This window comes from Streptomyces sp. NPDC058662 (genome assembly GCF_042716255.1).
Classification (GTDB): domain Bacteria; phylum Actinomycetota; class Actinomycetes; order Streptomycetales; family Streptomycetaceae; genus Streptomyces.
The window spans coordinates 1-56,115 of sequence record NZ_JBHXRU010000040.1 but is presented as its reverse complement, the minus strand read 5'-3'; the positions used below and the strand labels follow the sequence as shown (position 1 = coordinate 56,115).

Annotated in this window: 43 protein-coding genes, 1 tRNA gene and 2 pseudogenes; 23 read left to right on the top strand and 23 right to left on the bottom strand. The window is 72.7% G+C overall.

Annotation, left to right across the window (positions count from 1 at the left end):
- Nucleotides 1-85: 85 nt before the first annotated feature.
- Together ACFWUQ_RS16775 and ACFWUQ_RS16770 are read right to left on the bottom strand one after the other, a co-directional pair.
- Complete coding sequence (locus ACFWUQ_RS16775) at nt 86-739, bottom strand: fasciclin domain-containing protein (RefSeq protein ID WP_384538447.1); 654 nt, start codon at nt 737-739, stop codon at nt 86-88.
- Nucleotides 740-812: 73 nt separating this feature from the next.
- The gene (locus ACFWUQ_RS16770) at nt 813-2,387 is read right to left on the bottom strand and encodes a molybdopterin-dependent oxidoreductase (protein WP_384538446.1); all 1,575 of its coding nucleotides are present in this window, start codon (nt 2,385-2,387) and stop codon (nt 813-815) included.
- Between the two features lie 409 nt (nt 2,388-2,796).
- Here ACFWUQ_RS16770 and sigK point away from each other — a divergent pair, with 409 nt between their 5' ends.
- Together sigK and ACFWUQ_RS16760 are read left to right on the top strand one after the other, a co-directional pair.
- Complete coding sequence (gene sigK / locus ACFWUQ_RS16765) at nt 2,797-3,381, top strand: ECF RNA polymerase sigma factor SigK (protein WP_384538450.1); 585 nt, start codon at nt 2,797-2,799, stop codon at nt 3,379-3,381.
- Nucleotides 3,378-4,130 carry an anti-sigma factor domain-containing protein gene (locus ACFWUQ_RS16760; RefSeq protein ID WP_384538444.1) on the top strand — a complete coding sequence of 251 codons (753 nt, stop codon included), beginning with the start codon at nt 3,378-3,380 and terminating at the stop codon, nt 4,128-4,130. The genes sigK and ACFWUQ_RS16760 overlap by 4 nt, the downstream gene beginning before the upstream one ends.
- Nucleotides 4,131-4,212: 82 nt before the next feature.
- On the opposite strand, the gene ACFWUQ_RS16755 is transcribed toward ACFWUQ_RS16760, so the two are convergent.
- A complete protein-coding gene (locus ACFWUQ_RS16755) occupies nt 4,213-4,635 on the bottom strand; it encodes a pyridoxamine 5'-phosphate oxidase family protein (RefSeq protein WP_384538443.1) in 423 nt (140 codons plus the stop codon).
- Nucleotides 4,636-4,772: 137 nt separating this feature from the next.
- Here ACFWUQ_RS16755 and ACFWUQ_RS16750 point away from each other — a divergent pair, with 137 nt between their 5' ends.
- Complete coding sequence (locus ACFWUQ_RS16750; RefSeq protein ID WP_384538442.1) at nt 4,773-5,285, top strand: metallophosphoesterase family protein; 513 nt, start codon at nt 4,773-4,775, stop codon at nt 5,283-5,285.
- A gap of 19 nt (nt 5,286-5,304) precedes the next feature.
- Here ACFWUQ_RS16750 and ACFWUQ_RS16745 read toward each other — a convergent pair whose 3' ends face one another.
- The 4 genes from ACFWUQ_RS16745 to ACFWUQ_RS16730 all read right to left on the bottom strand — a co-directional run bounded on the left by ACFWUQ_RS16745 (nt 5,305) and on the right by ACFWUQ_RS16730 (nt 10,555).
- Nucleotides 5,305-5,853, bottom strand: coding sequence for a phosphatase PAP2 family protein (locus ACFWUQ_RS16745; protein WP_384538440.1), 549 nt, complete (start codon nt 5,851-5,853; stop codon nt 5,305-5,307).
- A 56-nt stretch (nt 5,854-5,909) separates the two neighbouring features.
- The gene (locus ACFWUQ_RS16740; protein ID WP_384538439.1) at nt 5,910-6,182 is read right to left on the bottom strand and encodes a hypothetical protein; all 273 of its coding nucleotides are present in this window, start codon (nt 6,180-6,182) and stop codon (nt 5,910-5,912) included.
- Nucleotides 6,183-6,339: 157 nt separating this feature from the next.
- Entirely contained in the window at nt 6,340-8,721 is a 2,382-nt protein-coding gene (locus ACFWUQ_RS16735) for an alpha-N-acetylglucosaminidase (protein WP_384538437.1), read from the bottom strand.
- Between the two features lie 142 nt (nt 8,722-8,863).
- Nucleotides 8,864-10,555, bottom strand: a complete 1,692-nt coding sequence (locus tag ACFWUQ_RS16730) for a ricin-type beta-trefoil lectin domain protein (protein ID WP_384538436.1) — start codon at nt 10,553-10,555, stop codon at nt 8,864-8,866.
- Between the two features lie 181 nt (nt 10,556-10,736).
- Between ACFWUQ_RS16730 and ACFWUQ_RS16725 the strand changes: the two genes are divergently transcribed.
- The 3 genes from ACFWUQ_RS16725 to ACFWUQ_RS16715 all read left to right on the top strand — a co-directional run bounded on the left by ACFWUQ_RS16725 (nt 10,737) and on the right by ACFWUQ_RS16715 (nt 12,887).
- Complete coding sequence (locus ACFWUQ_RS16725; protein WP_384538434.1) at nt 10,737-11,378, top strand: TetR/AcrR family transcriptional regulator; 642 nt, start codon at nt 10,737-10,739, stop codon at nt 11,376-11,378.
- Between the two features lie 15 nt (nt 11,379-11,393).
- Nucleotides 11,394-12,329, top strand: a complete 936-nt coding sequence (locus ACFWUQ_RS16720) for a serine/threonine dehydratase (protein ID WP_384538433.1) — start codon at nt 11,394-11,396, stop codon at nt 12,327-12,329.
- Nucleotides 12,330-12,521: 192 nt separating this feature from the next.
- Nucleotides 12,522-12,887 (top strand): hypothetical protein, encoded by a 366-nt coding sequence (locus ACFWUQ_RS16715; protein WP_384538432.1) that lies wholly within the window; start codon nt 12,522-12,524, stop codon nt 12,885-12,887.
- Nucleotides 12,888-13,116: 229 nt separating this feature from the next.
- Here the strand turns inward: ACFWUQ_RS16715 and ACFWUQ_RS16710 are convergent, their stop codons facing one another.
- The gene (locus tag ACFWUQ_RS16710) at nt 13,117-15,465 is read right to left on the bottom strand and encodes a hypothetical protein (RefSeq protein ID WP_384538431.1); all 2,349 of its coding nucleotides are present in this window, start codon (nt 15,463-15,465) and stop codon (nt 13,117-13,119) included.
- Nucleotides 15,465-15,540 (bottom strand) — tRNA-Pro (locus tag ACFWUQ_RS16705). Before ACFWUQ_RS16705 ends, ACFWUQ_RS16710 begins: the two co-directional genes overlap by 1 nt.
- Before the next feature lie 400 nt (nt 15,541-15,940).
- Here ACFWUQ_RS16705 and ACFWUQ_RS16700 point away from each other — a divergent pair.
- The 6 genes from ACFWUQ_RS16700 (at nt 15,941) to ACFWUQ_RS16675 (ending at nt 25,027) form a co-directional block, all read left to right on the top strand.
- Nucleotides 15,941-17,272 carry an ABC transporter substrate-binding protein gene (locus ACFWUQ_RS16700; protein WP_384538430.1) on the top strand — a complete coding sequence of 444 codons (1,332 nt, stop codon included), beginning with the start codon at nt 15,941-15,943 and terminating at the stop codon, nt 17,270-17,272.
- A complete protein-coding gene (locus ACFWUQ_RS16695; protein ID WP_384538428.1) occupies nt 17,269-18,198 on the top strand; it encodes a carbohydrate ABC transporter permease in 930 nt (309 codons plus the stop codon). The genes ACFWUQ_RS16700 and ACFWUQ_RS16695 overlap by 4 nt, the downstream gene beginning before the upstream one ends.
- Nucleotides 18,195-19,082: a carbohydrate ABC transporter permease gene (locus ACFWUQ_RS16690; RefSeq protein WP_384538427.1), complete on the top strand. Its 888-nt coding sequence runs from the start codon at nt 18,195-18,197 to the stop codon at nt 19,080-19,082. The genes ACFWUQ_RS16695 and ACFWUQ_RS16690 overlap by 4 nt, the downstream gene beginning before the upstream one ends.
- 82 nt (nt 19,083-19,164) lie before the next feature.
- Nucleotides 19,165-22,188: an alpha-mannosidase gene (locus tag ACFWUQ_RS16685; RefSeq protein WP_384538425.1), complete on the top strand. Its 3,024-nt coding sequence runs from the start codon at nt 19,165-19,167 to the stop codon at nt 22,186-22,188.
- 309 nt (nt 22,189-22,497) lie between these two features.
- On the top strand, nt 22,498-24,531 hold the full coding sequence (locus tag ACFWUQ_RS16680) for an FAD-dependent oxidoreductase (RefSeq protein ID WP_384538423.1): 2,034 nt from the start codon (nt 22,498-22,500) through the stop codon (nt 24,529-24,531).
- A gap of 79 nt (nt 24,532-24,610) precedes the next feature.
- The gene (locus ACFWUQ_RS16675) at nt 24,611-25,027 is read left to right on the top strand and encodes a PaaI family thioesterase (RefSeq protein ID WP_384538422.1); all 417 of its coding nucleotides are present in this window, start codon (nt 24,611-24,613) and stop codon (nt 25,025-25,027) included.
- Between the two features lie 75 nt (nt 25,028-25,102).
- Here the strand turns inward: ACFWUQ_RS16675 and ACFWUQ_RS16670 are convergent, their stop codons facing one another.
- On the bottom strand, nt 25,103-26,737 hold the full coding sequence (locus ACFWUQ_RS16670) for an alpha/beta hydrolase (RefSeq protein WP_384538420.1): 1,635 nt from the start codon (nt 26,735-26,737) through the stop codon (nt 25,103-25,105).
- A 272-nt stretch (nt 26,738-27,009) separates the two neighbouring features.
- On the opposite strand from ACFWUQ_RS16670, the gene ACFWUQ_RS16665 reads away from it, so the two are divergent.
- Entirely contained in the window at nt 27,010-28,974 is a 1,965-nt protein-coding gene (locus ACFWUQ_RS16665; protein WP_384538418.1) for an FAD-dependent oxidoreductase, read from the top strand.
- A gap of 366 nt (nt 28,975-29,340) precedes the next feature.
- Here ACFWUQ_RS16665 and ACFWUQ_RS16660 read toward each other — a convergent pair whose 3' ends face one another.
- On the bottom strand, nt 29,341-31,281 hold the full coding sequence (locus ACFWUQ_RS16660) for an NAD-binding lipoprotein (RefSeq protein WP_384538416.1): 1,941 nt from the start codon (nt 31,279-31,281) through the stop codon (nt 29,341-29,343).
- Between the two features lie 293 nt (nt 31,282-31,574).
- On the opposite strand from ACFWUQ_RS16660, the gene ACFWUQ_RS16655 reads away from it, so the two are divergent.
- A complete protein-coding gene (locus ACFWUQ_RS16655) occupies nt 31,575-32,264 on the top strand; it encodes a M15 family metallopeptidase (RefSeq protein ID WP_384538414.1) in 690 nt (229 codons plus the stop codon).
- Nucleotides 32,265-32,489: 225 nt separating this feature from the next.
- Nucleotides 32,490-34,571 carry a SpoIIE family protein phosphatase gene (locus ACFWUQ_RS16650; protein ID WP_384538413.1) on the top strand — a complete coding sequence of 694 codons (2,082 nt, stop codon included), beginning with the start codon at nt 32,490-32,492 and terminating at the stop codon, nt 34,569-34,571.
- A gap of 77 nt (nt 34,572-34,648) precedes the next feature.
- Here the strand turns inward: ACFWUQ_RS16650 and ACFWUQ_RS16645 are convergent, their stop codons facing one another.
- From ACFWUQ_RS16645 to ACFWUQ_RS16630, 4 genes are all read right to left on the bottom strand, one after another.
- Nucleotides 34,649-36,403 carry a hypothetical protein gene (locus ACFWUQ_RS16645; RefSeq protein WP_384538411.1) on the bottom strand — a complete coding sequence of 585 codons (1,755 nt, stop codon included), beginning with the start codon at nt 36,401-36,403 and terminating at the stop codon, nt 34,649-34,651.
- 183 nt (nt 36,404-36,586) lie between these two features.
- Complete coding sequence (locus ACFWUQ_RS16640) at nt 36,587-37,645, bottom strand: VWA domain-containing protein (protein ID WP_384538409.1); 1,059 nt, start codon at nt 37,643-37,645, stop codon at nt 36,587-36,589.
- 293 nt (nt 37,646-37,938) lie between these two features.
- Nucleotides 37,939-38,313 (bottom strand): hypothetical protein, encoded by a 375-nt coding sequence (locus ACFWUQ_RS16635; RefSeq protein ID WP_384538407.1) that lies wholly within the window; start codon nt 38,311-38,313, stop codon nt 37,939-37,941.
- A 163-nt stretch (nt 38,314-38,476) separates the two neighbouring features.
- The gene (locus ACFWUQ_RS16630) at nt 38,477-38,809 is read right to left on the bottom strand and encodes an ArsR/SmtB family transcription factor (protein ID WP_384538405.1); all 333 of its coding nucleotides are present in this window, start codon (nt 38,807-38,809) and stop codon (nt 38,477-38,479) included.
- Between the two features lie 240 nt (nt 38,810-39,049).
- On the opposite strand from ACFWUQ_RS16630, the gene ACFWUQ_RS16625 reads away from it, so the two are divergent.
- Together ACFWUQ_RS16625 and ACFWUQ_RS16620 are read left to right on the top strand one after the other, a co-directional pair.
- Nucleotides 39,050-39,712, top strand: a complete 663-nt coding sequence (locus tag ACFWUQ_RS16625; RefSeq protein ID WP_384538403.1) for a hypothetical protein — start codon at nt 39,050-39,052, stop codon at nt 39,710-39,712.
- Between the two features lie 176 nt (nt 39,713-39,888).
- Nucleotides 39,889-40,428 (top strand): SMI1/KNR4 family protein, encoded by a 540-nt coding sequence (locus tag ACFWUQ_RS16620; protein ID WP_384538448.1) that lies wholly within the window; start codon nt 39,889-39,891, stop codon nt 40,426-40,428.
- A 66-nt stretch (nt 40,429-40,494) separates the two neighbouring features.
- On the opposite strand, the pseudogene ACFWUQ_RS16615 reads toward ACFWUQ_RS16620, so the two are convergent.
- Nucleotides 40,495-40,755 (bottom strand): annotated as a pseudogene (locus ACFWUQ_RS16615) (transposase family protein); the annotation flags it as partial.
- Nucleotides 40,756-41,354: 599 nt separating this feature from the next.
- Between ACFWUQ_RS16615 and ACFWUQ_RS16610 the strand changes: the two are divergent.
- A complete protein-coding gene (locus ACFWUQ_RS16610; protein WP_384538401.1) occupies nt 41,355-42,440 on the top strand; it encodes a hypothetical protein in 1,086 nt (361 codons plus the stop codon).
- A gap of 261 nt (nt 42,441-42,701) precedes the next feature.
- On the opposite strand, the gene ACFWUQ_RS16605 is transcribed toward ACFWUQ_RS16610, so the two are convergent.
- Genes ACFWUQ_RS16605 through ACFWUQ_RS16585 form a run of 5 tightly spaced genes read right to left on the bottom strand, consistent with a single transcriptional unit; the run spans nt 42,702 to nt 46,905 of the window.
- Nucleotides 42,702-44,144 carry a cytochrome P450 gene (locus tag ACFWUQ_RS16605; protein ID WP_384538400.1) on the bottom strand — a complete coding sequence of 481 codons (1,443 nt, stop codon included), beginning with the start codon at nt 44,142-44,144 and terminating at the stop codon, nt 42,702-42,704.
- The gene (locus tag ACFWUQ_RS16600) at nt 44,141-44,764 is read right to left on the bottom strand and encodes an ATP/GTP-binding protein (protein WP_384538398.1); all 624 of its coding nucleotides are present in this window, start codon (nt 44,762-44,764) and stop codon (nt 44,141-44,143) included. The genes ACFWUQ_RS16605 and ACFWUQ_RS16600 overlap by 4 nt, the downstream gene beginning before the upstream one ends.
- Complete coding sequence (locus tag ACFWUQ_RS16595) at nt 44,745-45,059, bottom strand: DUF742 domain-containing protein (RefSeq protein ID WP_384538397.1); 315 nt, start codon at nt 45,057-45,059, stop codon at nt 44,745-44,747. The genes ACFWUQ_RS16600 and ACFWUQ_RS16595 overlap by 20 nt, the downstream gene beginning before the upstream one ends.
- Before the next feature lie 38 nt (nt 45,060-45,097).
- Nucleotides 45,098-45,487 (bottom strand): roadblock/LC7 domain-containing protein, encoded by a 390-nt coding sequence (locus ACFWUQ_RS16590; RefSeq protein WP_031154726.1) that lies wholly within the window; start codon nt 45,485-45,487, stop codon nt 45,098-45,100.
- 20 nt (nt 45,488-45,507) lie between these two features.
- Complete coding sequence (locus ACFWUQ_RS16585) at nt 45,508-46,905, bottom strand: ATP-binding protein (protein ID WP_384538395.1); 1,398 nt, start codon at nt 46,903-46,905, stop codon at nt 45,508-45,510.
- 827 nt (nt 46,906-47,732) lie between these two features.
- Between ACFWUQ_RS16585 and panD the strand changes: the two genes are divergently transcribed.
- Both panD and ACFWUQ_RS16575 read left to right on the top strand, forming a co-directional pair.
- Nucleotides 47,733-48,152 carry an aspartate 1-decarboxylase gene (gene panD, locus ACFWUQ_RS16580; protein WP_384538394.1) on the top strand — a complete coding sequence of 140 codons (420 nt, stop codon included), beginning with the start codon at nt 47,733-47,735 and terminating at the stop codon, nt 48,150-48,152.
- Between the two features lie 553 nt (nt 48,153-48,705).
- The gene (locus ACFWUQ_RS16575; protein WP_384538392.1) at nt 48,706-50,067 is read left to right on the top strand and encodes a transglycosylase family protein; all 1,362 of its coding nucleotides are present in this window, start codon (nt 48,706-48,708) and stop codon (nt 50,065-50,067) included.
- Between the two features lie 24 nt (nt 50,068-50,091).
- Here ACFWUQ_RS16575 and ACFWUQ_RS16570 read toward each other — a convergent pair.
- Nucleotides 50,092-50,904: pseudogene (locus ACFWUQ_RS16570) on the bottom strand (DMT family transporter); the annotation flags it as partial.
- Nucleotides 50,905-51,088: 184 nt separating this feature from the next.
- On the opposite strand from ACFWUQ_RS16570, the gene ACFWUQ_RS16565 reads away from it, so the two are divergent.
- The 3 genes from ACFWUQ_RS16565 to ACFWUQ_RS16555 all read left to right on the top strand — a co-directional run bounded on the left by ACFWUQ_RS16565 (nt 51,089) and on the right by ACFWUQ_RS16555 (nt 54,605).
- Nucleotides 51,089-52,552 (top strand): SDR family NAD(P)-dependent oxidoreductase, encoded by a 1,464-nt coding sequence (locus ACFWUQ_RS16565; RefSeq protein WP_384538390.1) that lies wholly within the window; start codon nt 51,089-51,091, stop codon nt 52,550-52,552.
- A gap of 677 nt (nt 52,553-53,229) precedes the next feature.
- Nucleotides 53,230-53,403 carry a hypothetical protein gene (locus ACFWUQ_RS16560; RefSeq protein WP_384538388.1) on the top strand — a complete coding sequence of 58 codons (174 nt, stop codon included), beginning with the start codon at nt 53,230-53,232 and terminating at the stop codon, nt 53,401-53,403.
- Nucleotides 53,404-53,621: 218 nt separating this feature from the next.
- The gene (locus ACFWUQ_RS16555; RefSeq protein WP_384538386.1) at nt 53,622-54,605 is read left to right on the top strand and encodes an NAD-dependent epimerase/dehydratase family protein; all 984 of its coding nucleotides are present in this window, start codon (nt 53,622-53,624) and stop codon (nt 54,603-54,605) included.
- On the opposite strand, the gene ACFWUQ_RS16550 is transcribed toward ACFWUQ_RS16555, so the two are convergent.
- Nucleotides 54,591-56,030: a lipase maturation factor family protein gene (locus ACFWUQ_RS16550; protein ID WP_384538384.1), complete on the bottom strand. Its 1,440-nt coding sequence runs from the start codon at nt 56,028-56,030 to the stop codon at nt 54,591-54,593. The two genes, ACFWUQ_RS16555 and ACFWUQ_RS16550, sit on opposite strands and share 15 nt — an antisense overlap.
- Nucleotides 56,031-56,115 lie beyond the last annotated feature (85 nt).

The following is a 56,115-nucleotide window of genomic DNA, read 5'->3' as shown; positions in this document are numbered from 1 at the left end:
TAGCTGCTGTCGCGGCCGCGGCGGCCGGGGGGCCGGCCGTGTTGTTGCGGGCCCGCCGGCCCGGTGTCGCGAAAAGGTGCCGGGGCTACTTCGGCATCAGCACCGTATCGATGATGTAGACATTGGCATTGGCGGTCCCGACGTTGCCGCAGACCACGGCGGCGGTGTCGTTGACCTTGTAGGACTGGCCGGAGCCGCTGGTGGTGACCATCCCCTTCTGCAGGGTTGCGAAGGAGCCGTTCTCCAGCTGCTCGGGCGTCAGCCTCTGACCGACGACGTGGTAGGTGAGGATCTTCGTCAGGGTGGCCTTGTCTGCGAGGACCTTGTCCAGGTCGGCCTTCGGGATCTTGGCGAAGGCGTCGTTGGTGGGCGCGAAGACCGTGATGTCCTCGGCGCTGTTCAATGTGTCGACGAGACCGGCCTGCTTGACAGCGGTGACCAGGGTCGACAGGGCCGGGTTGTTCGAGGCGGCGGTGGCCACCGGGTCCTCGGCCATGCCGGCGAAGGAGCCCGCGCCCTCCGCGGGAACCCCGGCGCAGGCGGGGCCGAACGGGCCGTCGGTGCCCGCGGAGCCGCCCGCCCGGGCGGGCGTCCGGGATCCGTTGCCGCTGTCCGCGGAGGAGGCCGGCGCGGCGTCGGCCTGGCTGTCGCCGGAGGAGCACGCGGCCAGGGAGAACGGCAGGACCGCTGCGGCGGCCAGGGCGACGGCGGTACGGCGGAACTTCAAGGTGTTGCTCATGACGGGTCTTCTCCTCGGAAAGGTGTCCGCCCGATGGGCGGGCGCTCGGGGGTCGGGTTGCGGGGATATGCGGTCAGGTGACGGTCGTGAAGACGCCGTGCCAGCCGCTCGCGCCGTCGGGAGTGGTCCGGGTGCGCTGTTCGGTCTGTACGGCTCCGTCGCCGTCGGTGGCGCGGACGCTGATGGTGTGGCCGCCGGGGGTGGCCTGCCAGGGGTAGGACCACTGGCGCCAGGTGTCGACGGTGGCCTGGGGGGCCAGGTCGGCGTCCTGCCAGGGGCCCTCGTCGATACGGACCTCGACTCGGTTGATGCCGCGGCGCTGCGCCCAGGCGACTCCGGCGACGGGGACGGTGCCCGGGCTGAGACGGGCGAAGGGCTTGGGGGTGTCGATACGGCTCTGGGTCTTCACGGGGGCCTTGCGGGCCCAGTTCCGTTTGACCCAGTAGGGGTCGTAGGCGTCGAAGGTGGTCAGCTCGATGTCGGTGATCCACTTGCAGGCGGAGACGTAGCCGTAGAGGCCGGGGACGAGCATGCGGACGGGGAAGCCGTGGTCGAAGGGCAGCGGCCGGCCGTTCATGCCGACCGCGAGGACGGCGTCGCGGCCGTCCATGACGTCCTCGACGGGTGAGCCCAGGGTCATGCCGTCGACCGAGCGGGCCACCAGCTGGTCGGCCTCGCCCCCTTGCGACGGCGGCCGTACGCCCGCCTCCCGCAGCAGGTCGGCCAGCGGGACGCCGAGCCAGCGGGCGGTGCCGATGTAGGGGCCGCCGACCTCGTTGGACACGCAGGTCAGGGTGATGTCGCGTTCGATCAGCGGGCGGGCGAGAAGGTCGCTGAGGCTGTAGGTCCGGGTGCGCGCGCCCTTGCCGTGGATCCTGAGACGCCAGGTGTCCGCATCGACCCTCGGGACGACGAGGGCGGTGTCGACGCGGTAGAAGTCGCCGGTGGGGGTGGTGAACGGGCTGATCCCGGCGACAGCGGGCTGTACGTTCCCGGGCAGTGGCGGGGCGGGTGAGGCGGGTGCGGGCAGCCGGACCGCTTGCCGGGAGGCGGTGGCTCCCCGGCCGCTCCGCCCCGCCAGGTGGCGTCCCAGGGACGCCGCGGCCACGGACGCGACAGCGGTGCCCGCGGCGGCGGCGAGGAAGCTCCGCCGGGCGGGACCCCGGGCGGTCACCTCCCCCGGGGCGGGGGCGGCGACGTCCGCGGCCCTGCCCGCCAGCCAGTACAGGACCAAGGCGCCCACGACTGCTCCGGCCACGGAGGGCAGGACGTCGACGGGGCCGGTGCTGTCGGGCCGGCTCAGCGCCGCGACCCCTCCCACCAGGCCGAACACCAGCACCCCGGCAGTGGCGACGCGCCGGTGGTTCAGGGCCGCCAGGCCCAGCGCGGCGGCGAGGAGGGCGAGGACGGCCAGGATCCCGAGCTGCAGGACGACCTTGTCGTCCTCGCCGAAGGTCCGGATCGCGAAGTCCTTCACCGGCGCCGGGGTCAGATCGATCGCCGCGGCCCCGACGGCGTTGACCGGCCCGGCCTGCGGCCGGATCACCGCGGCGACGAGCTCGGCCACCGCCAGTGCGGTCAGCCCGGACACGAGCCCGGCGGTGATTCCGGCCGTGGGGCGGGAGAGGGGTTCGCGGAGGTTGTTCACACCCTCTCTTCGGCGCCGGCGCCGCGACGGATGGGTGAGTCGCCCGATCAGTTGAAGATCTTTCGTGGGCCGGATCCGATCGGGCACTCTCACCCGAAGGGATTACCAGCGGCGCGAAAGAGGTGACGGCGGCGCCCATCCGCACGCCTGTCGGCTACGAAGAAGCGGCAGGGCCCGCTCCCCGCCCGATAACGCTCCCCGCTCGATAACGCTCACCGCCCGATCACGCTCCCTGCCCGACAACGCTCCCCGCCCGAGTCCCGTTTCCCGCCCCGGACCGGCGCCCGACCCTCCCCACCGAGGACTCGGCCGCCCTTCGACCGCAAAGGACAGCCATGCGATGGACCCCGCGTCCCGGCCCGGCCGCCGCCGGTACCTCACCCCGGCCGGCCCGCCCGGAGGCCGGCCGGTGACCCGGCCCCTGCCCTTCGGGCGCGCGGCCACCCCGGCGGCGGACCTCGCCGCGGTCATGGAGAACGTCGCCCGCGGGGACAAGGAGGCGTTCTCCGCCCTGTACGACGCGCTCGCGCCGCTGGTGTTCGGGATCGTCCTGAAGGTGGTACGCGACCGGGCCCAGTCGGAAGAGGTCACCCAGGAGGTGATGATCGACCTGTGGCGGCAGGCGGCCCGCTACCGGCCCGGCGCGGGGAGCGTCACCGCGTGGGCGGCCACCATCGCGCACCGCCGCGCGGTGGACCGGGTCCGTTCGGCGCAGGCGGCCGCCGACCGCGAGCACAACACCGCCGCCCGCGAGCAGCAGCGGCCGTTCGACGAGGTGGCCGAGCAGGTGGAGACCCGCCTGGAGAGCGAGCAGGTACGCCGCTGCCTGCGCGGGCTGACCGAGCTGCAACGCCAGGCCGTGACCCTGTCCTACTACGGGGGCCTGACCTACCGTGAGGTCGCCGCGTCGCTCAGGACTCCGCTGCCGACGATCAAGACACGTATGCGCGACGGGCTGATCCGGCTGCGCGACTGCATGGGGGTGACCGCATGAACAAGCACCACGACGACCTGCACGCCCTCACCGCCGCATACGCCCTGGGCGCGCTGGAGGAGTCGGAACGCGAGGCGTTCGCGACCCACCTGGACGGGTGCGAGGTGTGCCGGGTGGAAGTCGCCGAGTTCGAGGAGACGGCCGCCCGGATGGCCGGCGCGGCCGCGCAGCCCCCGCCCGCCGCGCTCAGACCGCGGGTTCTCGCGGGTATCGACGCAGTACGCCAGCTTCCGCCGCGGCTGTCTCCCCCCACCGTCGGAGTACGCCGGTGGACCGCGCCGCGGGGCAGGGCCGCGTCCTTCGCGGTCGCCGCGAGCCTCGCCGCCGCCGTCTCCTTCGCCGGTATGGCCGCCTGGCAGCACCAGGGCAGCCAGGACGCCGAGCGCCGCGAGGCGCAGAGCCGGCAGCGCCTGGACCAGGTCAGCGCCGTTCTCGCCGCCCCCGACGCCCGCCCGGTCCACGGCCGGGCCGGCAACGGCGCCCTCACCTCCGTGGTCACCTCCAAGCAGCTGAACAAGGCGGTCTTCACGGCCGCCAACATGCCCGACCCGGGACCGGGCGCGACCTACCAGCTGTGGCTCGACCACGACGGCACGATGCGCCCGGCCGGACTGATGGACCGCGACGGGACCGTCGTCCTCACCGGCGACCCGGCCGGCGCCTCCGGCGTCGGCCTCACCCTGGAACCCGCCGGCGGATCCGACCAGCCCACCACCGACCCCCTGCTGCTGCTCCCCCTGCCCGCCTGACGGCCGCCCGGATCCCCGCGGGGCATCCCAGCGGACGGCGCGAGACGGGGCCGTGGAGCCGTACCGCCCCGTATCCCGCTCCTCAGTCCTGGGCCGGGACGTCCAGGGCGGTCCCGTACAGCCGGGAGACCCGGATCAGGATCACCACGCGCCGGTCGGGGAGCGGCAGCTCGCCGGGGGCCGCCCCGTCGGCCGGGTCCACTATCTCCGCCTCGCCCTCCGCCACGGCGAAGGACCATACGTCCGGACCGCTGACGTGCAGTGAGGTGTGCGGATCGCGGCGCAGCTGCCGGACCTTGAGGCGGTCGGCGGTGGAGGAGACGCGCAGGACGCGCTCCTCGGCGTTCCATTCGTAGAGCACGGTCGACAGGTGCGGGTGCCCGGTGCCCCTGACGCTCGCGAGCACCCCGAACTGCCGCTGCCCCAACAGCCGGGACAGCTCCTCGTCGCTGAGCACCCGGGGCGCCGGGCCGTCGTTCTCGGTGCGGGCGGTGGTCTCGTTCACAGGGTGGTCCCTTTCGGCGGAGGGCACGAAGACAGGCGCGCGGCCTCCTGTCCGCGGATGACAGGGCGACCGTAGCAGATAGTTCTGTAACAGACTATCTTCCGCGGTCCTACTCCCGTCCTGCGTAGCCTGGGGGAATGAGGCTTCTGCTCACCTCCGACACCCATCTGCCCACGAGGGCCAAGAGGCTTCCCGGCGTCCTCCTGGACGAGATCGGCCGCGCGGACGTGGTCATCCATGCCGGGGACTGGATCGACGAGGCGACCCTGGACCTGTTCGAGGCGCGGGCGGCCCTCCTTGTCGCGGTCCACGGCAACAACGACGGACCCGGCCTGCGCGAGCGCCTTCCCGAGACCGCCCGCCGCGAACTCGCGGGGCTCCGCTTCGGTGTCGTCCACGAGACGGGCGCCGCGGCGGGCCGCGAGGCCCGCTGCGCCCAGCGCTTCCCCGACCTGGACGTCCTGGTGTTCGGGCACAGCCACATCCCCTGGGACACCACCGCACCCCAGGGCCTGCGCCTGCTCAACCCGGGGTCCCCGACGGACCGCCGCAGGCAGCCCTTTTGTACGTACATGACCGTCGAGGTGGCCGACGGCGCCATCGAGGACGTCACGCTCCACCGGCTCACCCCGGGTGACGGAGCCGGATGACGGAGCCGGGAACCGCCCTCTAGCCCAGGTGCCGTACGAGCATGCGTGGCGCGGCCCGCACCAGCGCGGCCGAGGCCAGCCCGATCGCGGCTCCGGCCACGACATCGGAGGGGTAGTGGGCGCCGTCGTGGACGCGCTCGACCGCCACCAGCGCGGCCGGTACGGCGAGAGCGGCGCCCGCCCACGGCAGGGTGGGGGCGACGGCGGCGGTGAAGGCCACGGCGGCGGCGGTGTGCCCGGACGGGAAGGAGGAACTGTCCGGACGCTCCTCCACCTCCTCGTGCGGGAACCACTCCTTGGGCGGCCGCCGGCGCTCGATGAGCTGCTTGGCGACCCCGTTGGCGAGAACCTGCGCCACCAGCATGCCCGCGATACCCGACGCCGCGGCCCTGGAGCCCCTCCAGCCGCCCCCGGCCGTCATGACGGCGGCCGCCGCCCACCACAGCTTGGTGTGTTCGGCGGCGTCCTGTACCGGCGGCAGCAGGCCGCGCGCCCAGACCGAATCCCATGACGCCATGCGCTTGGTCAGCCGGGTCTCGCTCGCACGCAGGGAGGCCAAAAATCTCATGCTGGGCAGCTTCCCCGACAGCGGACGTTCAGACACGCTTTCGGCGAGCCGGGCGCTCAAGGTGTACCGGCCGCCGCCTCCCGCGGGGTACCGGCCGCCGCCTCGCGCGGGGCGTCGGTCACCGCCTCGTCCGGCGGGCCGGTCACCGCCTCCTCGCCGTCGGCCACCCGGCGCAGCAGCGCCAGGTCCTCCGTGGCGCGATCCCCCCGGATCCGGTCGTTCGGGGCGGGGACCGGCGGCCGCGCGTCCCTCGCCCGGCGCTTGCGCAGCTCCACCACCCCGTCGGCGAGCTGCGCGGCGGGGGGCCGCCGCTCTTCGGTCTCGGACATGCCCCCGATCATCGACCGGCGCGCCGCGCGGGGACGCGCGCCCGGGACCCGCTCCCCCGGACGAGGGGGGATATTCCCCCGGAAGGGTGATGATCACCCGACGATGCGATCGTCACCCCGCCCGCGGCCGCGCCCGCGCCCTGCCCTCGGTCACGGATCAGCGCCCAACCGCCCCGCCCCCCGCAACCCTGGCCCCAGTCGCTCCTGACCCGGTCGCCGGAGTGAGGAACGCGGCGACCGCGGCCGCGAGCGCGTGCGGGTCGCCGGTCGCGCGGGTGGGGTGCCGGGTGGTCCGCCGCGCCCACTCCTCCTCGAACGCGTGCCAGTCGATCGCCCGGGGCGTCGTCCCCCGGACCAGTGCCTCGTCCAGTGAGGCGAAGTAGAGCGCCCACCTCTCGGCGTACAACTCCTTGATCAGGCCGTTCCATTCGCGGTTCGCGTAGTCGTGCAGGAAGCCGCCCTCACTCGTGCTGCGGCGGCCCCAGACACTGAGGATCGACCGCGCGTCGTACTCGTACCGGTCCCGCTCGGCCTCGTCGGAGCCCCAGGAGCGGGCCGCCTTCGTCCAGTTCCCGAACAGGAAGTTCGGGTCCGCGCCGGTGACCGCGTCCAAGCGCCGCTCGCCCTCGCGCCACGCGGCGGTGAGCTGCCGGAAGCGCGCCAGGTCCTTCGCCTCGTACGCCGCCCTGATCTGCGGCAGCAGCGTCCGCGAATGGTTGGCGAGCGCCTGCCGGGCGGTGTCGACGAGGTCGAACCGGTACGCGCTGGAGGCGCGCAGCGCCGGATCCACCCGCAGCAGGTGGTCCAGCGCCCTGCGGACCGCGTCGGCCGGGTAGCGCATGGACTTGGGGCTCCAGTACGCCGCGCCCACCGCGGTCAGGCTGGGACGGGCGGTGAACAGGCTGTCCTGCGACTCCGACCACAGCCCCGAGGAGGTGCTGTACGGCCCCTTGCGCAGCTCCTCCCACGCCGCGGCGGCGGCCGGGTCGGGTCGCCCGTAGCGGCGGGCCGCGAAATCGGCGAACCACGCGCGCTGGTCGACCGGACCGGGCTCCCACGCCAGGTCGGTGAAGAGGTCGAAGGCGGCCGGGTTGGTCCCGGTGGCCTCCGGCAGGTACGCGATCCCGGTGAGCGCGCTGTTGCTCTTGGCGCGCCAGGGGCCGAAGCGCTCGATCCACACCGAGGTGTTCGCCCCGATCGTGGTGTGCCCGCCGAAGTTGTAGATGGTCCCCATCGCGTACGGGGCGCCGCCCCACCGGGCCTCGCGGTCGAGGCGGTTGTACCGGTCGGACAGGCCGTCCAGGATCAGCAGCTTGGAGGTGTCCACCCCCGCCAGCAGCTCGGCGGTCGGATCGTCCTGCCAGCCCAGCACCGCCCAGAGCGCCCCCGGATGGGCGGCGTGCAGGGCCTTCTGGACGGCGCCCGCCGCCGTGCGGACGTCGACGCCGCCGGTCTGCCCGCCCTCGTGCAGCGGGCTCATCCGGTACATCGTGCTGTCCCCGAACACCGCGCGCTGCTCGGCGTAGTACGCGGCGGCCAGCCTCGCGAACACCGGCGAGGCGGGGTCCAGCCAGTCCGGCCGGTCGAAGCCCGCCCAGTCGCCCTGCGGCACGGTGGCGGACCCGGGGTTGCGCGCGGCGAACTCCGGCGGCACCGTGCCGAAGTACCCGGGCAGCACCGGGGTCATGCCGAGCGCCCGCAGCTGGTCGGCGATCCGCCCGCCCAGGTCGGCGCGCTCGCGCATCAGCCGTTCCGAGACGGGGCCGCCGAAGGAGCTGAGGTTCTGTAGCAGCCACCAGCTCTGGTGGCCGGGGCCGGGGATCCACGCGCGCAGCTCCGCGGCCGAGTAGCCGAAGTCCTGGAGCGCCCGGTAGTACGGGTACTCGGCCCCGACCTGGACGAACACCTCGTTGATCCCGTGCAGGGCGAGGAGGTCGATCTGCCGCTGGTGTTCCTCGAAGGAGCGGTACGGGCCCGAGTACCCGTCGTCGGTGTCGTTGAGCGCGTACCGGTGCGGAACGAGCGCCCCCCGGGTCACGGGGGCGGGGACGGCCGGCAGGGTCGCGGGGAGCATGCCGATGCTCTCGCCGGGCCAGCCGATGTCGGCGCCGGCCACGTGCTGCAGGTACCAGCCGACGCCGGTGAGCAGGGTGGCTCCGGTACTGCCGCGCACGGTGATGGCACCCGCTGTCCCCGACACCGTGAAGGTGTCGCGTGCGGCGCCGGTGTCGGGCACGAGCGTGAACTGCCCGGCGTGGCGCGGCAGGAGCCGCTCCAGAGAGGCGCGCGCGGGCGCGGTGTCGAAGGTGCGGGGCCGAGGCGCGGCGCCGGGCCGTGCCGGGGGCGCGGAGCCGGGGCCGCGGGCGTGCGCCGCCCCGGCGAGCGCACCCCGGAGCGCATCGGCCCGTACGTCGGCCCGTACGTCGGCCCGCGCCTCGGCCCGTACGGGCGCCGGGCCGCGCGGGGTGGTCGCGGCGGGGGCCGCCCCCGCCGCGCAGACCAGGGTCAGCAGCGCGGCGGGCAGCACCGCGAGGGCCACCGGGCGCGGAAAGGGGCGGGCGGTCGGGTGGGGAACCGGTCGGGGGGCCGGGGTGGCGGCCGGTCCGGGGGGCCGGCCGGAAGACCGGCTCCCCGGGCTCGGTGTCGCCTGCGGCTGTGTGTGCGTCATCCGTTCGCCGCCGTCAGACCGGCAGGGCCCAGGCCTGGTCGACCCGGTGGTCGCCGCACGCCGTCAGCCGCAGCGGCCCGGCCGGCGCGTCGGGTGTCGCGGCGGGGGCCGGGGCCGTCAGGCACAGTCCGCTGGCCCGCTCGACGAGCGCGCCGTCACGCCGGTGCTCCCAGGACTGGCCGGGCTGCTGCGCCGGCCGGGGCGCGCAGTCGGCCAGCTCCACCACACCGTCCACGCCCGCTGACAGGCACTCGCCGGCCAGCCGCAGCCGCTCGTCGGCGCCCAGGGTCCACCGCTGGTCGGGGGCTCCGGTGCAGGACGCGAGCACGACCGCGCCGACGCCCGTGGTGTTGGCCCCGTCGGCGCACTTGGCGCCGTTGCCGACGATCTGGCCCGTGGGGACGGCCTCCCCGCAGTCGCCCCCCGGGGTGAGCCGCCAGACGCCGGTGTCGTGTGCGCCGACCTTCCCGGTCAGGGTCCCGGAGAGCGCACGCCGCTTCCCGGTCCACAGGTCCTTCGCGTCGACGGGGCAGGAGGACAGGCCGATCTCGTCGAGCGGTACGGCGATGTCGCGGTCGGCGGCCGAGCGGTTGAGCACGGCCACCGCCCGGTCGCCGTCGGCCAGGGGCCGGACCAGGATCTCGAAGGTGGAGTTCGAGGAGACCACCGCTCCCTGACGGCCCATCGGGTCCTGGTCGAGCTCGATCAGGTCGGTGTTGCCGAGGGCGGCGATACCGTCCGGGGTCAGCTTCGAGACCTCGGAGGACAGGATGAACGGGGCCGCCATCATGGCCCAGAGGGCGACCTGGCTGCGGCCCTCGGCCGCTGTCAGGCCGGGCGCGCCCGCGATCAGGAAGTCGGGGTCGTTCCAGTTCCCGGGGCCCGCGTACCGGCCGAGCCAGCGGTTGTAGCCGTAGTTGCCCAGCACCGAGCTCCAGCGGGAGGTGGCGGGAGCGGCCGGGTTGTAGACCTTGATGTCGCGGCCCTCGCGCCACAGCTGGCCCGTCTCGCCGACCCACCCCAGTACCTTGTGCCAGTCGGAGCCGCCCCACTCGCCCTGCTGGAAGTAGGCGGGCGCGGAGGCCGACAGCACCATGTCGCGGCCGCTCTCCCGCAGCCCCTTGGCGACGGCGTTGTAGGCGTCGCGGTAGGCCTGCTCCTTCGTCTTGCCCTCCGGCACCCAGAGGTTGCAGCCGTCCATCTTGACGTAGTCGACCTTCCAGGACGCGAACTGCCGTGCGTCCTGGGCGTAGTGGTCGGGGCCGCCGCCCTGGGGCGAGCCGCTGCCGGGGTACTTCTCGCAGGTCAGGGAGCCCGCGTCCTGGTAGATGCCGAACTTGAGGCCCTTGGCGTGGAGGTATTCGCCGAGCCAGGCCATGCCGTGCGGGAACTTCTCCGTGTCGACGACCAGGGCGCCGTCCGCGTCGCGGCTCCGGGTCATCCAGCAGTCGTCGATGGTCACCGTGTCGTAGCCCTTGGCGGCGAGCCCGGTGGACACGAGCGCGTCGGCGTTGGCGACGACCTTGGCCTCGTCGATGTCGCACATGTAGTGCGCCCAGTTGTTCCACCCCATGGGCGGGGTGAGCGCGAGCGGGGTGTCCGAGGTCGCCTGGGGCTCGGCCGCCGCGGGGGCGGGGGAGAGCGTGAGGGCGAACAGGGCGGCCGCGGTCAGACAGGGGATCGAGGCGCGCAGGCGAGGCGGCACGGAGTCTCCTTGACGTGGGGGCAGTCGTGCGCCCAGTGGAGCCATGTGGCTACCCACTGTCAACGCAAGTCGCTGATTACACGTCAATGACCAGCAGTATGGCCGCAGTAGCCGCATCGCGGAGCCGGTGGCGAGGGCACGGCGGACACGTCTGGATACGACGTATGTTACGGTGTATCTCATGCCGAGGAGATCATTCGCACTGGACCGAGCCACCCCGCCGGTGATCGCCGCGGCCGCCCTGCGCATCATCGACGAGGACGGGCCGGGCGCGCTCAGCTTCCGCGCCCTCGCCGAACGGCTCGACGTCTCCCACGCCACGGTGCAGCGCCGCTGCGTCGACCTCGCCGGACTGCTCGACCTCTGCACGGAGCACCTGGCGGCCCAACTCCCCGACATCGCTCCCGGCACGGACTGGGCGCAGGCCACCGAGCAGCGCTTCCGGGCCCTGTACCGGCTGCTCACGGCGCACCCCGGCCTGCTGGTCCTGCGCGGCGGGCGGCCGTGGCTCGGCCGCCAGCTGCTGGCCCGCCTCGTCGAGCCCGCGCTCGCGGACAGCGTGGCCGCCGGGATGACCCCCGCCGAGGCGATGACCGCGTACCGCCGCATGTACCTGCTCACCCTGGGCAGCGCCGCCTTCGTGGACCACCGGGACCCCGTCGGCGCCACCGCCGCCTCGCGGGCGGCCCTGGCCGCGCTCGACCCCGAAAAGTTCCCCGTCCTGTCCGGCGGACTGGCCGACGTCCTGCCCGCGCTGACGGACCACGAGGTGTACTACGGCGCCCTGCGCCAGCTGATCGAGGCCGCCCGGCCCGCCGCCTGAAAGGCAGTCCGACCCATGGAACAGCAGCTCGACTACGCCGCCGTGTGCGCCGCCGCCGACCGGATCGCCGCAATCGTGCGGCCCGCGGCAGTCGTGCCGGCGGCCGAGGGCGTCTGGTACGCCCTGGAGTACCTCCAGCACACCGGCTCCTTCAAGGCCCGGGGAGCCTGCAACTTCCTCGCCGCCCACCACGGGGCCGGCACCCTGCCGGACGCCGGGGTCACCATCGCCTCCGGCGGCAACGCGGGACTCGCCTGCGCCTGGGCGGCGCGCGCCCAGAAGGTGCCGGCGACGGTGTTCCTGCCCGCCAACGCCCCGCGGGTGAAGGTGGAGCGGCTGCGGGGCTACGGCGCCGATGTCCGGCTGGTCGGCGACCGCTACGCCGACGCGTTGGCCGCCTGCGAGGAGCACGCCGCCCGGACGGGCGCCCTCAGCAGCCACGCCTACGACCACCCGCTCATCGCCGCGGGCGCCGGCACACTGCTCGACGAGGTGCGTGCCGCGCTGCCCGGCCTGGACACCGTGGTCGTCGCGGTCGGCGGCGGCGGGCTCTTCGCCGGGATCGCCACCGCCGCGCGCGAGCACGGCGTACGCGTACTCGCGGCGGAGCCGGAGAACTGCCGGGCCCTGAACGCCGCCCTGGCCGCCGGGCACCCGGTGGATGTCCCCGTGGACTCCGTGGCCGCCGACTCGCTGGGGGCCACCCGGGTCTCCGCGGACGCGCTGGCCGCCGCCCGGAAGGGTGACGTACGGTCCGTACTCGTCCCCGACACGGCGATCACGGCCGCCCGCCGGGCCCTGTGGGAGGAGCACCGGATCGTCGTCGAGCCGGGCGCGGCCACCGCTCTGGCGGCACTGCGCGCCGAGCCGGCGCCGCCGGGGGACCGGGTCGCGGTCGTCCTGTGCGGGGCCAACACCGACCCGGGCGACCTCGTCGCCCCGGGGGTGTGAGGGCGCGGACCCCCGGGTGAGGAGCCGTCAGGCGTCGGCGCCCTCGCGCACGAGGGCCGCGTTCTCCCTCGAACGACGATCGTCGCGACGGCCGACGACTTTCGAGGACGGCGGCGGACCACCCCCCTCTGCGAGGGTCGACATGCCCGGGCGAGCGACGCCCGGACGCGGTACGACTACGGAGGAACGGGCGTGGCACAGCGCAAGGGTTGTCTGATCGGGTGCGGAGTGGCGCTGGTGGTGGGCGTGGCGCTGCTCGCGGCCCTGTTCGTCGGCTTCGGGAAGATCATGGACGTGGCGGACAGGACGCTGGTCGACCCCGCGGTCTACGAAGCGGTCCGGGTCGGCGACGAGGAAGGGGCGGTACGGGACCGCCTCCCGTCGGGCGAGACCTTCATGAAGGAAGGGCTCAAGGAGGGCGGCCCCGCTCAGCCCAACGGCAGCCAATGCTCCTGGTACATATCCAACGGGGAGAGCAAGGGCGGAAATGAGACAGTTTTCCGCTTCTGCTTCACGGACGGCAAGCTTGCGGAGAAGGCCGAATACCCCCTGAAGTAGGCCGTTCCGCCTCCTCGCGCAAGCACCGAACCAGTGGACGCCGCCGCCCCCAACGCTGCCCCGGCGGCGCCCGCTCCGGCCCGGCGACCTCAGCGCCGGACGGCCGAGGAGGCCCTGCCGAAGCGGTGCCGGGCCCCCCTCACGCCGGCCGCCACCCCTGCTCCGCCACCGCCTCCAACTTCTGCTGGACCCGGCATCCGCCGCTGTTTCCTAGCGCGGCCCGCCGGCTCTACGGGACCGCGGGCGTCACCATCCAGTGGCCGCCGGTGCTCCAGCCCAGGAGCCGGCGGGCGCGGCCGGCGTCGGCTGTGCCGTCCGGGCCGAACGCGCCGCCCGCCGCCACCAGGCGCAGGCCCGCGAGGGCGGGAGCGAGCCGGGTCCGGACGTGCGCCGGCCGGCCGGCGGCCGCCGCCTCGATCAGGGCCAGCGCCCGCGCCCGCTCGGACGGTTCGCACAGCGACAGGTGGAACAGCATCTGCCGCCAGGCGTACGCCGCGTCCTTGACGGTCGCCAGCGGGTGCGGGTGCCCCTCCACGCGGGCGACCGAGCGGCACACGGCGGCGAAGCAGTCAGCCGCCAGGGCCGCCCAGCCGGGCCCGGGCGGCGCGATCCCCACCCGCGCCACGAGCGTGGCGAGGTTGTGCGTGGTGAGGATCTGTGCCTGCTCGATCACCTTGCCGTTCGCCGCCACCGACCGGCCCGGGGGGCCGCCGGCGCGCTCGGCGCACAACCGCGCGAAGCGCGGTACGGACGGCGCCGACGCCGATGCCGGACCCGATGCCGATGCCGATACCAACGACGACCCCGGCCCCGTGAACAGGTTGCGACGCCCCCCGCGGCCCGTTTCGGCGGCGGCCGCCATGGCCCGTACGGCGGCGTAGTCGATGCCGTAGTACCGCTCGTACAGGCTCCCTTCGAGGAGCTCGGCGGCCACCCGGGCGGCCGCGAGGAACTTCGGGCTGAAAGTCCCGGTGAAGATGTCGGCGGCAAGCTCCTCCACGAACGGGGCGCGCAGTTCGGCCTGCCCGGAGAGGTGCGCCAGCTCCCGTACCAGGGGATTGGGCAGCACGGTGGCGGGAAAGGCCCGAACGGCCAGTTCGCCGAGGCGCCGCAGCGCCTCGTGCGCGGGCTCCCGGCCCGACCCGTCGGCGCGCGCGTGGGCGGAGACGGCGCGGACCCAGGGAAGCTCCTCGACCCGCACCTGGTGCGCGAGCCCGAGCAGCAGCAGGGACCGGCGGCTCCGGAAGGCGCGGTAGGTCGCGGCCGTCAGCGGCCGCAGCGACGCGTCCGCGTACCGCTGGGCGCTGACGGACGCGACCACCTGCGGCACCAACTCCGCCAGTACCTCGGCGGAAGGGACCACCCCGCGCTCCACGAGCGTGTCCAGCGGCGCGCTGAGCGCGGCGGCGACGGTGGCGGCGATGGCGGGCGGGACGGCGGCGCCCTCGGGCAGACCGGTGGCCGCGGCCTCCTCGGCGGTCACGGGGACCACCGGCGAGCGCACGTCGGCCGTGCCCGCGCCCTGGCCCAGCGCGGAGAGCCGGCCCAGCACCAGGGCGGCCAGCTCGTGGTGCGACGGCAGCGCCGCCTGCGCGGCCTGAACCTGCCGCAGCCGGGTGTGCGCGGCGGAACCGGGCAGCCCGCGCTTGGCGACCATGGAGTCCACGGCGACCCGCAGCAGCCCGGCCAGCCGGGGGACGAGAGGCCGGCCGGCGACCTCCTCGGCGAGGGCGCGGCGCAGGATGGCCGCGTTCGACCTCGGGTTCAGGTGCTTGGTGCAGCGGGTGTGCGCGGCGGCGAGCGCCCCGTAACGCGCCAGCAGGGCGGCGCCGTCCGCGTGCCACCGCGCGCCGGGCGCGCCGGCGACGGCCTCCAACCGGTGGGCGAGCAGCGCGTCCTCGAAGGGCCGCCAGACGGTGAGCGCCTCGCGCTGCGCCTCCACGGCCGGGTTCGGCACGCGGCGCGAGAGCGCCGCCGCGCTCTCGCCGACGGTCCTGCGGTGGACGCAGTCCACGCCGGGCGCGGGGCGGTCCGCGGGCCGGGGGGTGAAGCGCAGCCGGTCGGCGAAGGGCTCCAGGACGGCGACGAGTTCGGCCGCGGCGTCGAAGTCCCCGGCGCGCACCAGCCACGCCGCGGTCGCCAGCGCCGCCTCCTCGGGCACCCGTACCTCGTAGCGCCCGCTGTCGAGCAGGGCCCACAGTCGGGCCAGCCCGTCCGCGGTGAGGCTGTGGGCGAAGAGGTCCGCCCGGGTGGCCGGTACGCCGGCGGACCGGGCGGCGTCCTCCTCGTAGGGCAGCAGCGGCCCGCCGGCCGAGGCCGCGCCCGTGGCGAAGCCGCCGGTGACGACGTCCGGGGTGACCCAGGCGGGCAGTCCGGCGACGGGCGTGCGGGATCCGACGGTCAGGCTTCCCGCGGCGATGCCCGACAGCACGGCTCGCCAGCGCCCCGCGCGGGACTCCGCCCGCTCGCGCGTGGCGGCGTCGCCGTGGGTCCGCGCGGTCAGGGTGGCCCGGGCCAGCCGGGCGGCCGCGTACGAGGGCGATGCGGTGGGGGGCTGCTTGTCAGCGTATGTGTCCATGGCCGGCGTGGCAGGTTCCGCCCCTGCGCCCTCCGGGTCCCGAGCCCGGTGCTCTGCCTGCTGAGCTACACGCCGTGATGGCGGAGAACCTATGCGGCGCCGCTCGGGCCGCGCAACGCATTTCCCTCCCGGTCGGGCCGAGCGCGGAGCCGGGGACGGTGCCGCGGCGCAGCCGTGCGGCGGGTGAGCGGCGCCCCCCGCGGACCGTCGACAAGAAGTCAAAATCCGCCGGGGGGCGTTGGGGTGTCAGCGCGCGGCGCCGTCGGCGCGGCGGCCGGTGCCGGAGCGCGTCAGTCCAGCTCACCCTCCGGGCGCCAGGACGCCGGGGCGGAGGCCGCGAAGGGCTGCCGCGCCGTTTCGGACCCCGGGACCACCGGCCGGTGCGGCACCCGCCTCGTTGACAGCGATCTCGCCCGCGGACAACGGTGGGCGCCGCCTCCGGCCATGGGGCCGGACTTCTCGGAAGGCGGCGAAGATGACCCGAGCGAGCCTGACCGGCATCGCCGGCGCGACGCTGTTGGCCGGCGCCCTCCTCACGACATCCGCGTGCGGAACGGGCGGGGCCGGCGACATGCGGGAGGGGACGAGGACGGGGAAGGTGGCCGGCACCATCACCTTCCGCACGCTCCAGCTCAAGCCCGCCTTCACGGCCTACGTCCAGGGCGTGATCGACGCGTTCGAGGCGGAGTACCCCGACGCCGAGGTCACGTGGGAGGACGTGCCGGGCGACGGATACAACGAGAAACTCGTCGCCGACGCCCAGGCCGGGGCCCTCCCCGACGTGGTCAACCTCTCCACCGACTCCTTCCAGCTCCTCGCCGACCGGGGCATGCTCGCCGACGTCGCCCGGCTGGACGGGGCCCGCGCCGAGGAGTACGTGCCCGGCGCCTGGGAGCAGTTCAAGCTCCCGGGCCGGGGCGAGGGCGTGTACGCGTACCCCTGGTACGTCACTCCGGAGATCCTGACCTACAACACGGAGCTCTTCGAGAAGGCCGGCCTGGACCCGGCCGCGCCGCCCACCGGCGTGGAGCAGTTCTTCGACTACGCCGAGCGGATCGCGGCCGCGTCCGGGGGCCGGTACGCGGCCTTCATGGCGGATCCCAAGGGCCGGCTGCCGGGGGACTGGCAGAAGATGGGCGTACCGATCCTGAACGAGAGCGGCGACCGCTTCACCTTCGACACCGACACGGCCGTCGCGTGGGTGGAGCGGATGAAGGACCTGTACGCCAAGGGCGCCATGCCCAAGGAGTCCCTGCTCACATCAGGTGACATCAACCAGCTGTACGGCGGCGGCAAGCTGGTCTTCGGCCCCGGCTCGCCGGGCTTCGTCAGGGACATCAAGCGCAACGCCCCGCAGGTGTACGCGAAGACACGGGTCGCGGGCGCCGTCACGGGCACCCTCGGCCACATCGGCGTCTACGCCCAGTCACTCGGCATCAGGAAGGACACCGAGCACCTGGACGCGGCGGCCGCGTTCGCCCAGTGGGTCACCAACGGGCCCAACCAGGTGGAGTTCTCCAAGCAGGCCACCATCTTCCCCTCCCATGCCCAGGGCCTCGCCGACCCGTACTTCGCGGACAGGGGCGACGGCACGGACGCGGAGACCGTCGCCCGCGCCGTCGGCGCCGAGCAGCTGAGGACCGCCGGGCTGGACGCCAACACCCCGGTCCAGTGGACCAACCAGGTGGGCGACGCCGTCGTGCGGGAGGTGCAGAAGGCCGTCACGGGGGAGCAGGACGCGCGGACGGCGGTACGCAGGGCCCACGAGGAGGCCAACAGACTGCTCGCTCAGGCGGTGCGCAAGTGACCGGCGGTCCCGACCGCGGCGCGGCCGTGAAGGTGCAGGCCGACACGGGACCGAACCACCGCAGCTGGTGGACGCCCTACCTGTTCCTCGCCCCCGGCCTGCTGCTGGTGGCCCTGTTCAGCCTCTGGCCGTTCGTCAACACCGTCGTCCTCTCCCTCACCGACGCGCAGATCCTGCGCGGCGGCGGCTTCGTCGGCCTCGACAACTACCGCCGCGCCCTCGGCGACCCGGACTTCTGGGTGGCGACCGGGAACAGCGTGGCCTACCTCCTGGTCGTCGTACCGTGCCTGGTCTTCCTGCCCCTGGCCCTCGCGGTCCTCGTGCAGACCAAGATCCCCGGCATCGGGTTCTTCCGCTCCGCCTTCTACACCCCGGTCATCGCCTCCGCCGTGGTCGTCGGCCTGATCTGGCAGTGGCTGCTGCGCAGCGACGGAGTCGTCAACACGCTGTTCCAGAAACTGCGGATCGTCTCCGAGCCGATCCCGTTCCTCACCGACAGCACCATGCTGCTGGTCTCCGCGATGATCGTGACCGTGTGGAAGGGCCTCGGCTACTACATGGTGTTCTACCTGGCGGCCCTCGGGAACGTGCCCGCCTCCCTGTACGAGGCCGCCGCGCTCGACGGCGCCGGCGCCGTCCGACGCTTCCTCAGCATCACCGTCCCGCAGGTGAAACCGATGATGCTGCTGGTCGGCACGCTCTCGGCGATCTCCGCGCTGCGGGTGTTCACGGAGATCTACATCCTCGGCGGCGAGAGCGGCGGCCCGGGCGGCGGCGCGCGCACCCTGCCCTTCCTGATCCGGCAGGCCGGCCTCGGCTTCGCGGGCGAGACCGGTTACGCCTCCGCCGTCTCCATCCTGCTGTTCCTGCTGACGCTGGTCTTCAGCCTGCTCGGCCGCCGCCTGTCCGCGGGGGACGAGGGGTGAGCGCCCCGACCTCCCCCGGGACCGCGACCGGCGCCCGGGCGACCCGGCGGGCCGGCTCCGGCCGCCGGCGCCGCCGGATCGGCCTGGCCGGCCGGTACGCGACGCTGCTGCTGGTGCTCGCGGTCATGCTCGGCCCGATCGTCTGGCAGTTCCTGACCTCGATCCGCGGGCGCACCGAGAACGTCTACGACGGCGTGCTGCCCTCGCAGCCGACCCTCAACAACTACGTGCGGGTCGCGGAATCGTTCCCGCTGCTCCAGTACGCGGGCAACACCCTCACCGTGGCGGCCCTCGCCATCGCTTCCAACACGGTCTTCGCGGCGATGGGCGGCTACGCCCTCTCCCGGGCCGGGTGGAGAGGCCGCAAAACGGTCTTCACGGTCCTCGTGGCGACCCTGATGTTCCCCTTCGAATCCGTGATGATCTCGATGTTCCTCACGGTCCGCGAGATGGGCCTGGTCGACACCCTCATCGGGGTCTGGCTCCCCGGGGCCGTCTCCGTCCTCAACGTCATGGTCATGAGGGCGGCCTTCCTCGCCGTTCCCAAGGAGCTGGAGGAGGCCGCCGTCCTGGACGGCGCGGGGGAGTGGACGCGCTTCACGCGGGTCTTCGTCCCCTCGGCGAAGGGAGCGCTGGCGGTGGTCTGCATCACGAGCTTCATGGGCGCCTGGGACGACTTCCTCTGGCCCCTGCTGGTGCTCACGGACAGCGACAACTACACCCTCCAGCTCGGCCTCAAGACCCTGGCCGGCGCCACCACCGTGAACGACCAGCGACTCGTCGCGGCGGGCGCGATGGCGGCGCTCCTTCCGACGATGCTGGTCTTCTTCGCCCTGCAGCGCTTCTTCTTCAAGGGCGTGGGCGAGGGAGCGGTCAAGACCTGAACCGCCGCCCGAAGCCCGCCGCCCGTAGCCCGCCCCGCCGCCCGCCGCCCGTAGCCCGACCGTCCTCTCCTGGAGCGCCGTCATGCATGACGACCGGAGCATCACCGAGCACCGCCTCCGCCGGGTCCTCAAGGAGCGCGTCAAACCCGCGGTCCACTCCCGCTCGGTGCCCCTGACCGTGGAGCGCTGGGAGGTCCCGGGCGAGCCCGTGCCCGTGGACCGGGGCCTGGCCGCGTCCTACGAGCCCTGCTCCGTCGGGGACACCTGGGGGCCGGCCTGGGGCACCACCTGGTTCAGGGTCACCGGCACCGTGCCGGCCGACTGGGCCGGGCGCACGGTGGAGGCCGTCCTCGACCTCGGCTTCGACCGGATGATGCCCGGTTTCCAGTGCGAGGGCCTGGTCCACCGGGCGGACGGCGGCGAGATCAAGGCACTCAACCCGTACAACGACTGGGTCCGCGTCGCCGACCGGGCAGCGGGCGGCGAACGCGTCGAGTGGTACGTCGAGGCCGCCTCCAACCCGGTGCTGGTCGACCACGCGGCCACGTACGAGGGCGACGTGCGCACCAGCGGCGACCAGCCCCTCTACCGGCTCGCGCGGATGGACCTCACCGTCTTCGAGGCGGAGGTGTGGGAGCTCGTCCAGGACCTCGAAGTCCTCTACGGCCTGATGACCGAGCTCGGCTCGGCCGACGCCCGGCGGTACGCGATCCTGCGCGCGCTCGACACCGCGCTCGACACCCTCGACCTCGCCGACGTGCCCGGCACCGCCGCTGCGGCCCGGGCCGCTCTGGCCGGGGTGCTGGCCGCGCCGGCCCACGCCTCCGCTCACCGCATCAGCGCGGTCGGGCACGCCCACATCGACTCCGCGTGGCTGTGGCCGCTGCGCGAGACCGTGCGCAAGGTCGCCCGTACCGCCTCCAACACGGTCGCCCTGATGGACGACCACCCCGAGTTCGTCTTCGCGATGTCGCAGGCCCAGCAGCTGGACTGGATCAAGACCTACCGGCCCGAACTCTTCGAACGGATCAAGAAGAAGATCGCCGACGGGCAGTTCGTGCCGGTCGGCGGGATGTGGGTGGAATCCGACACCAACATGGTCGGCGGCGAGGCCATGGCCCGCCAGTTCCTCTACGGCAAGAAGTTCTTCCTCGACGAGTTCGGCATCGAGACCCGCACCGTCTGGCTGCCCGACTCCTTCGGCTACACCGCCGCGCTGCCGCAGATCGTCAGGCTCTCCGGCTCCACCTGGTTCCTCACCCAGAAGATCTCCTGGTCCCAGGTCAACAGCTTCCCCCACCACACGTTCTGGTGGGAGGGCATCGACGGCAGCCGCGTCTTCACCCACTTCCCGCCCGTCGACACCTACAACGGCGACCTCGGCGGCGCGCAGCTGGCGCACGCCGCACACAACTACCGCGAGAAGGGACGCGGTTCGCGCTCGCTGGCACCGTTCGGCTGGGGTGACGGCGGCGGCGGCCCCACCCGCGAGCACCTCGCGCGCGCCAAGCGCCAGCGGGACCTCGAAGGCTCCCCCCGGGTCGAGATCGAACGGCCCGACGCCTTCTTCGAGAAGGCCCGCGCCGAGTACGAGGACGCCCCCGTCTGGGCCGGCGAGCTCTACCTGGAGCTGCACCGAGGCACGTACACCTCGCAGGCCAAGACCAAGCAGGGCAACCGGCGGGCCGAGTCGATGCTGCGCGAGGCGGAGCTGTGGTCGGCCACGGCGGCCGTGCGGGTGCCCGGATTCGACTACCCGTACGAGGACCTGGAACGGATCTGGAAGACGGTGCTGCTGCACCAGTTCCACGACATCCTGCCGGGCTCGTCCATCGCCTGGGTGCACCGCGAGGCACGCGAGACGTACCGGACCGTGAGGGAGGAGCTGCGGGCGATCACCCTGGCCGCGCAGAGCGCCCTGGCGGGGGAGGGGAGCGCGGAACTCGTGTTCAACTGCGCCCCGCACGCCCGGCGCGGAGTCCCGGCCGGGGGCGCGGACCGCCCCGCACCCGCCGGTGAACCGGTCACCGTGGAGGAGCGGCACGGCGGCGGGTACGTCCTGGCCAACGGCCGGCTGCTGGTGGAGATCGACGGCCGGGGCCTGCTCGTCTCCGCCTACGACCTGGCGGCCGCCAGGGAGTCCGTCGCCCCGGGCCGGGCGGCGAACCTGCTCCAGATCCACCCCGACTTCCCCAATATGTGGGACGCCTGGGACATCGACGCCTTCTACCGCAACAACGTCACCGACCTCGTGGACGTGGACGCCATGGAGGTGGCCGAGAGCGGGCCGGAGGCCGCGACGGTACGCGTCACCCGCTCGTTCGGGAACTCCACGGCTGTCCAGTCGGTGACCCTGCGGGCCGGCGCGGCGACGGTCGACCTCGGCGTGGACGTCGCATGGCACGAGACGGAGAAGCTCCTCAAAGCGGCCTTCCCCCTGGACGTCAAGGCCGACCGCACCGCCTCCGAGACGCAGTTCGGGCACGTGTACCGGGCCACGCACACCAACACCTCGTGGGAAGCGGCCAAGTTCGAGATCTGCGCCCACCGCTGGATCCACGCGGAGGAGCCCGGCTGGGGCGTGGCGCTGCTCAACGACTCCACCTACGGCCACGACGTCACCCGTGACGTGCGGGCCGACGGGGGCCAGACCACCACGGTGCGGCTCTCCCTGCTGCGGGCCCCGCGCTATCCCGACCCGGAGACCGACCAGGGAGCGCACACCCTGCGGTTCTCGCTCGCGCCGGGCGCGGGGATCGGGGACGCGGTCCGGGAGGGACACGCGCTGAACCTGCCCGAGCGCACCCTGCGCGGAGCGGGCCCGGTCGCCCCGCTGGTGTCCGTGGACGACGACGCGGTGGTCGTGGAGGCCGTCAAGCTCGCCGAGGACGGTAGCGGCGACGTCGTCGTCCGGCTCTACGAGTCCCGCGGCGGCCGTGCCGCGGCCGTTCTCACGGCGGATTTCCCGCTCACCGCGGCCGTGGAGAGCGACCTGCTGGAGCGCCCCCTGGTGGGCGGGGCCGTCGGCCGCCCGTCGCCGGACGGGAGGGTGGCGCTCACGCTGCGGCCCTTCCAGATCGTCACGGTCCGGCTGCACCGCGCCTGAGGCGGCGCCTGCGATCCGCGCGGGGATCCGGGCGGATCGCGGGCCGCGCCGCCGCTCCCCGGCCCGCTCGGGCTCCGCCCCCGCCCCGCCCCCGCCCCGCCCCCGCTCCGCCCCCGCCCCCGATCCGCGCCCGAGCCGTCCCCCGCTCGGGCGCGGCGGCGTGAACTCCGCCACAGGAGCCGGGGCCACCGGGCCCGCGGCCCCGCGATTCCGGCGGATGGGACCTCCTCCCGGTTATGCACTTAGTTGCAAAACCCTCCGCGTCTCGCTAGAACAGGTTCATCACCCGTGTGCGAGGAGGCACCCCCGATGAGCCCGCAGAGTCCCCAGAGCCGCTACCCGCACCTGCTGAGCCCGCTGGACCTCGGTTTCACGACCCTGCCGAACCGCGTGATCATGGGCTCCATGCACACCGGCCTCGAAGAGCACGAGGGCGGCTTCGAGCGCCTCGCCGCCTTCTACGCCGAGCGCGCCCGGGGCGGCGCCGGCCTGATCGTCACGGGCGGCATCGCCCCCAACGACGCCGGACGTCCCTTCGAGGGCGGCTCCCGCCTCACCACCGAGGACGAGGCCGCCGAGCACCGGGTGATCACCGACGCGGTGCACGCCCAGGGCGGGCGGATCGCGATGCAGATCCTCCACTTCGGCCGCTACGCCTACCACAAGGACCTGGTCGCCCCCAGCGCCCTCCAGGCCCCCATCAGCCCCTTCGTCCCGAACGAGCTCACCGACGTCGAGGTCGAGCGCACCGTCGAGGACTTCGTGCGCGCCGCCCGGCTGGCCAAGCTCGCCGGCTACGACGGCGTCGAGATCATGGGCTCCGAGGGCTACCTGATCAACGAGTTCATCGCCGCGGCGACCAACAGGCGCACCGACCGCTGGGGCGGCGCGTACGAGAACCGGGTGCGCTTCCCCCTGGAGATCGTCCGCCGTACCCGCGCGGCCGTCGGCGACGACTTCATCATCGTCTACCGCCTCTCGATGCTCGACCTCATCCCCGGCGGCTCCACCCTCGACGAGGTCGTCCACCTCGCCAAGGAGGTCGAGGCCGCCGGCGCCACGATCATCAACACCGGCATCGGCTGGCACGAGGCCCGCATCCCCACCATCGCCACCTCCGTCCCGCGCGGGGCCTACACCTGGGTCACCAAGCGGCTGATGGGCGCGGTCTCCGTCCCCCTGGTCACCAGCAACCGCATCAACACCCCGGAGATCGCCGAGGAGTTGCTCGCCGACGGCCGCGCCGACCTGGTCTCCCTGGCCCGGCCCTTCCTCGCCGACGCCGACTTCGTGGCCAAGGCCGCCGCCGGCCGCCCCGAGACCATCAACACCTGCATCGGCTGCAACCAGGCCTGCCTCGACCACACCTTCAGCGGCAAGATCACCAGCTGCCTGGTCAACCCGCGCGCCTGCCACGAGACGGAACTCGTCCTGTCGCCGACGCGCCGCACCAAGCGCGTCGCCGTCGTCGGCGCCGGCCCGGCCGGACTCGCCTGCGCCGTGAGCGCCGCCGGACGCGGCCACGACGTGACCCTCTTCGAGGCCTCGGGCCACATCGGCGGACAGCTCGACATCGCCCGCCGGATCCCCGGCAAGGAGGAGTTCGAGGAGACCATCCGCTACTACGGCACGCAGCTCGGGGAGAGCGGCGTGCAGGTCCGCCTGAACACCCGCGCGGACGTGGAGACCCTCCAGGGCTACGACGAGGTCGTCGTGGCCACGGGCGTCACGCCCCGCACCCCCGACATCGACGGCGTGGACCACCCCCACGTGGTCAGCTACCTGGACGTGCTCCGCGACGGCGCCCCCGTCGGCGAGCGGGTCGCGGTCGTCGGCGCCGGCGGCATCGGCTTCGACGTCGCCGAGTTCCTCACCGACAGCGGCGAGGGCGCCTCGCAGGATCCCGACGTCTACTTCCGCCACTGGGGCGTGGACACCGCGTACAGCGGCCCGGGCGGTCTCACCGCCCCCGTCCGCCCCGCACCGCCGCGCCAGGTCCACCTGCTCCAGCGCAAGGCGACCAAGGTCGGCGGCGGGCTCGGCACCACCACCGGCTGGATCCACCGCGCCGAGCTCAAGCACCGGGGCGTCGTCTCCGTCGCCGGCGCCACCTACGAGCGCATCGACGACGAGGGTCTGCACATCACCGTCGCCGGCGAGCCCCGCCTCGTACCCGCCGACACGGTGGTCCTGTGCACCGGCCAGGAGCCGCGCCGCGACCTGTACGAGGCGCTGCGCGCGGCCGGTGTCGAGGCGCACCTGATCGGCGGCGCGGACGTGGCCGCCGAGCTCGACGCCAAGCGGGCCATCCGCCAGGGCACCGAGCTGGCCGCCACCCTCTGAGCCCGGCCCCGGACGCGGCCGGGAACACCGCGTACCGCGGGGTGTTGTGGCGGCCCTCCCGGGCCGCCACAATCGTCCGGTGACGCTGACACCGGCGGAAGCCGACACGATCCTGGCCGACCACTTCGCCCCCTGGGTGCTCGCCCTCGGCCTGACCGTCCTGGAGACCGGCGACCGGCACGCCGTGCTGCGGCTGCCCTGGTCCGACGCCTTGGCCCGGGACGGCGGCGGGCTGTCCGGGCAGGCGCTGATGGCGGCCGCCGACACCGCCACCGTCATCGCGGTCTCCGCCGCGCGCGGCGGGTACGGGCCGATGACCACCGTCCAGCAGTCGACCAGCTTCCAGCGGCCCGTGACCGGCGCCGATGTGCTGATCGACGTACGGGTCACCAAACTCGGCAAGCGGATGGCCTTCGCCGACATCACCCTGACCGCCGAGGGCGCGGCCGAGCCGGCCGCCAAGGCCTCCACCGTCTACGCCCTGCTCGGCCCGTAACGGGCCCGGGGCCCGTCCGGCGGGCCGCCGGACGGGCCCCGGAACCGAGGGCCGGTCAGAAGTGGTGCGCGGAGGTCAGAACCGGTCCGGGGCGGACGGGAGCGGCAGCGGCTTCGGCGAGGTGAGGCCCTCGCGTCGCTCCGTACCGGGCGCCGGGTTCTGGCAGGTGATGTCCTCGTGCGGCAGCCGGCCCGTCGTCAGATAGCTGTTGACCGGCGCGTTGACGCACGAGGCGGGGTCGACGAGGTAGACGCCGTGGCCCTCGCCCCCGGCCGCCAGCACCATGCGCGAGCCCTTGAGCGCCTTGTGCAGACCCTGGCCGCTGACGAGCGGCGTCTGGGAGTCCCATTCGTTCTGCACGGTCAGGACATCGGCCCGGGTCCTCATGGGAGTGGCCGCCTCGACGGGCCGGTCCCAGAAGGCGCACGGCTTGATGTTGGAGGCGAAGTCGCCGTACAGCGGGTAGCGGGCCTTGTCCTTCGCCGCGTCCCGTTCGTACTGCTCGGTGTAGCGGGGCCAGGCGCCCGTGTCCCCGCAGATGACGGCGAGGAAGACCGCGGTGCCGTTGTCGGCGGCCTGTTCGGCCCCCGCCGCGCCGGTCCGGGCGGCAGGCCCGCCCATCGCGGAGCGGCCCGGTGACCGGTCCCCGGCCAGCAGCTTCTTCACATCCGGTACGGGCGTGCCCGCCGCGGCCGCCGGACGCGGGGCGCCCTCGGCGGACGCCTTGAGGTCCACGATCAGCGGGGTGACCTGCGCCGGGTAGAAGAACGCTCCCCGGGCGGTGCGGATGTCGTCACCCGTCAGCTTCTGCCCGTACAGCTCGATCGGCTCCCGGTCCGCGCGCGCCACCAGGCCCCAGAAGGTGTCCGACACCGCCTGCGGGGTGTCGCCGAGGTGGAACTCCGCCGACCGCTGCGCGGCCCACTCCGTCCACCGCTTGTACGCGGGCTCGGCTTCGCTGGCCCACACCTGGATCATGCCGCGCCAGATCCGCTTGGGGTCCACGCCGCTGTCGAGCACGAAGCGGTCGGTGCGCTCCGGGAACATCTGCGAGTAGACGGCGCCGAGGTAGGTGCCGTAGGAGTAGCCGATGAAGGAGATCTTCCGCTCACCGAGCACCGCGCGGATGGTGTCCATGTCGCGCGCCGTGTTCCGGGTGGTGATGTGCGCCAGCACGTCGCCGGACTTCTCCCGGCACTTGTCGGCGACGGTACGCGCCCACTGGACGTCCGAGGGGTACGTCTCGGGCCGGTACGGCCGGTCGATGTTCTGCTCGGCCTCGGTCAGTCCGCAGGTGATCGGGCTGCTGGCACCGACGCCGCGGGGGTCGAAGCCGATCAGGTCGTACTGGTCGCGGACGTCCTTGGGCATCGCCCCGTTCATCTCCAGCGGCAGGCCGAGCCCGGAACCGCCGGGACCGCCGGGGTTGAAGAGCATCGCGCCGTGCCGCTTGGCCGGGTTCTCGCTCTTGATCCGGGATATCGCGAGGTCGATCGTGCGCCCCTGCGGACGCCGGTAGTCGAGCGGCACCTTCAGCGTGGCGCACTCGTACGAGGCCGGCTGCTCGGTGCTGCACCGCTGCCAGGCGGGCTTCTGCCGCAGGTAGTCCGACGCGGAGGCGGCGGAGGCCTGGGTCGCGGCCAGGAGCGGCACGGTGGTCGCGACGAGCCCGGCGGTGGCGAGCAGCGGAGCGAGGCGTTTCAGACGCACGATGGCGGTCCGTCCTTTCGGTGAAAGCGCTGACCCGTTCAGCCTGTTGCACCGGTCGGCCGGGCGAATCATCCCCGAGGGCCGATTCCCCTGCTCCTCACGGACGAGCCGAAATCCGGACAACTGGCCGACACGCCGAGGTCGCAGCGGGCCGCACCGACCGAAAACCCGTTCGTCAACGACGGGCCGCCGCCGCCGCACGTCCGGGTGGTTGTTCCTCGTCGGAGCCCCGATCGGCGTCCAAGGCGCCCGCGGGCGGCAAGAGTTGCGCCATGATCATCGAACCGTCCCCCGACCACGATTCCGCGGACGAATCGGCGGCGGACGCCTCCCGCCGCCCCTCCCGCCGCACCCTCATCGCGGGAGCCGCCGCGGTCGCCTCAGCCGGCGCGCTGAGCGTCGCCGCCGCGTCCGCCGGCACCACCACGCGGGCGCCGTCCGGCTCCGCGCGTCCCGATTGGGACACCTGCCTCACGATCGCCCGCGCCATCCTGGTCCGGGACGACGAGGACCGGCCGCTGGTGCCGCACTACGCCGACGTACTGCTGAAGAACGGTCTGCCCCGGGGCCGCGGAGCAGGGCGACCCGCCAAGAAGGTACTGGTCGTCGGCGCCGGCCCGGCCGGGCTCACCGCCGCGCACCTGCTGCGCGAGGCCGGGCACCGGGTCACCGTCATCGAGGCCAACGGCAACCGGGTCGGGGGCCGGATCAAGACCTTCCGTACCGGCGGCCACGAGAAGTCCGCGCCCGCCTTCGCCGACCCCAAGCAGTACGCCGAGGCCGGTGCGATGCGCATCCCCGACAGCCACCCGCTGGTCACCGGCCTGATCGACAGCCTCGGGCTCAAGCGCCGGCGCTTCCACCTGGTCGACGTCGACGCGTCCGGCCGCCCCGCCTACCGCACCTGGATCTTCGTCAACGGCATCCGCGTGCGCCGGGCCGACTACGCCCGCAGCCCCCAGGCCCTCAACCGCTCCTTCGGCGTCCCGGCGGCCTACGAGGCGCTGCCGGCCGCACAGATCGTCCGCGACGCCTTCGCCCCCGTGCGCAAGGAGATCGAGGGCAGGAAGGACAGGGAGCTCGTCGAGGGCTGGGCCCGGGTCATCCAGCGCTACGGCCACATGTCGATGTACCGCTTCCTGACCGAGGAGGCCGAGATCGACGAGCGGACCATCGACCTCGTCGGAACCGTCGAGAACCTCACCTCCCGGCTGCACCTGGCCTTCGTGCACAGCTTCATCGGCTCCTCGCTGATCAGCCCCGACACGGCCTTCTTCGAACTGCCCGACGGCACCGCCACCCTCGCCGACGCGCTCTACGCCCGCGTCAAGGACCTGGTCCGGCTCGACCGCCGCGCCACCCGCATCACGCACGCCCCGGGCAGCGTCACCGTCGAGACCGTCTCCGAGGGCCGCGACGGCGCCCCGGTGCGCCGCGAGACCTTCACCGGTGACACCGCGATCATCACGGTGCCCTTCTCCGGGCTGCGCCACATCCCCGTCACCCCCGCCCTCTCCTACGGCAAGCGGCGCGCGGTCACCGAGCTGCACTACGACGCCGCCACCAAGGTGCTGCTGGAGTTCAGCCGCCGCTGGTGGGAGTTCGACGAGGCCGACTGGAAGCGCGAACTGGAGGCCGTCGAACCCGGCCTGTACCAGAAGTACCAGCTGGGCCGGACCTCGGGCGACGGCGGCATGCTGGGCGCCCACCCCTCCGTGCCCAAGGGGCGCATCTCCGCCGGTCAGCGCTCGCACTACGCCGCCAGCCGCGTCGTGGCCCGGGACCAGCCCGAGGCGGCGGGAGTCATCGGCGGCGGCTCGGCCACCGACAACCCCAACCGCTTCATGTTCCAGCCCTCCTACCCGGTCGAGGGCAGCCCCGGCGGCGTGGTCCTCGCGTCCTACAGCTGGGCGGACGACGCGCTGAAGTGGGACTCCCTCGACGACGCGGAGCGCTACCCGCGCGCCCTCGCCGGGGTGCAGGAGGTGTTCGGGCAGCGGATCGAGGTGTTCTACACCGGGGTCGGGCGCACCCAGTCGTGGATGCGGGACCCGTACGCCTACGGTGAGGCCTCCGTCCTGCTGCCCGGCCAGCACACCGAGCTCTTCCCGCACGTCCGCGCGGCCGAGGGGAACCTGCACTTCGCCGGCTGCCACACCTCGGTCAAGCCCGCCTGGATCGAGGGCGCCCTGGAGTCGGCGGTCCGGACGGCGCTGGAGGTGCACGCGGCGCAGTGAGCACCGGGGAGCCGCGCCGGGGCCTGCTGTGCCGGGCCCCGCCGTGCCGGGGTTCGCCGTGCCGGGCCGGGCCGGCACGGGCCCGTGCTGGGGTTCGCCGTGCCGTGCCGGGCCCGGGCCGGGCCGGCCCGGCCCGGGCCCCTGCTGGGGTTCGCCGTGCCGGGCCCGTGCCGGGCCCGTGCCGGGCCGGGCACTCCCGGCCCCGGCCCGGCTCCCGGCCCCGGCCCGGCTCCCGGCCCCGGCCCGGCTCCCGCCCCCGGCCCGGCTCCCGGCCCCGGCCCGGCTCCCCGGCCTCCGTAGGGGGTCCCCGGCCCCCCCGCGCGCTCCCCGGCCGGTGCTCGCCGCAGGCTGCCCGCCGGCCGGGTGTCAGCCCGCGGCGAGCACGATCACCCAGTCCTGCGCGCCGAACCGCACCCCCTGCCGCTTGTCCGGGTTGATCCGCACCCCGTGATCGGGTCCCGTCGCGGCCCGCGCGCGCAGCCGGTAGCCCACCGCGCACTCGCCGCGGCGGCGCGCCGACTCGACGACGGTGGCGAAGGTGACCTCGCGGTCCGTCCGCACGTAGTCCGCGGCCGGTTTCAGGGACAGCTCGTTGCCCTCGGCCCTGAACAGCTCCTCGAAGACGCGGGCGAGGTACCCGCTCTCCGAGATCTGCGTCATCAGGAGGCTGATCAGCCGACCGCTGACGATGAAGTCCGCGCCCTCACGCGCCGGCGCGAGCAGCCGGTTGCCGTCGTCGGACATCTCGGTGGTGAGGGAGAGCTCGCGGCGCGAGGCCTCCGCGATCGCCCGCAGGTGCAGCAGGGCGACCAGCGTCCGGTCGTCCGCGTCGGCCTCCGGCCCCGCTGCCGCCGCCCCCCGACCCGCCGCCGGCCCCGCTCCCGCCGCGTCCCCCGGCTCACCCACGACGATCACACCGTCATACGAGGGGACGTCGAGCTTGTCCAGGACCCGCGGATCGGTGATGTCCCCCTCAAGGAAGGAGACTTCGAGGTTCCGTCGGCCCGAAGCGGAGCCGGCCGCGCCGCGCGCCGTCGCCTCTCCGCCGAGCGCCACCACGTCCAACGTGGTGCCGGGGCTGACGTACTGGTCGAGCTGTTCCACGACGAGCGGGGCGCGGCGGTTCCAGCCCAGCAGGAGCAGGCGTTCGGCGAGGGGGACCCGCGGGGCGGCCGCGACGATCGCGTTCTCGTCGACCCAGGCCGCCGTGTTCGCGGGTACGGCCGTGTCGTCGTCGCGCGTGACGACGACGAGCCGGTCGCCCGCGCCGATCCTGGTGCCGGACTCCGGGTTGAGCGCGACCTCGCCGTCGGCGCGCAGCAGTCCGACCACCGAGGACGTGGCGAACGCCAGGAGGGCCTCGCCGAAGGTGCGGTCCACGAGGGCCCCGGCCGCCACCGGGTAGAACTCGTCACCCTCGAAGTCCAGTAACTCCTGGTACACGAGCGACAGTCCGGGTCGGCGGGCGGTCTGGACGAGGATCCGGGCGACGATGTCGTCCATGCACAGGACGTGCCCGCCCGGACCGGCGGCCAGCCGGGCCGTACGGTGGTTGCGGGTGTCCCGCACCGCCGCGACCAGCACCGCGTCCCCGCCGGATCCGGGGACAGCCGCGTTCAGCGTGAGCAGGGTCTTCACCACGAGGGCGTCGCCCGCATCCCCGCTCGGGGGCAGGACGAGGACGGCCTTCGCGGTCGCCGGGCTCACCCGGGCGAGCACGGTGGGGTCGGTGGTGCTGCCGGTGCGGCAGATGATCCGGGTCCTGCCGGTGTCGGGGACGTGCGTGGCGATCTCCTCCTCCATCTCCACCTTGTCCTTGGGGGCGAGGACGGCGATCGCCGAGCGCCGCTGGTTGGCGTTGGCGGTCACGAGTTCCCCGACCACGGGGAAGATCTGGTCGGACCACCCCAGGACGACGGTGTGCCCGGACTCCAGCACGGTGGAGTGCCCCAACCGCAGGGACATGATGCGGTTGTTGATACCGGTCGTGATCAGACTGACGAGCGTAGACACGAACAGCAGGGCGACCAGGGCCAGTGACACGGAGGCGAGCACGTACAGCGGCGAGCCGACCGCGCCCCCGATCTTGAGTGTCTGGCCGACGCTGACCCACACCGCGGTGAGCCGGCCGGAGAGGGTGGTCGGGGGAGTCCGGTCGGACCAGACGAGGACCGCGCTCGCCGGGACCACGACGGCGAGGCAGGCCAGCGCCAGCCATCCGATGAGCGCCGTGGTGCCACCCGCCACGAGATGGTCGAACCGGTACCGGAGCAGCTGCCGGAGGGACGTCGTGTGCTGCCGCGCCATGAGATCTCCCGGGCATGGGACAGCGCCCCGGCCGGGCCGCTGCCCGCCGCCCCGGGGCGCGCGTCGGAGATCTTCGGATGTCGGGTGGGTGATCTCCGTGCTGCTAACCCGCCGGTGCCCCGTCGGTTACGGGTACGTGCCGGCGTGCGGGCGCAGTACTGCGGTGGCCGGGTACGCCGGTGCGCGCGGCGGCCCGGTGCGCCGGTGCACGGGGGCCCGTTCCGCCGGTGCGCGCGGGCCCGTTCCGCGTGTTGCGCGGCGCCGCCCCCGACGGCCCCGTCTAGCGTGGTGCGGTGCGCCCCGTCCCTCCTGCCGTCGCAGCGCTGGCCCTGCTGTGCACCGTCTCCCTCGGCTGCACGACCGGGTGCTCCCGCACGACCGCACCCCCGCCCACGGCGGCCCTTCCGGCCCATCGCGGGGGTATCGCCGCCGAGGTGGCGAGGGTGACGCCCGAGGTGCTGGGCGCCACGTACCGGGCGGGCTGCCCGGTCGGTCCCGAACGGCTGCGGTTGATCCGGATGAACCACTGGGGTTTCGACGGCAGGGTCCACCGCGGTGAACTCGTCGCGCACGAGCGGGTGGTACGGCCCCTGCTGCGGGTCTTCGGCGCGGCTTTCGACGCGCGCTTCCCCATCCGCCGCATGCGGTCGACGGCGGCGTACGGGGGCGACGACGCGCGGTCGATGGCCGACGACAACACCTCCGCGTTCAACTGCCGGCGCGTCACCGGCGACGCCGCCCGGCTCTCGCGGCACGCCCACGGCGACGCGGTGGACGTCAACCCGGTGGAGAACCCGTACGTGGACCGGTACGGCGTGGTCTTCCCGCCCGCCGGCCGTCCCCACCTGCGGCGCGCCCGTGCCGTCCCGGGCATGATCCGCGCCGGCGACGCCCTCACGCGGGCTTTCGAGGCGGAGGGCTGGCACTGGGGCGGCCACTGGTCCAACCCCGACTACCAGCACTTCTCGAATACCGGGGGCTGACGACCGTACGCGTGCCGCGAGGGCCCCGCACGCTCCGCCGGCGCGCGGCTCCGCCGCACGTGCCTGTGCCGCTTGTGCCCGTACCGCCTGTGCCCGTACCGCTCGTGCCCGTACCGCTCGTGCCCGTACCGCCCGTGCCGGTGCCCGCGGCCTGCTCGGACGGCGCCCGGTCGCCGGGTCCGACCCGGTAGGGAGATACTGGAAGCCACGCCGTGTGGAGGCGACATGCGCGAAGCGGAGCACCGCGAAGCGGAGTACGGCGGCCCCAGCCGGGCCCCGGAACACGTCAGTGACACGGCAGCGGTCGTCCTGGACGACGAGGGTGTGGTCGTGGCCTGCTCCGGTACGGCGGCGACGCTGCTGGGATGCGTGCCGGGACAGCCGTGCGCCGCCCTCCGGACCCTGCTCCCGCACGGCGGGGGGCACGACACGGAGGATCCCGCGACCCCGCCGGACCACGTCTCCTACGAGGTGGTCCGCCTCGGCGAGCGGGCGGCGGGCGGTACGGCCGCCGAGGTGCGGTGGCTCGTCCTGATCACACCGGCCGAATCCGCGGCCGAGGCGTCCGCGCGCGACGCCGAGCGCCGCCGGACGGGGCTCTCCCGGGCCGCGGCGGCGAGCATCGGTACCTCCCTCGACGTGACGGACATGGCCGAGGCCCTGGTGAACCTGCTCGTCCCCGACTTCGCCGACCTGGCGACCGTGGACATCGCGGAGGCGGTACTCGTCGGCGACGAGCCCGCGCACCTCGACGCGAGCGGGGACGTACGCCTGCGCCGGACCGCCTCGGCGCAGAGCCCGGCGATCTCCGCGGAGGAGCTCCTGGCGGTCGGCGAGGCCCTCCCGCCCGTGGGGGACAGTGCCGTGATGCGCCCTCTCCTGGAGGGGCGGCCCGTGCTGGTGTCCGACGTCCCGGCGCTGCGTGAGCGGCTCGACGTCGACCCGGAGCGGCTGCGGCTGTTCGTCCCGAACGGCGTGCACTCCTCCGTGGCGGTGCCGCTCTTCGCGCGGGGCCTGGTCCTGGGCTGCGTCACGGTCTGGCGCGGCCAGCTGCCCTCCGCGTTCGGCGAGGAGGACACCGCCCTGCTGCGCGACGTCGTCTCCAGGGCCGCGCTCGGCGTGGACAACGCGCGCCGGTACACGCGGGAGCACCGGTCCGCGGTGGCCCTGCAGCGGAGCCTGCTGCCGCGCTCCTCCCTGGAGTTCACCGCCGCCGAGACGGTGGGGATCTACCAGCCGGCGGGTCGCGGCATGGGGGTCGGCGGGGACTGGTTCGACGTCATCCCCCTTCCGTCCCTGCGCGTCGGATTCGTCGTCGGGGACGTCGTCGGCCACGGACTCGACGCCACCGCGGCCATGGCGCGGCTGCGGACGGCGGTGCGGGCCCTGGCCGACCTCGACCTGGATCCCGGTGAGCTCCTCACCCACCTGGACGACCTGGTGCTCGGTCTCTCCGGCGAGGGGACGTCGGCGGAGTCCCGCTCCGAGACGGCGGTGCTCGGCGCGACGTGCCTGTACGCCGTCTACGACCCGGTGGGGAGGACGTGCTCCGCCGCCACCGCGGGGCATCCGCCGCCGGCCCTCCTGACGCCGGGCGAGGACCCCGCCTTCGTCGGCATGGCACCGGGACCGCCGCTGGGCGTCGGGGAAGTGCCCTTCGAGGTCGCCGAGTTCGACGTACGGCCCGGAAGCATGCTGGCGTTCTTCACCAACGGGCTCGTCGCCGGCCGGGGCGGTGACATCGAGGAGGGGATGGAGCGCCTGCGGAGCGCGCTCGCCGGAGCGGACCCGGCCAGGAGCCTGGGCGAACTCGGGCAGAGCCTCTTCGACGGCGTGCTGCCCCAGGACCCGGCCGACGACGTGGCGCTGCTGCTGGCCCGCACGCACGCCCTGTCGTCCGACCGCGTCGCCGCGTGGGAGCTTGAGGCCGACCTGTCCCTCGTCTCACGCGCCCGCGAGCTCGTGGTCGGCCAGCTCGCCGCCTGGGAGCTGGACGATCTGGGCTTCGTCACGGAGCTCGTCGCCAGCGAACTCGTCACCAACGCGATCCGCTACACGGCGGGCCCGGTCGGACTCCGGCTCATCCGGGATCGAGTGCTCGTCTGCGAGGTGACCGACTCCAGCAGTACGCAGCCGCGCCTTCGCCGGGCCCGGGAGACGGACGAAGGAGGCCGCGGCCTCTTCCTCGTCGCCCAGCTCACCGACCGCTGGGGCAGCCGCTTCACCAGCACCGGGAAGACCATCTGGACGGAGCAGGCAATAGACGGCCCCGCCACCGCCCACCCCCTGATAACAGCGGACTTCTGACCCCCCGGCCCCCGCCGCACCGCCCACCGCGGATGACGCGGCCAACGCGGAACTACCGACGCCGCGCTACAACCGAACTACCCGAGCCGGCCTGCCCCGAGCTGCTCAGCCGCGGACGGCGTTTCCGTACTTCCGCCCGTCGGTCCGGTCTCGACGGGGACGGGGCGCCGCCGGCGCAGCTGTTCGCGTTCGACATCCGGAATCGTCATCGACTCGGCGAGCACGGCGGCGAGCGCGCCCACATGCGTGTCGTCGACGTCGGCGTTGAAGAGCCATCGGATGTTCTCGTCGCGCGTGATGAGGTCGATCGCCAAGCGCCTGCCCCTGTCCTGCGTGGCCGCTGACCGGACGTACCGCACCTGGTCGACCGGGATGTCCTGCCGGATTTCGCCCTGCTCAAGGAATGTGCTCGCCCTCGCCGTGATGACGCGGCGATCCGTGACGGCGACCAGTGTCTTCGCCGTCACCGCCTTGTCCCTCGCTGCCGCCAGCTTCTCCTTCGCTCCGCTGAGGATCGCGGACAGGGGGCCGGCGGCGTCGAGCTGCTCCGGGAAGCCCAGGACGCGCAGGGTCTCGCCGTCCTCCAGGAACCAGCGCAGGATGCGAAGGTACGGCGTGAGATCCAGTGATGCGGGTGCGCAGACCGTGTCCGGGACCTCCTGGGGAGGGGCCGGTGGGCGGAGGGCGTCGGCGAGAGGCTCGATCGCCCGCAGGATGCCGGCGGATGCCCGGCGGGCCGCTGCCGAGTCCTTGCGCTTCCCCGGCAGTGGCAGGGTGTCGCGCCCGGGGAGCTCGGCGATGATGCGCAGCTCCCGCGTCAGGGCGTCGACGAGGCCGGTCGTCTCGGCGAGGGCGGCGTCCAGCTCCTCGCCGGTACGGCGCACGATGGCGTCGGCGAGCCGCGCCTCGCCGGGGTCCTCCGCGCCGGCGGCTCTCGCCCGCGCGGCGTGCAGCGCCTGGCAGCCGGTCCACGCCTTGACGGAAGAAAGGAGGGCGTTCGCGTCGAAGAGGATCGCCTCGGCGTTCGCGTCGAGGTACTCGCGGCGGCCCCGCGTGTCGACCCGATGGATCTGCTCGATATGCGTGCCGACGTTCAACCTGTACAGGTCGCGCTGCTTGCGCAGCGACGCCTCACTCCCTGCGACGATGTCCCACAGGGACGTCGGGACGGATCCGACCTCCCGTGCCCGGTCGACCGCGTGGTCGACGGTGGCGACGAGCGCCGTCAGCTCGGCCCACTGCTCGCGCCGGACCGTCGCGAGGACCTGGCTCGTCAGCGCGATGTTGGTTCTGACGAGCTTCGTGACCTCGCTCAGCTGCATCTGCAAGGCAACCATGGCCAGCGCGGGCCCGATCGCCGCCGCGGCCTGCGCCGCGCTCACCGCGGTCACGGGGATGAAGCGGGCCTGGGCCAGCCCACTGGAGGAGATCACCGTTCCGAGGTTCGCGCCGTCCTTGACGGCAAGCGCTGCACCGGTCCGCAGGAGGGCCTGGGTAGCGTCGCTGAGCCGGTAGAGCCCCTGCGCGCCGGAGAATGCGCTTCCGAGGTTGCCGGCCACGGTCGCCGTGTTCCCGATCGAGGCGAGGACTGTGCAGATCTGGTGGCGGTCGGCCGCAGGTACGAGTCCGAAGTCGATCAGGTCGGGCTTGAGTTCAGCCGGAAGCTCGCCAAAGACGACGGCGATCCCCGGGAGTACCTCCGCCAGGACCGTCGACGCCGTCGTCGGGTCGGGGTCCGCGCCGGGTGCGCCCCCACCAGGTGAGTCTGCGGTGGTGCGCCGACCGCTCTCCGCCTGATCGGAGACCTCCATCGAGCCCGAAGGGTCCTGCATACGATCTCCTGCCCGAGGGGCGCGCGACGGCCGGACGCCGGGGGTGTTCGATGCCGAAGTCTACGGCGCGACGCCTCCCGGTCGACCCCAGTTCCACCGTGCCGATTCCCGATGACTGCCCGCACGCCCCCGGCCCCCGGGCCGCCCCCGCCCCCGGCGGGCGGGCGCGGGCCGGGGCGGGGGTCAGAGCATGATGAGGAGGCGTGTCTTCGGCTTGAGCTTCCTGTTCACCGAACGGCTCTGCACGTATACCTCCAACTTGGGATTGCGGCCCGCCTTGACGGAAACGGTGCCCTGAATTCCCGTACCGAAGAGAAGGCTGCGCGCCGCGTCGCCCGTGTACGCGCGGTCGGTGTCCTTCTCGACGACGATGACTTCCTTGTCGGGCTGAACCTGCACGCGGGTGCCCAGCTGGTAGTAGCAGGATCCGCGTTCGTACGTGACGCCCGGATGTGAATCGACGAAGGACCGGATCTCGACCTCCGTATCGACTTTCAGCAGCCGGTACTTGTCGGCGGGCACCGGTTCGAGCTTCGCCCGCACATCGTCCACCGAAATGTCCTGGCCGACCGCGAAAAGGTTCTTCGTACCGCGCACGCCCTGCTCGCGGCCGCGGAGGAAGCTGGTGGCGGCGGCGCGCACGGTGCCTATCGCCTCCTCGACGCCCTCCTGCGAATCCGCGTCCCATATGGCGATGTTGCCGGCCGGGAAGCCGTAGTTCTGCGCGGTCCGCTTCGCCAGGGAGTTCGGGACGAGGATCGCCGACGTCCAGTGCCCCGGGAGCGCCCCCATCTTCGCCGCGATCCTGTCCAGCCACGGGCCGAGGACGGCCATGTCGCCGTCGTGCCGCCTGTCGCCGCCCGAGGCGTTCTCCTCCCCGTCCGTGACCACGATCTGGAGGAAGCTGTGCTCGCCGTACTCCTCCCAGATGTGGCCCAGGTCGTCGAGGGATTTCACCGAGGCCTCTATGAGCGCCGTAGCACCGTTCTTCACTTTGTACAGACCGCGCATGGACGGCAGATGCTTCACATCCATGTCCCAGACCAGATTCTCCACCCTGTGGTCGAAGGAATAGAGGCTGATCCGGGTCTCGTGGCCGAGGCTGTCCGACTCGGCCTTCAAACCCGAGACGAACTCGTCCACGACGCGGATGAGTTGATTCTGGTGCTGATGCATGGAACCCGAACAGTCCACTACCAGCGCGACGTGATTCACCTTGTGCTGGATCTTGTTGGCGGACATGGTTCTGCTCCTTCTCCGAGGCTCCCCGAGCGATGTATCCACACTATGGGGAGCCACTGACAACGGAGTTCGGAGCAGACCGCGTCCGGCGAACGCGCCGAAAGGCCCGCGGGCCGCCGCCCCGGACGGGAGCGCGGCGGGCGCCGCCTCCCCTCCCTCCGCGCCGGCGGCGGGCCGCACGGGGCGGGCGGTTGGTGACACGCCCGCCCCTCATCGGTATGCATCTCACAAGAATCCGAAGTCGTAAGTTGCATAAAAATGCAACTCTTGGGCGTGCGTGAGGAGTCCGGGCGTCAGACGTCGAGCTCCGCTTCGACCCGCCGGAGCTGGTGGCGGGCCATGGCGAGGTTGGCATTGCGCTTGTCGAGGACGAGGTAGAGGAACATCGTCTCCTTCCCCCGCCCCCTGGCCAGGAGGATCAGGTGGTACTGCTCGCCGAGGGTGATCAGTACGTCCTCGATCTCGTCTTCGAGGCCGAGATGCTGCATGGTGCGGACCTTGGCCCTGATCACATCGGTGTTGCCGGCCGCGGCGACGGTCATATCGAGGTCCCGCCCCCCGCCCGCGGTGCCCAGGGCCATGCCGCTGGTGTAGTCGACGACCGCCGCTCCCAGGCTGCCCTCGACGCTGGCCATGATGTCCTTGAGTGCGGTTTCCACGTTCGCCATGAGCTCTCGCCCTCCGTGTCTCGCGTGTGCCGGCACGCTGCGCGCGCACCGCCCTGTCATCGCGACGCTATCCACAGACCCGCCCCGTCTGCGGGGATTCGGGAGAACTGGCCGCGGGAGCGCCCTGATCGGGGCGGACGGCCGGGATGCGGTGTCAGGGGAGTCAGGGGTGCCTGGAGGTGAGGTCGGCGAGGAGGTTGGCCTGGCCCTGGAGGACTCCGGTGAGGATGCCGCGCGCCACGCGCAGGAGTTCGGCGACGTCGTCGCCGGCGAGACGGTAGTGGACGCTGACGCCCTCGCGGCGGGTGTGGACGAGGTTGGCCTTGCGGAGTACCGCGAGCTGCTGGGACAGAGCGGCCGGCTCGACGCCGACCTCGGCCAGCAGCTCGGAGACGGCGTGTTCGCGCTGGCTGAGGAGTTCCAGGACACGGATGCGGACGGGGTGGCCGAGGGTTTTGAAGAACTCCGCCTTCAACTGGTACAGCGGGGTGCTCACCTCCGTCCTCTCGTCACTGCCGTGCGCCTCGCCCACCCGTCCTGACACGTCTTCGGCCCCGTCCTGATCCTGGGCGGCCGTCGGGCGCCCACCGAGGCCTCCACCCTCGCAGATCCGTGCACGTTCCGGACCCCCGTCCACGTTTCCGCCCGCCCGGCCGCCCTGCTTTCTCCGGGTCCGTCCTCGATCACCGCGGTGAGATCATCGGACCTGACAGGGGCAGGTACGGAGAGGCAGGACATGACGCAGGAGCGAATGACCTACGAAGTGGTGGCCACGGTGTCCCCACCAGCGGTTGTCAGCGCGGACCGGAACGGGCAGGGGGGTGGATCCGCCCGCCTGTGCCGGGACGCGGACGCCCCGGCCCTGGACGCGCGCCGCTCCGTACGGGCCTTCCACATCGTTCCCGAGGGCCACGCCCCGAGCGCGCGCGTGGTCACCGAGCAGGCTCTGGGGTCGCGGTTCAGCGGGCGTCCGGCCGTCTACCGGGTCGAGGACCCGTACGGGGTGCCGCTCGGCCGGATCTCGCTGCGCTGCCGCCGCTTCCTTCACATGGGCCGGAAGCTGTGGACGGTGGAGCCGGCGACCGGCCCCGTCCTCCGGGGCTACCGGGGCCGCCTCGTCTGGTGGGCGCTGTGGTGGCCGTTCGGGCTCCCGCTCAGCCTGCTGTGCTTCGTCTTCGCCGTCGTCGTTGAGGACGACATCGGCATCGGCTCACCCCGGCGCATCATCTGGCGCGACGACTCCGGCCGCGCCCACATCGTCTTCCGGGGCATGGAGGCCGACGACTTCGAGGTTCTGGTCCCCGGCTGGGACCCCCGCCTGATCGCCGCGCTCGTCGGCCTCCACCAGGCCTTCGAGCCGGCCGAGAAGGCGGGCGCCGCCGGCTGGTACGGAAACTGACCGCCCCGGGCCCGTCTGCGGAGTGGCCGTGGCCCTGGCTTGAGTCCTGGAAGCTCCTCGGCTGGGCCCGCCGGGCACAGTGGGCTGTCTGTGAAAAATGGCGGGCGGTCACTTCGCTGAGGCTCCTGTGGAGAGGGCAGAGGGCGATGAGTGTGGCTGACAGTTGGTCGTGTGTGATGAGTCTTCTTCGGGAGCACGCGCCGGCCGATCACGCGGATCTGGCAGGGCCCGCTACGGAGCAGATGCTCGCGGCAGCCGAGGAACGGATGGGGATCTCCCTGCACGGGGACCTGCGGACGTGGCTGTTGCAGAACAATCTGGATCTGCCAGAGGAAGACGTCGACGACGAAGTGGCATGCTGCGGTTTCGACGGGTTCCCCGACGAGGGAAGCTTCTTTCTGGGCATCCGGGCGATGGAGAGGCTTTACGCGAACCGCTCCATGCCCGGTGGATTCGACCCCGCGGACCAGCCGGACTATCCGTTCTGGCGTAACGAGTGGATCCCGTTCCTGTCGGACCAGGACGGCTGGACGGGAAAGTTCATCGATGTGCGGGACGGCCGCGTCGGCAGCTGGTTCGTGGGTGAGGTGACGGTCGCGGGCGAGTACGAATCGATGGCCCAGTATTTCGACTCCGTGGCGGAGACGCTGACGAGGATCGCCGATGGAAGCTACCCGGTCTGTCGGTTCACCGAAGGTCGACTTGTCTGGTCGTGAGACGGTTCCCAACTGGATGACGGCCATTGCCGATCCGTCCTCACCCTGGAACGGCAATGAGATTCATCAGCGTTGACGTTCCAGGGTGAGGACGGCTGCCGCGATGACGGCCATCCGGTTGGGGCTGCAGCGGGCCCGGCGGAGGATCTGCCAGGACTTGAGTCGCGCGATGCTTCGTTCGACCGGTGCTCGTGCCGCTGACAGGGCTCGGTTGATTGTCTGCTGGGTTGTGGTGAGCCCCTGGCCGGGAAGCCGTCTGATGGGCGTGGTCACCCAGGGGCCGGCCCCGATGCAGGCGCGGTCGGCGAGCACGGGGACGACCTCCCGCAGCAGACCGGGTGCCCGGCGGGACTGGTGATCGACGACGGCCGTGGCGTAGGCGTGGGCGGGACGCCGGCCCGTCACGCGATCAGTGGCCACCCTGAAAGAGCTCAGTGATCCCGGTCGGCGTCCGGGTCGCGGGGCCCGTCGACGTGCGCTCGGGCCGGGGCACGGGAATCCTCGTCAAGGGCGAGGCGACCCTGCACCCGTAAACCGGAGGCGTTCCGGGCTCCGAGGCCACGGTGCTCCTGAGGCGGGCCATCTCGCGTAGCTGCTTCGGGTCGATATTGTTCGCCGCGGATGGGCGAGCGGCGGGCCCCCACGCCGTGCGGAGCCGTATCGGGACCGCTCGCTCGCGCATGCCGACTGACGACCATTGGTTGATCATGACTACCTTCGGGATCGAATTTGAGCCAAGTTGACCCAGAAGGATCGTTTCATTACCCGCAAACCATCCCTAATCGCGGTCCTGGGACGGCTACATGGGGTTGCGGATTGGCCGGGGTGGGCGCACGTTTTGGAGCACCAGCATCCCCGTCACGGCCGCGGGAGGGCACGCCGGGGCACACGCACCACCCACGCGCCGAAAGGGAAGCAGGGATCTCATGACAGTGCAGGCCGTCAAGCCGCCCATACTGCGGATGCCGTACCCGGTGCGGGTGAATCCGTCTCTGCCGGCCCTGCACGAGGAGACCGAGACGTGGGCGCGAGAGATGGGCATGTTGGACAGCGACGAAGCGCCGTCGGCCTCCCGGGCCATCTGGACCCTGTCCCAGTTCCATGCCATGGCCGTTGACCGGCTGACCGCCTGGGCTCTTCCTGACGCCTCGCCCGCCGACCTCCGGCTCAATCACCGGTTCAACCTCTGGGCTCTGGCCTGGGACGACTACTTCGCCTCCACCTTCAAACGGACGGGCGACCTCGCAGGCGCACAAGCCTTCACCGACCGCCTCCATGCCTTCCTGCCGCCGGAGCCGGGCGCCCGGTTGCCGGAGCCGACCAATGCCGTCGAAAGGGGCATGGCCGACCTCCAGCAAGGATTGTTCCCCCCGAGACTGGCGCACTGGCAGCAGGACCTCAACGGTGCCCTGGCAAGGTACATCGACGCGGGAGTTCAGGAACTGGCCAACAGCCGCGCCGGCCGCGTTCCGGATCTCATCGAGTATGCCCAGTTCCGCCGTGAGAGCTTTGCCGCCTATACCGCCCCCTACTCCGTGGAACTCTCCACCGGCGCACGGATCCCTGAGCGGATCCGGCACAACCGAGCCTTCCGCGCGTTGCTCGACGCCTTCATGGACTACATGGGAATGGCGAACGACATTGCCTCCTATCAGCGGGAAGTCCATGACGAACACGACGTCAACAACCTCGTCGTAGTCCTGCAGACATCCCTGGGCATATCCGTCCAGGAGGCGATGCATGCGGCCGCCGATCTGGTGACCGCCCGACTGCGCCACTTCGAGCACCTCACACGGAGCGAACTGCCCCTGGTCGTCCAGCGAGCCGGGCTGAACCGCGGCGAACGGATCGAGCTGGAGTCGTGGCTCCGGGGAGCTTGCAGTTTCCTGTCCGGCCTCCATGCGTGGTACACCGGGGCGCCTCGTTACGCGCCGGCAGACGGTCCGTTCCAAGAGCAACGGACTTCCACCGCCGCCGTGCCCACCGGCGGGCGTTGTGTCTCAGTGTCATGAGGCCCCACCACGTCGACACTGTCCACCGGGCGCTGCACCGCCGAGGAGGGTTGTCCGGCCCGGCCACAGACGCCGAACGCCCGGGTCAGGGAGCTGTGGACGACCTGCTGTTCCGGCAAAACAGCCGTTTTCGACTCAGGAGCCGCGCCTGACGGTGCGAACACGTGGTTGGTGCTCGCCCAGCTCGCAGGAGGCTGCCGGCCCACGCCGTCCGGCAGCCTCCTCGGCTGTGATGTTCGGTTCTGATGCGAGCTGCGAGGCTTACAGCCTCCTCAGAAAGCGCCTCAGCCGCGTCCGCCACGTGGTGCGGGGGACGGTGGGGCGCGGCGACTCCCGTTCGGGCAGCGGCCATTGGGGCGCCGTCGAAATGCCGCTGCTCGGCGGTGGCGCGGTCGGCAGCGGTGTCAGCACGTCATGGGCTTCCGGACTGCGGGACGCGAACTTCACGGGCAGTGCCGTCAGATGCCGGGACCAGGTGGAGGAGCGCCAGGTGAGCTCTTCCTCGGGCACCGCCAGGCTGATGTCGGGGATCCGGGTGAGCAGGATGTCGATGCCGGCGTCGGCGATGACACGGCCGATGTCCTGGCCGGGGCATTCATGGGCGCCGGCGCTGAACGACAGGTGCGCGCGGTTGTGGTGCACGCGGGTCGAGGGGTCCGGGCGGACCGTCTGATCGACGTTCCCGGCGGCCAGACCCAGCAGGAGCATGTCCCCCGCCTTGATCTCCTGCCCTCCGAGGGTGGTGTCACCGGTGGCCCAGCGACCGGGGCACACCATCAGCGGCGGCTCATCCCAGAGCACTTGCTCCACTGCTTCCGGCAAGGTCATCTGGCCGCCGGCCAACGACCCGCGGAACCGCGGGTCGGTGACCACCATTCGCATCACGTTGGACATGAGATTCGAGGTCGTCTCATAGCCCGCGAGCAAGATGAGGCGCAGGTGGTGCTGCACCTCCTCGTCCGTGAGGCCGGCCGGGTGGGCCAGCAGCACGGATGCGATGTCCTGCCCGGGCAGCGCGCGCTTGTCGACGACAAGCTGCTCAAGGGTCTTCAGCACGTAGGCGTTGCTCGCGAGCGACGTTTCGGTGCCCTTGAAGAGGTCCCGGGCGGCGTGCACGAGCTTGGGACCGTACTCGTCCGGCATTCCGAGCAGGTGGGTGAGAACGAGCATGGGCAGGTGCTCGGTGAACTGACCGACCAGCTCCGCGCTGCCCGTCTCGCAGAACTCATCGACCAGCTGGTGCGCGAAGCGGGTGATGTGGCGGCGGATTCCGCGTTGGTCGAACTGGTTGAGGCTGGCCGTGACCGCGCCGCGCAGGCGCTGGTGCTTTTCGCCGTCCGCGCATACGCAGTCGGGTCGCCAGCCGATCATCGGCACCAGCGGCGAGGTGGTGGCGTCGATCTCGCCACTCTTCCAGCCGTGCCAGGTGCGGGGGTCGCGGGAGAATTGGGTGGAGCGGCTTGCCACATCACGGTTTTCGAGGTACCCGAGGACGAGCCAGGCCCGTACGTCCCCGTCGAGCAGGACGGGCGCCACCGGACCGTGGACGGCACGCAACTTCTCGTACAGGCCCATGGGGTCGGTCTCGGCAGCGGGGCCCCAGAGCGGGGTCGCTGCGTCGAGTCCCGTGGCGGTGTGGGCCGGGCACCCCGGGGGCGGGGTGAGCCCCGGTTCCGTGGTGGTGTGGTCGGAGGGGACGGTCATACGGACTCCTGAGCGGCGGCGAGGGTACACAAGTAGCCCATGAGCGAGAGCAGCGTGTCGCGACTGGACGACCGGTCGCGTGCGTCACAGGTGACGATGGGCACCGATTCGTTGAGTGCCAGAGCAGTGCGCAGGGCTGGTATCGGGTGCTGCGGCGCATCGGGGAAGGTGTTGACGGCCACGACGAAGGGGACTCGACGGTCCTCCAGACGGGTGATGATCTCGAAGCAGACTTCGATCCTGCGGGTGTCGACGAGGACCACGGCACCGAGCGCGCCTTCGAAGATGCCGTTCCAGAGGAACCAGAAGCGCTCCTGTCCCGGCGTCCCGAAGAGGTACAGGATCAGCTCCTCGTTGATGCTGATGCGGCCGAAGTCCAGAGCAACGGTCGTGGTGTTCTTGCCTTCCGCACCGGGATTGTGGTCGATCCCGACGCCGGCCTGCGTCATGGTCTCCTCGGTGGTCAGGGGAGGGATCTCGCTCACCGCCCCGACCATGGTCGTCTTGCCCACCCCGAAGCCGCCGACCACCACGACCTTGACTCCTCTGGCGCCGTGCGGCAGCAGAACGGCCGAGCGTCGGGGGCCGCCGACGACCGCGTCAGAGCCTGCGTAGTCCATGGATCACCGCCTCCAGAAGGCCAAGTTCGGGGACCGCCGCCACAGGAACGGGAGCAATGGCCTCAACTCGCTCGTGGTCCACGAGCTTGGAGAGCAGCACCGTGATGACGCTGAACGGCAGGCTGAGATACGCGGAAATCTCGGCCACCGACAGCGGGTATTGGCACATGCCGAGAATGGCCGCCTGCTCGGGCTGCATTCCGGGTTCGGGTGCGGACCTCGATGCGATGAGGGTGACCAGGTTGAAGGCTTTGGCTGAGGGACCCGGGCCACCGGAGATGACATAAAGCGGCACGGGACTTCCTTCTTCCCATGCGTCCTGGTTCTGTGACGTCACATTGCCTGCCCGATGTCATCACGAGGCGGGCTGGTCATGTGCTGACCGATCCGGACCACCAGCGTACGCATGCGGTCGCCCAGCAACCCCGCGTCCACCTCCGCATCGGCAAGCACCGCGAGATAGGCTCCGGGTCCGGCCGCCATGAGGGAGAAGTATCCGCCGTCGACTTCGATCCCGACCATGTGGGTCGAGCCGTTTCCGTGCGGGAACTTCTGCGCGATGGCCTTCGCCAGGCTTTGGATGCCCGAGCAGGCGGCCGCGATCGCGTCAGCGGTGTCGGGCTCCGTGTTCGCTTGACCGATGCATAGACCGTCTGACGACAACACGACCACGTGTCGCACGTACGGGACGCTGGCCGCAAGCTCCTTGAGCATCCAGTCCATGTTGAGCAGTGGCGGCACGGTTACTCACCCTCGTCTGATGGCTCGCTGGTTTGGATGGAAGGACCCGTGACCGGTCTGTTCTCGCCGCTGAACGCCTCCCACATCAGGCCCGGCTGCCTGGGTGCGCCGGCCGTTCCCGGGGTGGCGGCCGAAGCGGCGGGGGGATGAGGGGTTGTGCGGACGACCGGTGTCGGGACGGGCGACTCACGCCGCCGCTGCGGCAGTCCATTGAGGGTTTGTTTGACCTCGACGGAATCTGCTGCGGCATCACGCGTCATCGTCGGCCTCGGCACGGTCGGTGCGCCCGTGGGCCTCGGGGCGAACTGTTGGACTTTCGGGGCAGGCTGCTGAACTGTGGTGATCAGGCGCCGCGGAACGAGCACGACGGCCCGCACTCCTCCGTAGGCGGAGGTGCGCAAGTCGACGTCGAGGCCGTTCTCGCGGGCCAGCCTGCTGACGACGGGTAGGCCGAGCTGCGTCGCCTCGCCCAGGTCCGCCAGACCGGATGATGCCTGAGCCATGACCCGGTCGATGCGCTGGCGGACCTCTTCGGTGAGCCCGACCCCGCGGTCCTCGATCTCGATCGCGATACCGGAGGGCACCTCGCTCGCGGTCACCTCGACCGGGGCGTGCGGCGGTGAGAAGGTCGTGGCGTTATCGAGCAGTTCGGCGAGCAGGTGGATCAACGGCTCGGCTCCCTGGCCGATCACAGCGACCTCTGTCACCGACTGCAACTTCACGCGGGGATAGTCCACGATGCGTGACATGGCGCCTCGCACGACGTCGTAGAGCGGAATCGCTTTCGACCACTGGCGCCCGGGCCGGGCGTCACCCAGTACCGCGATGCTGGCCGCGAGGCGCCCGATCAGGGCATTGCGATGGTCGATGTCCTGCAGGCCATGGGAGACCACCACATCCGTGCCATGCAGGATCTGCATGTCGCGCAGGTCCTTGGCGAGTTGATGCACGATCGCCTGGACCCGCCGGGCGATCGCCACCAGGGCCCGCTGCGACGATTCCCGTGTGCGTTCCTCGGCATCCACGGCTTCCAGGAGCGTCCGCAGAGCTGCCCGGAGCGCTTCGGCGAACTCGCTGTCGAGATGTCCCCCGAACGGGACGGACTGCAGGATCTCCGAAACGGGCTCACCCTGCTGCAGGCGGGCGACAGCCGCGGGAAGGAGCTCTTCGGCGAGCCATACGGTGGTGGCCCGCTGATCGGACAAGCGCGCGAGCAGCACGGTCTCGCGTTGCGCGTAGTACCGCTGTACCTCGGCGTTCGCCCGCGCGAAGCGGGCCGCCTCTGCCGAGCGCGTCCGGCGCGCCGTCTCAGCCGAAGTGATGGCCGTCAGGACGACCGCGACGAGGCCGCACCAGGCAACCGGCGTGCGTATCTGCGCGGAAACACAGACCAGCGCCACGACGCAGGCCCCAGCCAGGGCGGCGGGGGGGATTAGCCATGCTGGAGCCATTGCACGTGGCAGCGCTCCAGGGGTTGAACCTGCACGAACCATCGAAGGGTCCCTAAACAGTCTGGAATGAGTGGACTGGGCGTGATGCATTGCGCCGACAAGAACAGTCGGGACATTGCTCGGCCGAGCAAAGATGTTCCAATGGGTTCGCCCGACGGGCCGGTTCGAGATCGCATCGGTGGTCACGCCTCTCTGCGGCCGGGCTCCGTCTGCGCGCAGTGCGACATTCGACGCGCGGTGAATGCAGCGCAACACGCGAGGCGAGCATAGTCAGTTCGGGTACGCCAGGTGGCCTTGACTGGGACGGAAGTCTCCGTTGATCGATCTGGATCCATAGTTGATCGATCACCGCCATCGCGCATCCTGCACATGCATGGAATCGACCGCATTAAGCAGCTCGCTGCTCATGGCCCCCAGCTCCGGCCTCTGTCGCCTCCAGGCCCGTGCATGCCGGGGCGCCGGGGTCCTTGTACGCCACCGTGCGGGCACCTGTCCGGGCCAGGCGTGCAGCGCGGGGCCGAGGCCCGGTGCGCAGCCGGAGCGGATCATGATCCGTTCCGGGTCCGCGGCGGCGGCGCGCACCCGCCGTAGACCCACGACACCGCGCGGCACGGCGCTGCCGCGCCGATCGCCGTGGTCGAGCGCTGCCGTGAGCGTCGGAGTGAGTCCTGAAAGACCTGGGGAAGCTGACCGAACATGCGAATGGTTGTAATCTGCGGAGACCGCCCTTGACCTGCAATGAGCAGGCAGGGAGCAGACATATCGGGAGTATTCGCATGCTTCGTACCATGTTCAAGTCCAAGATCCATCGGGCCACCGTCACCCAGGCCGACCTGCACTACGTCGGGTCCGTGACCGTCGACGCCGACCTCCTCGACGCGGCCGACCTGCTGCCCGGAGAGCTCGTCCACATCGTGGACATCACCAACGGGGCGCGACTGGAGACCTACGTCATCGAGGGGGAGCGCGGGTCCGGTGTCATCGGGATCAACGGCGCCGCCGCGCACCTCGTGCACCCCGGGGACCTGGTCATCCTCATCAGCTACGCGCAGGTCGAGGACGCGGAGGCTCGGGTGCTCAAGCCCCGCGTGGTGCACGTCGACGGCGACAACCGGATCGTCGAACTGGGGACGGACCCGGCCGCCCCGGTGCCGGGCACGGACCAGCGGCGCAGCCCCCACGCCGTAGCCGTCTGACGGCGGGGGCCGTTCCCCGGCCGGTCCGTACCGTGCCCGGGACGGCCCCGTCCGGGGGGCGTACCCGCCCCGATCGCGGGAAGGTGGAACGTATGGTGCACAGCGAAGACCAGACCCAGCCCCCCGTGCCCGAGCCGAGCCCGGTTCCGGCGCCGCCGCCGGGACCGTTCCCGGACCCCGAGCCCATGCCGCGGCCCGCGCCGCCGGTGCCCGGGCCCGTACCCGAGCCGGACCCGGTCCCCCCGCCGCCGGGACCCGCCCCGATCCCGCAGCCCGGCCCCTTGAGCTGAGCTGCGCCGGTCCCGTCCCCGTCCGGGCGCCGGACGGGACGCGGCGCATGCGAACCGCCGGCGCACCGCCGGCGACCGAGGCCCGGCCCCGGCACTGGGTGCCGCCTCGACAGGTCCCCTCCCGGCTTGCCCGCCCCGGAGCGTTTGCGCAGGCCCGCGGCTCGCGGCCAAGTTCCGTCCGCGTGCGCCCTGTTGCGCCTCTTGTCATGCCTTGATCGCGACGTTAGGTTGTGCGGTTCCTGATGTCTTCGATGGGGGCTCCCATGCGTGTACGGGGCCGGCACCGCCGGTATCAGCCGAGCAGCATCAACCGGGCCTCGCTCGCCGTCACCGCCGGTGGTGCCGGGATCGCGCTGCCCCTCATGGGCGCCGGCACCGCGCACGCCGCCTCCGTGGACACCTGGAACAAGGTGGCCGCCTGCGAGTCCACGAGCAACTGGCGCATCAACACGGGCAACGGCTACTACGGCGGCCTCCAGTTCAGCCAGAGCACCTGGCGGGCCTTCGGCGGTACCGCGTACGCGCCCCGGGCCGACCTGGCGACCAAGGACCAGCAGATCGCCGTGGCCGAGAAGGTACTGAAGGGGCAGGGCCCGCAAGCCTGGCCGCACTGCGGCAAGGGAGCCGGGCTCACCCGGGGCGGACCGGCCCCGGCCGTCGGCGCGCAGCAGGTGAAGATCCCCGCGCAGCAGGACCGGGCGGCCCCGCCGCGGCAGGCGGGTCAGACCGCCGGCCGGACCACCCCCCAGGCCCCCGCGCCGGCCAAGGCGCCGCAGGCCGGCACGCCCCGCCCGACGGGGACCACGGTCCTGCCGAACCCGTACGTGGTCGCGCCCGGCGACTCGCTGTCGGCCATCGCCACCGAGCAGCGCGTCGACGGCGGTTGGCAAGCGCTCTACGAGACCAACCGCGCGACGGTCGGATCCGACCCGGACCTGATCTTCCCGGGCCAGCGCCTCACCCTGCGGATCACCACCGCGCCGCCCGCCCCGAACCCGGAGAAGCCGCCCCGCACGGCCGAGCCGGTGCAGCCCGGCGCGCCGGCGGCCGGCGGGACGGCGCCGGCGCCCACGCCCGCACCGCCCCAGAAGCCCGCCCAGAAGCCCGCCCCCGAGCCCTCGGCCGAGAAGCCGGCCCCCCCGAAGCCCGCGGCCAAACCCGCCGCGCAGCCCGCCAAGCCCCCGGCCCGGGACACCTCAGCGCGGGAGCAGCCCGCGACGGGGGGATTCTCCGCGCCCGTCGACGCGGCCCTCGGCACCGCCTACCGCGTCTCGGGCTCCTCCTGGTCCAGCGGCTACCACACCGGCGTCGACTTCCCGGTCGCGACCGGGACCGCCGTCAAGGCCGTCAGCCCGGGCACGATCGTCTCGGCCGGGTGGGCGGGGGCGTACGGGTACCAGGTCGTCATCCGGCACACCGACGGCCGGTACTCCCAGTACGCCCACCTCTCGGCCCTCGGCGTCAAGGCCGGGCAGCAGGTCTCCGGAGGGCAGCGCATCGGGCGCTCCGGCTCCACCGGCAACTCCTCCGGCCCCCACCTGCACTTCGAGATGCGCACGGGACCCGGCTACGGCTCCGACATCGACCCCCTCGGCTACCTCCGGTCCCACGGGGTCCGCATCTGACCCGCGTCCGTGCGGCGGCGCGGCCGTGACCAGGACCAGGCCCGCCGCCGCCAGGACGCCGCAGACCGCCGCCGCCGTCGCACCGGCGGCGCCGTACCGGAAGCCCTCGCCGAACAGTGAGATGCCGACCGCCGCGGCGACCACCGGATTGACCACGGTCAGGGTGGCCAGCGGCGCGGCCAGCCCCGCGCCCCGGTAGGAGGCCTGCGAGAGCAGCAGTCCGCCGAGCGCCAGTACGGCGATCGCCGGGAGGTCCGCCGCCGGGACGCCCGGCGCGCCCGGGGAGAAGGACTCGGCCGCCGACTTCGTGAACACCGAGGCCAGGCCGAAGGACGCACCGGCGGCCGTGGCCAGCAGTACTCCCCGCACCACCTCCCGGTGCACCCGGTGGGCGGCCGCGAACAGGACGGCGACCGAAGCGGCGGCCACCGACAGCAGCAGGATCCGCTCCTCACCACCGAGGGACCGCGCCGCCCGCCCCTCCCCGCCGGTCAGGGCCAGCAGCCCGGCCAGTCCCGCCGTGGCGAGCAGCGCCCCGCGCCAGGCTGTCGCCCCGGCCCGGCGCCGTACGAGGACGGCCGCCATCGGCAGTGCGAAGACGATGGTGAGCGCCCCGAGCGGCTGCACCAGGCTCAGCGGGCCGTACGCGAGGGCCGCGACGTGCAGTACGGCGCCCAGGCCGTTCAGCGCGACCGCCGCCCACCAGGCGGCCCGGCGGACCGGCGCGTACGGGCGGTCCGGCGTACTGGCGGCGACCCGCTCCTGCACGATCGCGCCGCCCGCGTAGGCGAGGGCGGAGACCGCGCAGAGGAGTACCGACAGCGCCAGCGCACTCATGACTTGCACAATGCGCCCCCCGGCGGGGCTATTCCTGCCGGTACGCCGGGTCGTGGCGCGGTCGCGGTCGGTGAGGGGCCCGGGGCCGGGTTTTGGTCCGGGCGCGGGGGATCCGTACAGTTTCCCTTTTGGGGACTTCCGCAGCAGGCGGATGCGGACCAGTGAACGAGGAACGGCAGCGGCCATGACGGTGACCGAAGACAACCACGCATACGGGCCGGGCATCGACCCCGATCGGCTGGCTCTCTGCCTCAGTGTGATCGACGAGCTGGACAAGCTCGACGTCGACCACCCCGACGCCATCACCGTACGCCGCGCCACCGCCGGGCTGTACCGCACGGTCAAGCAGCGCCGGCGCCAGGAGCGCCGCGCCGCCAAGACCGCCAACGACAAGGCCGTCACCGAGGCCACCGCCACCGGCTCCGCCGAGCGCATCGACGACGAGACCCAGGGCAACGCCCTGACCACCGCCGCCAAGGGCCCCATCGCCGGGATACTGCAGCGCCCGCGCTCCTGCTACATCTGCAAGACGCGCTACGTCGAGGTCGACGCCTTCTACCACCAGCTCTGCCAGGACTGCGCCTCCTTCAACCACGCGCGCCGCGACGCCCGCACCGACCTGACCGGCCGGCGCGCCCTGCTGACGGGCGGCCGCGCCAAGATCGGCATGTACATCGCGCTGAGGCTGCTGCGCGACGGCGCGCACACCACCATCACCACCCGCTTCCCGAACGACGCGATCCGCCGCTTCAAGGCCATGCCGGACAGCTCCGAGTGGCTGCACCGCCTGAAGGTCGTCGGCATCGACCTCCGCGACCCGGCGCAGGTGGTCGCCCTCGCCGACTCGGTCGCCGCCGAGGGCCCCCTCGACATCCTGATCAACAACGCCGCGCAGACCGTGCGCCGCTCCCCGGGCGCCTACAGCGAGCTCGTCGCCGCCGAGGGCGCCCCGCTCCCGGCCGGTGAGCTGCCCGCCGCGGAGGTCATCGGCACCTTCGGCAGCGGTACGGTCGACCGCGTCGCCGCCCTGCCCAGCGGCAGGGGCGAGAAGCTGAGTGCGCAGGACGTGACCGAGCTCGCGCTGGTCTCCGGCTCCGCCTCCCTGGAGCGGATCGCGGCCGGTACGGCCATCGACGCGGGCGGCCTGGTGCCGGACCTGCACGACACGAACAGCTGGATCCAGACGGTGTCCGAGGTGGACCCGATCGAGCTGCTCGAAGTGCAGCTGTGCAACTCCACCGCGCCGTTCATCCTGATCAGCAAGCTGCGCCCGGCCATGGCGGCCGCCGAGGCCGGCCGCCGCTACGTGGTCAACGTCTCCGCGATGGAGGGCGTCTTCAGCCGCGGCTACAAGGGCGCCGGGCACCCGCACACCAACATGGCCAAGGCCGCGCTGAACATGCTGACGCGCACCAGCGCCCAGGAGATGTTCCAGAAGGACCGGATCCTGATGACGGCGGTCGACACCGGCTGGATCACCGACGAGCGCCCCCACCCGGACAAGATCCGGCTGGCCGAGGAGGGCTTCCACGCTCCCCTCGACCTGGTCGACGGGGCGGCCCGCGTATACGACCCGATCGTCCGGGGCGAGGCCGGCGAGGACCTCTTCGGCGTCTTCCTCAAGGACTACGCCCCCGCGAACTGGTAACCCGCAGCCCCGGCGCACCGCCGGGACGCCTCCTTCCGCCCCGCGCCTGACCGCGCGAGCGTCCGCGACCGGCCCCCTCGGCCTTCCCGAGGGGGCCGGTCGCGTTCGCGCGGGGCCCGGCGACACGCCGACGACACGCCGACGATCCGCCGGGCGTGTCCGCTCACTCGGACGGAGCATTTTCGCCGCCTCCCGCCCCAAGCCGGTGACCTGCGGTTCTCTGAGGTGCGAAGGCGGGCCCGGGAGAGGGGAAACGGCCTCGATCCGCTGTCCGCGGGCGCCGCCGGGAACGCCGCCACGGCTGCCGGGACGCTGCCCGCCCGGCCTCAACTCCCCGGCGAAGGAGGGGAGTCGGGGTGTGCGCGGAGGCTTCCGCCCAGCCGGTCGGACGGGCGGCCGGCCGCTGCGATCCGCCTACCGCAAGCCGGGTCCGTACGGGCGTACCGACGTGGCCCGTGCGGCTGACGATTACGCGAACTCGCGGTGAAACTCAGGAACAGGAGTGAATTTTACCGTTCCATCGAGCGGGGGTGCGCTCATATGTGTACTCTGGGGCATCAAGACGGCCCCTATCCGGGCCACGCTTCACCAAGGCGCCACCGCGTCCGGAGACCCTCCCATCCTTTGCCCGGCCACGCGGCCAGCCTGCCGGGTTACGCGACACAAAGGAGTTCGCGGTGACTGAATCGACGAAGCCCGAAGCGACAGTTCTGGAGCGTACGGGCTGGGGCACCGCCCACCGGTCCGACGAGCTCGGCAGCCTGGAGGTCTGGGCCCGTTCGGCCCCGATCCGCCTCGCCGGCTACGAGGACGACCTGGCGGAGTCGCACATCCTGCGCGGCATCGACTAGCACGGCCCCGGCGCCACCGCGCCGGACCCCAGCCGTACCCGACGCCCCCCGCACCGATCCGTGCGGGGGGCGTCGTGCGGGGCCGGAGGCCGGGGGCCGGGGCCGGGTGTCGGGTGCGAGGGCCGGTCGGGGGTTCCCAGCAGGCGTACGCCCTGAGCGTCATCGCTGTCGGCGATCACCGCTTCCGCCGCGGCCGCCGCCCCGGCAGGCTGACGCGCATGAAGCTACTGATGCTGGGTGGTACCGAATTCGTCGGACGCGCCATCACCGAGGACGCCCTCGACCGCGGCTGGGAGGTGACCGTCTTCCACCGCGGCCGCCACGCGCCCCCGTCCGGCGCCTCCGCCGTGCACGGCGACCGCACCGCGCCGGGAGGGCTCGACGCCCTCGCCGAAGGGGAGTGGGACCTGGTCGTCGACACCTGGGGCGGCGCCCCCACCGCCGTGCGGGACAGCGCCCGGCTGCTGCGCGGGCGCGCCGGGCACTACGCGTACGTCTCCAGCCGCTCGGTGTACGCCTACCCGGCGCCGGCCGGTATCGGCGAGGACGGACCGCTGGTGGAGGGCTCACCCGACGCGGCTTCCGTCGCCTACGCCGAGGACAAGCGGGGCGGGGAGCTCGCCGCCCTCGACGCCTTCGGGGACCGCGCCCTCCTGGTGCGCGCCGGCCTGATCCTGGGCCCGTACGAGAACGTGGGCCGCCTGCCGTGGTGGCTGAACCGCACCGCCCGGGGCGGCCCGGTGCTCGCCCCGGGACCGCGCGAACTGCCGCTCCAGTACATCGACGTACGCGACCTGGCACGCTGGACCCTCGACGCGGCCGCCGCGGGGCTCGGCGGCGCCTACAACCTGGTCTCGCCTCCCGGGCACGCCACCATGGGCACCTTCCTGGAGGCCTGCGCCGCCACCACCGGCGGCGCCGCCGAACTGCGCTGGACCGATCCGGCCGTGCTCCAGGACGCCGGAGTGCAGCCGTGGACGGAGCTCCCCGTCTGGGTGCCGGAGGGCGAGGCGTACGACGCCATGCACCGGGGCGACGTGTCCAAGGCGGTCGCCGCGGGCCTCACGTGCCGGCCCGTGCAGGAGACCGTGGCCGACACCTGGACCTGGCTCCGGGAACTCGGAGGCGTCGCGCCCCAGCGCTCGGACCGGCCCGCCCCGGGCCTCGACCCGGCGCGCGAGCAGGCCCTACTCGGGCTCTGAGCGCGGCGCGTCCGCGAGACGGGTCGGCGGCAGGTACACGCGCTCCGGCGTGCGGTGCCACCAGTCGCCCGTCTCGCGCAGCTCCCGCCAGGTGGTGTACCGGTAGCGGAACAACCGGGCCCGGACGAAGCGGGGCGGCGTGTCCGGGAAGGGATTGTCGCGCAGCAGCCGCAGGGTGTCGCGGTCGCCGGCCAGCAGGCGCTCCGCGAACGGCCCGAACCAGTCCCGCGCGTAGCCCGGCGAGAGCGCCGCGAACCACATCAGCCAGTCCAGCCGCAGGTGGTACGGGGCGAACTGGCGCGGCAGCGCGTGCGGTCCGCCCGGCTTGCCCTTGAAGCCGTACTCCCGCCAGGCGCCGTCCTCGCGCGGCACCGGGTCGGAGGTCCCCTCGACCACCACCTCCCTCCGGACCCGGCCGACCGAGCCGAAGGCCCCGTAGGAGTTGACCAGGTGCAGCGCGTCGAAGGAGCGGTTCATGACCTGCCGCCGCGAGACCATGTTGAGCACCGGGCGCCGGCTGAGGACGAGCACCAGCGCGGTCACCGCGCAGACCACGACCACGTACCAGAGGGGCGCCGGACGGGAGGCGGCGGCCGGAGGAGCCCCCGCGAGCCCGGTGAAGTCCACGGCCGACAGGGCCAGGGTGATCGTCAGCCAGTTCAGCCACGCGAAGTTGCCGGACAGCACCAGCCACAGCTGCGTCACCACGACGGTGGCGGCGGCGTACGAGGCCACCGGCTGCGGGGTGAACAACAGCACTGGCACCAGGAGTTGGGTCACATGGTTGGCGGCGCACTCCACCCGGTGCAGCGGTCGGGGCAGATGGTGGAAGAACCAGCTCAGCGGCCCCGGCATCGGCTGCGTCTCGTGGTGGAAGTACAGGCACGTCAGCGTCCGCCAGCAGGGGTCCCCGCGCAGCTTGATCAGCCCCGCGCCGAACTCCACCCGGAAGAGCACCCAGCGCAGCAGCCACAGCACCAGGACCGGCGGGCCGACCCGCGCGTTGCCGAGGAAGACGGCGAGGAACCCCACCTCCAGCAGCAGTGACTCCCAGCCGAAGGAGTACCAGGTCTGGCCCACGTTCACGATCGAGAGGTAGAGGAGCCACAGCAGCGCCCACATGCCCATCGCGGCGCCCAGCGGCACGGCGTCCCCCGCCCCCGCGGCCAGCGCCGCGGCGAGCGCGGCGCCGAGCCAGGCGCAGCCGGCGAAGAGCCGGTCCGAGTACCGCAGTTGGAACAGGCTCGGGGCGCGCCGGAACGGCACGTGCCGTACGTACCGCGGTACGGGCAGCATGCCGTGCGCTCCGATCAGGGCCCGGAACTGCAGGGCGGCCCCGACGAAGGCGAAGACGTAGACACCGGCCAGGGCCCGCTGGAAGACCAGCCGGCCGAGCCAGTACCCGGGCGCCGTGAACCAGTCCATCGCTTCCAGTATCGGACCGACCGGGCGGCGGCGGCCACCAGCGGGGCGCGGGCGGGCGGGCGCGGCGGGGCCGCGGGGCCGGCGC

Bases quoted from the DNA above. Each gene is read 5' to 3' on its own strand.
- ACFWUQ_RS16775 (WP_384538447.1), bottom strand. From the start codon at position 739: ATGAGCAACACCTTGAAGTTCCGCCGTACCGCCGTCGCCCTGGCCGCC.
- ACFWUQ_RS16760 (WP_384538444.1), top strand. From the start codon at position 3,378: ATGAACAAGCACCACGACGACCTGCACGCCCTCACCGCCGCATACGCC.
- ACFWUQ_RS16750 (WP_384538442.1), top strand. From the start codon at position 4,773: ATGAGGCTTCTGCTCACCTCCGACACCCATCTGCCCACGAGGGCCAAG.
- ACFWUQ_RS16745 (WP_384538440.1), bottom strand. From the start codon at position 5,853: ATGAGATTTTTGGCCTCCCTGCGTGCGAGCGAGACCCGGCTGACCAAG.
- ACFWUQ_RS16740 (WP_384538439.1), bottom strand. From the start codon at position 6,182: ATGTCCGAGACCGAAGAGCGGCGGCCCCCCGCCGCGCAGCTCGCCGAC.
- ACFWUQ_RS16725 (WP_384538434.1), top strand. From the start codon at position 10,737: ATGCCGAGGAGATCATTCGCACTGGACCGAGCCACCCCGCCGGTGATC.
- ACFWUQ_RS16720 (WP_384538433.1), top strand. From the start codon at position 11,394: ATGGAACAGCAGCTCGACTACGCCGCCGTGTGCGCCGCCGCCGACCGG.
- ACFWUQ_RS16710 (WP_384538431.1), bottom strand. From the start codon at position 15,465: ATGGACACATACGCTGACAAGCAGCCCCCCACCGCATCGCCCTCGTAC.
- ACFWUQ_RS16700 (WP_384538430.1), top strand. From the start codon at position 15,941: ATGACCCGAGCGAGCCTGACCGGCATCGCCGGCGCGACGCTGTTGGCC.
- ACFWUQ_RS16685 (WP_384538425.1), top strand. From the start codon at position 19,165: ATGCATGACGACCGGAGCATCACCGAGCACCGCCTCCGCCGGGTCCTC.
- ACFWUQ_RS16680 (WP_384538423.1), top strand. From the start codon at position 22,498: ATGAGCCCGCAGAGTCCCCAGAGCCGCTACCCGCACCTGCTGAGCCCG.
- ACFWUQ_RS16665 (WP_384538418.1), top strand. From the start codon at position 27,010: ATGATCATCGAACCGTCCCCCGACCACGATTCCGCGGACGAATCGGCG.
- ACFWUQ_RS16660 (WP_384538416.1), bottom strand. From the start codon at position 31,281: ATGGCGCGGCAGCACACGACGTCCCTCCGGCAGCTGCTCCGGTACCGG.
- ACFWUQ_RS16650 (WP_384538413.1), top strand. From the start codon at position 32,490: ATGCGCGAAGCGGAGCACCGCGAAGCGGAGTACGGCGGCCCCAGCCGG.
- ACFWUQ_RS16645 (WP_384538411.1), bottom strand. From the start codon at position 36,403: ATGCAGGACCCTTCGGGCTCGATGGAGGTCTCCGATCAGGCGGAGAGC.
- ACFWUQ_RS16640 (WP_384538409.1), bottom strand. From the start codon at position 37,645: ATGTCCGCCAACAAGATCCAGCACAAGGTGAATCACGTCGCGCTGGTA.
- ACFWUQ_RS16635 (WP_384538407.1), bottom strand. From the start codon at position 38,313: ATGGCGAACGTGGAAACCGCACTCAAGGACATCATGGCCAGCGTCGAG.
- ACFWUQ_RS16625 (WP_384538403.1), top strand. From the start codon at position 39,050: ATGACGCAGGAGCGAATGACCTACGAAGTGGTGGCCACGGTGTCCCCA.
- ACFWUQ_RS16620 (WP_384538448.1), top strand. From the start codon at position 39,889: ATGAGTCTTCTTCGGGAGCACGCGCCGGCCGATCACGCGGATCTGGCA.
- ACFWUQ_RS16610 (WP_384538401.1), top strand. From the start codon at position 41,355: ATGACAGTGCAGGCCGTCAAGCCGCCCATACTGCGGATGCCGTACCCG.
- ACFWUQ_RS16605 (WP_384538400.1), bottom strand. From the start codon at position 44,144: ATGACCGTCCCCTCCGACCACACCACCACGGAACCGGGGCTCACCCCG.
- ACFWUQ_RS16600 (WP_384538398.1), bottom strand. From the start codon at position 44,764: ATGGACTACGCAGGCTCTGACGCGGTCGTCGGCGGCCCCCGACGCTCG.
- ACFWUQ_RS16590 (WP_031154726.1), bottom strand. From the start codon at position 45,487: ATGGACTGGATGCTCAAGGAGCTTGCGGCCAGCGTCCCGTACGTGCGA.
- panD (WP_384538394.1), top strand. From the start codon at position 47,733: ATGCTTCGTACCATGTTCAAGTCCAAGATCCATCGGGCCACCGTCACC.
- ACFWUQ_RS16575 (WP_384538392.1), top strand. From the start codon at position 48,706: ATGCGTGTACGGGGCCGGCACCGCCGGTATCAGCCGAGCAGCATCAAC.
- ACFWUQ_RS16565 (WP_384538390.1), top strand. From the start codon at position 51,089: ATGACGGTGACCGAAGACAACCACGCATACGGGCCGGGCATCGACCCC.
- ACFWUQ_RS16555 (WP_384538386.1), top strand. From the start codon at position 53,622: ATGAAGCTACTGATGCTGGGTGGTACCGAATTCGTCGGACGCGCCATC.
- ACFWUQ_RS16550 (WP_384538384.1), bottom strand. From the start codon at position 56,030: ATGGACTGGTTCACGGCGCCCGGGTACTGGCTCGGCCGGCTGGTCTTC.